This is a genomic window from Nocardia sp. NPDC058519, assembly GCF_042719755.1.
Lineage (GTDB): Bacteria > Actinomycetota > Actinomycetes > Mycobacteriales > Mycobacteriaceae > Nocardia.
On record NZ_JBHXNK010000005.1, the window covers coordinates 225,238 to 280,066 of the forward strand.

General features: G+C 68.4%; 51 protein-coding genes (1 of these 51 cut by a window edge). 24 read left to right on the plus strand and 27 right to left on the minus strand.

The features are described 5' to 3' along the window. Nucleotides 1-297, minus strand: the 5' portion of a protein-coding gene (locus ACFWPK_RS08650) for a LysE family translocator (RefSeq protein WP_378913976.1). 321 nt of this gene lie to the left of the window's left edge; only the first 297 of its 618 coding nucleotides appear in the window; its start codon is at nt 295-297; its stop codon lies beyond the left edge, outside the window. A 132-nt stretch (nt 298-429) separates the two neighbouring features. Here ACFWPK_RS08650 and hrpB point away from each other — a divergent pair, with 132 nt between their 5' ends. Then, the gene (gene hrpB, locus ACFWPK_RS08655) at nt 430-2,988 is read left to right on the plus strand and encodes an ATP-dependent helicase HrpB (RefSeq protein ID WP_378913977.1); all 2,559 of its coding nucleotides are present in this window, start codon (nt 430-432) and stop codon (nt 2,986-2,988) included. A gap of 101 nt (nt 2,989-3,089) precedes the next feature. On the opposite strand, the gene ACFWPK_RS08660 is transcribed toward hrpB, so the two are convergent. From ACFWPK_RS08660 to ACFWPK_RS08670, 3 genes are read right to left on the minus strand one after another with little or no spacing between them, the layout of a single operon-like run. Continuing rightward, nucleotides 3,090-3,620, minus strand: coding sequence for an SAM-dependent methyltransferase (locus ACFWPK_RS08660; protein ID WP_378913978.1), 531 nt, complete (start codon nt 3,618-3,620; stop codon nt 3,090-3,092). Further along, complete coding sequence (locus ACFWPK_RS08665; RefSeq protein ID WP_378913979.1) at nt 3,610-4,206, minus strand: GNAT family N-acetyltransferase; 597 nt, start codon at nt 4,204-4,206, stop codon at nt 3,610-3,612. Before ACFWPK_RS08665 ends, ACFWPK_RS08660 begins: the two co-directional genes overlap by 11 nt. A 42-nt stretch (nt 4,207-4,248) precedes the next feature. Then, entirely contained in the window at nt 4,249-5,085 is an 837-nt protein-coding gene (locus tag ACFWPK_RS08670) for an SMP-30/gluconolactonase/LRE family protein (RefSeq protein ID WP_378913980.1), read from the minus strand. A gap of 118 nt (nt 5,086-5,203) precedes the next feature. Here ACFWPK_RS08670 and sigJ point away from each other — a divergent pair, with 118 nt between their 5' ends. Next, entirely contained in the window at nt 5,204-6,103 is a 900-nt protein-coding gene (sigJ, locus tag ACFWPK_RS08675; RefSeq protein WP_378913981.1) for an RNA polymerase sigma factor SigJ, read from the plus strand. Nucleotides 6,104-6,150: 47 nt separating this feature from the next. Here sigJ and ACFWPK_RS08680 read toward each other — a convergent pair whose 3' ends face one another. Continuing rightward, nucleotides 6,151-6,366, minus strand: a complete 216-nt coding sequence (locus tag ACFWPK_RS08680; protein ID WP_378913982.1) for a hypothetical protein — start codon at nt 6,364-6,366, stop codon at nt 6,151-6,153. 172 nt (nt 6,367-6,538) lie between these two features. On the opposite strand from ACFWPK_RS08680, the gene ACFWPK_RS08685 reads away from it, so the two are divergent. Then, complete coding sequence (locus tag ACFWPK_RS08685; RefSeq protein ID WP_378913983.1) at nt 6,539-7,717, plus strand: pyridoxal phosphate-dependent aminotransferase; 1,179 nt, start codon at nt 6,539-6,541, stop codon at nt 7,715-7,717. A 6-nt stretch (nt 7,718-7,723) separates the two neighbouring features. On the opposite strand, the gene ACFWPK_RS08690 is transcribed toward ACFWPK_RS08685, so the two are convergent. Continuing rightward, nucleotides 7,724-8,320 carry a trimeric intracellular cation channel family protein gene (locus tag ACFWPK_RS08690; protein ID WP_378914055.1) on the minus strand — a complete coding sequence of 199 codons (597 nt, stop codon included), beginning with the start codon at nt 8,318-8,320 and terminating at the stop codon, nt 7,724-7,726. Nucleotides 8,321-8,746: 426 nt separating this feature from the next. Then, nucleotides 8,747-9,391, minus strand: coding sequence for a LysE family translocator (locus ACFWPK_RS08695; RefSeq protein ID WP_378913984.1), 645 nt, complete (start codon nt 9,389-9,391; stop codon nt 8,747-8,749). A gap of 345 nt (nt 9,392-9,736) precedes the next feature. Between ACFWPK_RS08695 and ACFWPK_RS08700 the strand changes: the two genes are divergently transcribed. From ACFWPK_RS08700 to ACFWPK_RS08710, 3 genes are all read left to right on the plus strand, one after another. Further along, on the plus strand, nt 9,737-11,404 hold the full coding sequence (locus ACFWPK_RS08700) for a DNA repair helicase XPB (RefSeq protein WP_378913985.1): 1,668 nt from the start codon (nt 9,737-9,739) through the stop codon (nt 11,402-11,404). Nucleotides 11,405-11,503: 99 nt separating this feature from the next. Beyond that, the gene (locus ACFWPK_RS08705) at nt 11,504-12,169 is read left to right on the plus strand and encodes a DUF3239 domain-containing protein (protein WP_378913986.1); all 666 of its coding nucleotides are present in this window, start codon (nt 11,504-11,506) and stop codon (nt 12,167-12,169) included. Nucleotides 12,170-12,394: 225 nt separating this feature from the next. After that, nucleotides 12,395-13,786 carry a M1 family metallopeptidase gene (locus tag ACFWPK_RS08710; RefSeq protein ID WP_378913987.1) on the plus strand — a complete coding sequence of 464 codons (1,392 nt, stop codon included), beginning with the start codon at nt 12,395-12,397 and terminating at the stop codon, nt 13,784-13,786. Here ACFWPK_RS08710 and ACFWPK_RS08715 read toward each other — a convergent pair. Further along, nucleotides 13,783-14,628 carry a hypothetical protein gene (locus ACFWPK_RS08715; protein WP_378913988.1) on the minus strand — a complete coding sequence of 282 codons (846 nt, stop codon included), beginning with the start codon at nt 14,626-14,628 and terminating at the stop codon, nt 13,783-13,785. The two genes, ACFWPK_RS08710 and ACFWPK_RS08715, sit on opposite strands and share 4 nt — an antisense overlap. A gap of 109 nt (nt 14,629-14,737) precedes the next feature. On the opposite strand from ACFWPK_RS08715, the gene ACFWPK_RS08720 reads away from it, so the two are divergent. Beyond that, nucleotides 14,738-15,241 carry a hypothetical protein gene (locus tag ACFWPK_RS08720; RefSeq protein ID WP_378913989.1) on the plus strand — a complete coding sequence of 168 codons (504 nt, stop codon included), beginning with the start codon at nt 14,738-14,740 and terminating at the stop codon, nt 15,239-15,241. Here the strand turns inward: ACFWPK_RS08720 and ACFWPK_RS08725 are convergent. Further along, nucleotides 15,238-17,529 (minus strand): helicase-associated domain-containing protein, encoded by a 2,292-nt coding sequence (locus tag ACFWPK_RS08725; RefSeq protein ID WP_378913990.1) that lies wholly within the window; start codon nt 17,527-17,529, stop codon nt 15,238-15,240. The genes ACFWPK_RS08720 and ACFWPK_RS08725 overlap by 4 nt on opposite strands. 154 nt (nt 17,530-17,683) lie before the next feature. Here ACFWPK_RS08725 and ACFWPK_RS08730 point away from each other — a divergent pair, with 154 nt between their 5' ends. Further along, nucleotides 17,684-17,875: a hypothetical protein gene (locus ACFWPK_RS08730; RefSeq protein WP_056818634.1), complete on the plus strand. Its 192-nt coding sequence runs from the start codon at nt 17,684-17,686 to the stop codon at nt 17,873-17,875. Nucleotides 17,876-17,941: 66 nt separating this feature from the next. On the opposite strand, the gene ACFWPK_RS08735 is transcribed toward ACFWPK_RS08730, so the two are convergent. Beyond that, nucleotides 17,942-18,550, minus strand: coding sequence for a transglycosylase family protein (locus ACFWPK_RS08735; RefSeq protein ID WP_378913991.1), 609 nt, complete (start codon nt 18,548-18,550; stop codon nt 17,942-17,944). A 373-nt stretch (nt 18,551-18,923) separates the two neighbouring features. Next, nucleotides 18,924-19,160, minus strand: coding sequence for a hypothetical protein (locus ACFWPK_RS08740; protein ID WP_378913992.1), 237 nt, complete (start codon nt 19,158-19,160; stop codon nt 18,924-18,926). A gap of 162 nt (nt 19,161-19,322) precedes the next feature. Between ACFWPK_RS08740 and ACFWPK_RS08745 the strand changes: the two genes are divergently transcribed. Beyond that, nucleotides 19,323-19,748: a cold-shock protein gene (locus ACFWPK_RS08745; RefSeq protein ID WP_378914056.1), complete on the plus strand. Its 426-nt coding sequence runs from the start codon at nt 19,323-19,325 to the stop codon at nt 19,746-19,748. Nucleotides 19,749-19,806: 58 nt separating this feature from the next. On the opposite strand, the gene ACFWPK_RS08750 is transcribed toward ACFWPK_RS08745, so the two are convergent. The 3 genes from ACFWPK_RS08750 to ACFWPK_RS08760 form a co-directional block, all read right to left on the minus strand. Continuing rightward, nucleotides 19,807-20,337 carry a DUF2771 domain-containing protein gene (locus ACFWPK_RS08750; protein ID WP_378913993.1) on the minus strand — a complete coding sequence of 177 codons (531 nt, stop codon included), beginning with the start codon at nt 20,335-20,337 and terminating at the stop codon, nt 19,807-19,809. After that, on the minus strand, nt 20,334-22,181 hold the full coding sequence (locus tag ACFWPK_RS08755; RefSeq protein WP_378913994.1) for an MFS transporter: 1,848 nt from the start codon (nt 22,179-22,181) through the stop codon (nt 20,334-20,336). Before ACFWPK_RS08755 ends, ACFWPK_RS08750 begins: the two co-directional genes overlap by 4 nt. 68 nt (nt 22,182-22,249) lie before the next feature. Then, nucleotides 22,250-23,026, minus strand: coding sequence for a glutaminyl-peptide cyclotransferase (locus ACFWPK_RS08760; protein WP_378913995.1), 777 nt, complete (start codon nt 23,024-23,026; stop codon nt 22,250-22,252). A gap of 17 nt (nt 23,027-23,043) precedes the next feature. On the opposite strand from ACFWPK_RS08760, the gene ACFWPK_RS08765 reads away from it, so the two are divergent. Next, nucleotides 23,044-24,534, plus strand: a complete 1,491-nt coding sequence (locus ACFWPK_RS08765) for a DUF3027 domain-containing protein (RefSeq protein WP_378913996.1) — start codon at nt 23,044-23,046, stop codon at nt 24,532-24,534. After that, nucleotides 24,531-27,620 (plus strand): sacsin N-terminal ATP-binding-like domain-containing protein, encoded by a 3,090-nt coding sequence (locus ACFWPK_RS08770; RefSeq protein WP_378914057.1) that lies wholly within the window; start codon nt 24,531-24,533, stop codon nt 27,618-27,620. The genes ACFWPK_RS08765 and ACFWPK_RS08770 overlap by 4 nt, the downstream gene beginning before the upstream one ends. 22 nt (nt 27,621-27,642) lie before the next feature. On the opposite strand, the gene ACFWPK_RS08775 is transcribed toward ACFWPK_RS08770, so the two are convergent. Next, nucleotides 27,643-28,452, minus strand: a complete 810-nt coding sequence (locus ACFWPK_RS08775) for a TetR/AcrR family transcriptional regulator (protein ID WP_378913997.1) — start codon at nt 28,450-28,452, stop codon at nt 27,643-27,645. Between ACFWPK_RS08775 and ACFWPK_RS08780 the strand changes: the two genes are divergently transcribed. Further along, the gene (locus tag ACFWPK_RS08780) at nt 28,388-30,412 is read left to right on the plus strand and encodes a neutral/alkaline ceramidase (protein WP_378913998.1); all 2,025 of its coding nucleotides are present in this window, start codon (nt 28,388-28,390) and stop codon (nt 30,410-30,412) included. The genes ACFWPK_RS08775 and ACFWPK_RS08780 overlap by 65 nt on opposite strands. Here the strand turns inward: ACFWPK_RS08780 and ACFWPK_RS08785 are convergent. Continuing rightward, on the minus strand, nt 30,409-30,669 hold the full coding sequence (locus ACFWPK_RS08785) for a DUF2530 domain-containing protein (protein ID WP_378913999.1): 261 nt from the start codon (nt 30,667-30,669) through the stop codon (nt 30,409-30,411). The two genes, ACFWPK_RS08780 and ACFWPK_RS08785, sit on opposite strands and share 4 nt — an antisense overlap. Nucleotides 30,670-30,731: 62 nt before the next feature. Between ACFWPK_RS08785 and ACFWPK_RS08790 the strand changes: the two genes are divergently transcribed. After that, complete coding sequence (locus ACFWPK_RS08790; protein WP_378914000.1) at nt 30,732-31,169, plus strand: MarR family winged helix-turn-helix transcriptional regulator; 438 nt, start codon at nt 30,732-30,734, stop codon at nt 31,167-31,169. On the opposite strand, the gene ACFWPK_RS08795 is transcribed toward ACFWPK_RS08790, so the two are convergent. Further along, the gene (locus ACFWPK_RS08795; RefSeq protein ID WP_378914001.1) at nt 31,170-31,571 is read right to left on the minus strand and encodes a YccF domain-containing protein; all 402 of its coding nucleotides are present in this window, start codon (nt 31,569-31,571) and stop codon (nt 31,170-31,172) included. A 25-nt stretch (nt 31,572-31,596) separates the two neighbouring features. Between ACFWPK_RS08795 and ACFWPK_RS08800 the strand changes: the two genes are divergently transcribed. Together ACFWPK_RS08800 and ACFWPK_RS08805 are read left to right on the plus strand one after the other, a co-directional pair. Further along, nucleotides 31,597-32,400, plus strand: a complete 804-nt coding sequence (locus ACFWPK_RS08800; RefSeq protein ID WP_378914002.1) for a TrmH family RNA methyltransferase — start codon at nt 31,597-31,599, stop codon at nt 32,398-32,400. Then, the gene (locus ACFWPK_RS08805) at nt 32,397-32,696 is read left to right on the plus strand and encodes a DUF2537 domain-containing protein (RefSeq protein WP_378914003.1); all 300 of its coding nucleotides are present in this window, start codon (nt 32,397-32,399) and stop codon (nt 32,694-32,696) included. The genes ACFWPK_RS08800 and ACFWPK_RS08805 overlap by 4 nt, the downstream gene beginning before the upstream one ends. A 4-nt stretch (nt 32,697-32,700) precedes the next feature. On the opposite strand, the gene ACFWPK_RS08810 is transcribed toward ACFWPK_RS08805, so the two are convergent. From ACFWPK_RS08810 to ACFWPK_RS08825, 4 genes are all read right to left on the minus strand, one after another. Then, nucleotides 32,701-33,438, minus strand: coding sequence for a DUF6928 family protein (locus tag ACFWPK_RS08810; protein ID WP_378914004.1), 738 nt, complete (start codon nt 33,436-33,438; stop codon nt 32,701-32,703). Nucleotides 33,439-33,875: 437 nt separating this feature from the next. Further along, nucleotides 33,876-34,289: a heme-binding protein gene (locus ACFWPK_RS08815; protein WP_378914005.1), complete on the minus strand. Its 414-nt coding sequence runs from the start codon at nt 34,287-34,289 to the stop codon at nt 33,876-33,878. Next, on the minus strand, nt 34,286-34,846 hold the full coding sequence (locus ACFWPK_RS08820; RefSeq protein WP_378914006.1) for a type 1 glutamine amidotransferase domain-containing protein: 561 nt from the start codon (nt 34,844-34,846) through the stop codon (nt 34,286-34,288). The genes ACFWPK_RS08815 and ACFWPK_RS08820 overlap by 4 nt, the downstream gene beginning before the upstream one ends. A gap of 30 nt (nt 34,847-34,876) precedes the next feature. Next, complete coding sequence (locus ACFWPK_RS08825; RefSeq protein WP_378914007.1) at nt 34,877-36,016, minus strand: glutathione-independent formaldehyde dehydrogenase; 1,140 nt, start codon at nt 36,014-36,016, stop codon at nt 34,877-34,879. 339 nt (nt 36,017-36,355) lie between these two features. Here ACFWPK_RS08825 and ACFWPK_RS08830 point away from each other — a divergent pair, with 339 nt between their 5' ends. The 3 genes from ACFWPK_RS08830 (at nt 36,356) to ACFWPK_RS08840 (ending at nt 38,213) form a co-directional block, all read left to right on the plus strand. Beyond that, a complete protein-coding gene (locus ACFWPK_RS08830; RefSeq protein ID WP_378914008.1) occupies nt 36,356-36,652 on the plus strand; it encodes a putative quinol monooxygenase in 297 nt (98 codons plus the stop codon). Nucleotides 36,653-37,414: 762 nt separating this feature from the next. Next, nucleotides 37,415-37,861 (plus strand): hypothetical protein, encoded by a 447-nt coding sequence (locus ACFWPK_RS08835; RefSeq protein ID WP_378914009.1) that lies wholly within the window; start codon nt 37,415-37,417, stop codon nt 37,859-37,861. Continuing rightward, nucleotides 37,854-38,213, plus strand: a complete 360-nt coding sequence (locus tag ACFWPK_RS08840) for a hypothetical protein (protein WP_378914010.1) — start codon at nt 37,854-37,856, stop codon at nt 38,211-38,213. Before ACFWPK_RS08835 ends, ACFWPK_RS08840 begins: the two co-directional genes overlap by 8 nt. 139 nt (nt 38,214-38,352) lie before the next feature. On the opposite strand, the gene ACFWPK_RS08845 is transcribed toward ACFWPK_RS08840, so the two are convergent. From ACFWPK_RS08845 to ACFWPK_RS08870, 6 genes are all read right to left on the minus strand, one after another. Further along, the gene (locus tag ACFWPK_RS08845; RefSeq protein ID WP_378914011.1) at nt 38,353-39,753 is read right to left on the minus strand and encodes a hypothetical protein; all 1,401 of its coding nucleotides are present in this window, start codon (nt 39,751-39,753) and stop codon (nt 38,353-38,355) included. An 89-nt stretch (nt 39,754-39,842) separates the two neighbouring features. Further along, nucleotides 39,843-40,091, minus strand: coding sequence for a helix-turn-helix transcriptional regulator (locus ACFWPK_RS08850; protein WP_378914012.1), 249 nt, complete (start codon nt 40,089-40,091; stop codon nt 39,843-39,845). 311 nt (nt 40,092-40,402) lie between these two features. Further along, on the minus strand, nt 40,403-43,351 hold the full coding sequence (locus ACFWPK_RS08855) for a PrgI family mobile element protein (RefSeq protein ID WP_378914013.1): 2,949 nt from the start codon (nt 43,349-43,351) through the stop codon (nt 40,403-40,405). Beyond that, complete coding sequence (locus tag ACFWPK_RS08860) at nt 43,348-45,162, minus strand: hypothetical protein (RefSeq protein WP_378914014.1); 1,815 nt, start codon at nt 45,160-45,162, stop codon at nt 43,348-43,350. The genes ACFWPK_RS08855 and ACFWPK_RS08860 overlap by 4 nt, the downstream gene beginning before the upstream one ends. A 2-nt stretch (nt 45,163-45,164) precedes the next feature. Beyond that, nucleotides 45,165-45,572: a pilin gene (locus ACFWPK_RS08865; protein ID WP_378914015.1), complete on the minus strand. Its 408-nt coding sequence runs from the start codon at nt 45,570-45,572 to the stop codon at nt 45,165-45,167. Beyond that, the gene (locus tag ACFWPK_RS08870) at nt 45,569-46,492 is read right to left on the minus strand and encodes a hypothetical protein (RefSeq protein ID WP_378914016.1); all 924 of its coding nucleotides are present in this window, start codon (nt 46,490-46,492) and stop codon (nt 45,569-45,571) included. The genes ACFWPK_RS08865 and ACFWPK_RS08870 overlap by 4 nt, the downstream gene beginning before the upstream one ends. Before the next feature lie 453 nt (nt 46,493-46,945). Here ACFWPK_RS08870 and ACFWPK_RS08875 point away from each other — a divergent pair, with 453 nt between their 5' ends. From ACFWPK_RS08875 to ACFWPK_RS08900, 6 genes are all read left to right on the plus strand, one after another. Beyond that, the gene (locus ACFWPK_RS08875; RefSeq protein WP_378914017.1) at nt 46,946-47,596 is read left to right on the plus strand and encodes a hypothetical protein; all 651 of its coding nucleotides are present in this window, start codon (nt 46,946-46,948) and stop codon (nt 47,594-47,596) included. 61 nt (nt 47,597-47,657) lie between these two features. Beyond that, nucleotides 47,658-48,665, plus strand: a complete 1,008-nt coding sequence (locus tag ACFWPK_RS08880; RefSeq protein WP_378914018.1) for a TRM11 family SAM-dependent methyltransferase — start codon at nt 47,658-47,660, stop codon at nt 48,663-48,665. Next, on the plus strand, nt 48,662-51,202 hold the full coding sequence (locus ACFWPK_RS08885) for a helicase HerA domain-containing protein (protein ID WP_378914019.1): 2,541 nt from the start codon (nt 48,662-48,664) through the stop codon (nt 51,200-51,202). The genes ACFWPK_RS08880 and ACFWPK_RS08885 overlap by 4 nt, the downstream gene beginning before the upstream one ends. Before the next feature lie 39 nt (nt 51,203-51,241). Continuing rightward, the gene (locus tag ACFWPK_RS08890) at nt 51,242-52,264 is read left to right on the plus strand and encodes a replication-relaxation family protein (protein ID WP_378914020.1); all 1,023 of its coding nucleotides are present in this window, start codon (nt 51,242-51,244) and stop codon (nt 52,262-52,264) included. Nucleotides 52,265-52,271: 7 nt separating this feature from the next. After that, on the plus strand, nt 52,272-53,270 hold the full coding sequence (locus ACFWPK_RS08895; protein WP_378914021.1) for an NlpC/P60 family protein: 999 nt from the start codon (nt 52,272-52,274) through the stop codon (nt 53,268-53,270). 26 nt (nt 53,271-53,296) lie between these two features. Beyond that, on the plus strand, nt 53,297-54,727 hold the full coding sequence (locus ACFWPK_RS08900) for a cutinase family protein (protein ID WP_378914022.1): 1,431 nt from the start codon (nt 53,297-53,299) through the stop codon (nt 54,725-54,727). Nucleotides 54,728-54,829: the final 102 nt, after the last annotated feature.

The window sequence follows — 54,829 nt, forward strand, 5'->3', positions numbered from 1 at the left end:
GCCTTCCTCCGGAATCGCGAGTGCGCCCTTGTCCCGCAACGTATTCCACGCCATGTACAGCAGATACGCGACACCGAGATACTTCAATGTCTGAAACGCGACCGCGCTGGTGTTCAACAGTGCGGCCAGCCCCGTGATCGCCGCGATCATGTGCGGAACGATCGCCACCGTGCATCCGAAGGCCGCGATCACACTCGCCTTCACTCCCCGGGAAAGCCCGGCCGCGAGTGTGAAAAGGGCGCCCGTTCCCGGCGTAGCGACAATGACAAGCGTGGTCAACGCGAACTCGATGCTCATCTCCCGCAGCGTAACTGCCGATCGAGCGCCGGGAAATACCTGGCGATGCCGTGGTTGGCCGCCGCGTGGCTGCGATGACGGGTCGTCGGGCGGTTGGCGAGTCGTGCTGGTGGGGCGGCAGACTGGTCGGTGATGAAGCTTCCTGAACTTCCCGATCTTCCGGTGCGGCCGGCGCTGGAGCGGATCGCCACGACACTGGCCGATCGTGGGGTCGCGGTGCTGGTCGCGCCGCCGGGGACCGGGAAGACCACGTTGGTGCCGTTGGCGCTGGCGGCGGGGTCGTCGGGGCGGATCGTGGTGGCTGAGCCTCGGCGGTTGGCGGCGCGGGCGGCGGCCGCGCGGATGGCGGCGTTGCTGGGGGAGCGGGTGGGGGAGACCGTGGGGTATGCGGTGCGTGGGGATCGGAAGGTGGGAGCGCGGACGCGGGTCGAGGTGGTGACCTCGGGGTTGCTGGTGCGGCGGTTGCAGCAGGATCCGGAATTGGGTGGGGTGGGGACGGTGGTGCTCGACGAGTGCCACGAGCGGCATCTGGATGCGGATCTGTTGTTGGCGCTGTTGCTCGACGCGCGGTCGGGGTTGCGGCCTGATCTGCGGGTTCTGGCCACGTCGGCCACGGTGGCCGCTGATCGGCTCGCGGTTCTGCTCGGCGGGGAGGACGGGGAGCCCGCGCCGGTGGTCGAGGTTCGTGGCCGTGCCTATCCCGTGGATATCGGGTACGTGCCGTCGCTGCCGCGTGAGCGCATCGAAGGACAGGTGGCGCGGGCGACGCGTGGTGCGCTGGCCGAAACCGACGGTGACGTACTGGTTTTCCTGCCCGGTGTCGGCGAGATCAACCGAACGGCGGGCCTGCTGCGTGACCTCGACGAGGTCGACGTGGTCCCGCTGCACGGCAGGCTCGCGGGCGCGGCCCAGGACCTCGCGCTCGCGCCCGGAGCGCGACGGCGGGTCGTATTGTCCACTGCGGTAGCCGAATCCAGCCTCACCGTCCCCGGCGTGCGCGCTGTCGTCGACTCGGGTCTTTCCCGGGTCTCCCGTGTCGATCACCGCCGTGGCCTGTCCGGCCTTGCGACAGTGCGTGTTTCGGCCGCCGTCGCCGAACAGCGCGCGGGCCGCGCGGGCCGCGAAGCACCCGGCCACGCCTGGCGCTGCTGGCCCGAATACGAACACCAAACCCTGCCCGCCTACCCCGAACCGGAGATCCGCACCGCCGAACTCACCCGCCTCGCACTGGAATTGGCCTGCTGGGGCACCCCCGACGGAACCGGCCTCGCCTGGTGGGACGCCCCGCCGGAAGGCGGCCTGGCCGCAGCCCGAACCGTCCTGCGCGCCCTGGGCGCCCTCGACGATTCCGATCACATCACGCCCCGGGGCAAAGCCATGGCCGACCTCGGCCTGCACCCCCGACTTGCCCGCGCACTTCTCGACGGCGCCGCACGCGTCGGGGCGAAAGCCGCCGCCGAGATGGTGGTCCTGATGGACGACGACTCGCTCGCCCCCGGCATCGACGCGACAGCGGCTCTGCGCACCCTGCGCTCCGAACGCCCACCTCGCTGGACCCGGGAAGTGCAACGGCTGACGCGCCTCGTCGCGAACACCGACGACCAGCTCGCCCGGTCTGTCGAGGGTGCGCAGGTCGATCCCTCGTCGGGTCGGGGCCATGATCGGCGGGACCGGCCCGGCGCCGGGAACGAGAGTGGTGGCTATGGAGGGGATGTCGCGGCGCTGTTGATCGCGCTGGCGCAGCCGGAGCGGTTGGCTCGGCGGCGGTCGAGTGGGTCGTCCACGTATCTCATGGCGGGCGGCACCGCGGTGACGCTGCCGCCGGGTTCGGGTCTGGCCGCGGCGGAATGGCTTGCGGTGGCGATCGCCGATCGAGATCCCGGACGGGCAGAGGGCCGAATTCGACTGGCGGCCATCGCTGATGAGGAACTCGCTCGGGAGGCAGCACCGGGATTGGTGGTCGTGGCCGATGAGGTGCGGTGGGATGACGGTGATGTCGTAGCTGGGCGGGTGGAACGGCTGGGCGCGATCATCCTGTCGGAGAGGTCGTTACGTCAGCCTGACGAGGCGCTGATGGAACAGGCTGTGCGGCAAGGGCTTCAGGTGGAAGGGCTTGGCCTACTGCGCTGGAGCGATGACGCGCGCAGCCTGCGTCAACGTCTCGACTTTCTGCACCGCACCCTCGGCGATCCATGGCCCGCGGTCGACGATGACGCGCTCCTCGCCGACCTCGACCCCTGGCTCGGCCCCGAACTGTCCACCGCCCGCCGCCGTTCCGACCTCGCCCGCATCGACGCGGGCACCGCGCTACGCCGCCTGCTCCCGTGGCCCACCGCCGCCCGCCTCGACGAACTTGCCCCCGAACGGCTGGAAGTCCCCTCCGGCAGCCGCGTCCGCCTCGACTACTCCGCCGACCAGCCGGTCCTCGCGGTCAAGGTCCAGGAGATCTTCGGCTGGACCGACCCACCCACCCTTGCCGACGGCCGCGCCCCGATCCTGCTCCACCTGCTCTCCCCGGCCCAGCGTCCCGTCGCCGTCACCGCCGACCTGGCCTCCTTCTGGCGCAACGGCTGGCCTCGAGTCCGCGCCGACCTACGCGGCCGCTACCCCAAACACGCCTGGCCCGAAGACCCCACCACGATCCCCGCCCACCGAGGCACCGCCCGCCGAGCCGCCAACCGCCCGAACTGACTGCTCACCACCGTGTTTCGTCTCGGCCACGCGCCGGGGCGCGGCCATCACACAAGCATCGCCCGAGTGGCTTTCCGCGGTGAGCCTGTTGATCTTGATTGTCAGGGCGACGGTGTCGCTCGGGCGGCTAGCAGGGTGTCGGTGGTGACTGTTGTGCAGTCGTAGCCGGCGGTGGTCAGGCGTTCGGTGAGGCGCGTGATGGGTGGGGTGGGGCTGTCGGGGGTGCCGTAGCCGTAGCAGAGCCAGATACGGCCGGTGGGGGCGAGGCATCGGCGCATCGTCGACCAGGCGGCGGTCGCGGGACCGGTCCAGAACAGGTTGACGTTGACCGCGAAGATCAGATCGAATCGTTCGCCTTCGTCGAGCTGGTCCAGTAACCGGTCGGCCCGCACCTTTCCGATTTCGCCTTCGACCAGGCGGACGCGTCCGGCGGCGATCTCGGCGGCGCAGCGGCGTTCGGCCTGCGCGAGCGCGGTTGCCGAGCGGTCGACCCCGACGATTCGTCCGCTGCCGAGCCGGGCCGCGATCCGCGTCAGCGAGGCGCCGGAACCGGGCCCGAGCTCGAGCACGCGCTCGCCCGCCCGCACGCCCATGGTGTCGGCGAACCAGTCGAACCGCGCGTCATCGGCCATCGACGGCGCTGACGCTCGGGTCCCACTCGGGCCACCCCTCGACCGGCTCGACGGGATCGGTGGGCAGGCGCGCCGCGACCCATTCGTCGACCCGTGCCCCACGCTGCACCCCGCCCGATCGGGCCAAACCCTCGTAGTGGAAGCCGTTGCGGCGCACCGCGGCGGCCGAGGCGTTGTTGCCCACGATCGCGCGCCACGTGATCCGCTCCAGCGCGAGACCGTCGGTGGCGAAACCGAAGTCGCAGACCAGGTTTATCGCACGCGACATCAGGCCGCGCCCGCGATGATCGGGAGTGAGCCAGAAGCCGATCTCGCAGGTACCCGGGCCGCGCGTATGCAGGCCGACCATGCCTTCGACCCGACCGTCCTCGGCGGTGCGAATCGCCCAGACCGGCGCGTTGCTCGCCCAGCCGGGTGCCACCACGCGGTCGAGGAATTCCTCGGCGTCGGACCGGTGATACGGGACGGGGATCGTGGTCCAGCGCTGCACATCAGGGTCCTGACAGCACTCGACGATGCGGTCGATATCGGCCCCGGTCGGGCGGGTGAGCCAGACGGTGCCGTCGGTGAGCGTGTGCTCGTACATCCGGCCATCCTGACAGTCGGCGCCGGAATTCTCGCCGGATTTTCACGGCCTGCCCGCACCCGGCGCCGGCGCGGGAAAGGCGACAACCTGTCCCGTCGGTCCGGTCGCTTCGGCGTCGCCCCAGCTCTGTCCGACGACGTACAACCGAGGATCCCCGTCTCGGCTGAGCGTGCACGAGAACGCGCCACGATCGAGCCGGACCCGCGCCGACACGTCGCCGCCCTCCTTGACCCGGACACAATGCTGGTTACCCACGTCCGCGTACCAGAGCTCACCCTCGGCATCGAGGCAGATCCCGTCGGGGTGATCGCCCGGAGTCGCCGCCCACACGCGGCGATCACTCAGCCCACCGTCGGCCGCGATGGTGTAGGCGGTGAGCTGATCGGCGTACGACTCGGCCACGATCAGCGTCGTACCGTCGGGAGTGATCGCCATGCCGTTCGGAAACGCGAGTCCGTCGGCGACCTGCCGCACCTCACCGGTGGGGCTTATGCGGGCGATGAGGCCGGGGACGAACTCCCCGCCGGGAAAGTCGAAGCCGATGTTGTTGACGTAGGCGTTGCCGGTCTCGTCGATGACGATGTCGTTCCACGGCTTGTCCGATACGGGCGAGAGGTCGGCGTAGGCCACGAGCGACCCGTCGGGGTCGCGCCGAAGCAGACGCCTGGCGGCGGAGTCGACGATCACCAATCGCCCATCCGGGAGAAAGTCGATGCACATCGGAAACGACGGAATCCGGGCGACGACCTCGGGGAGGTGATCCTCGTCCAGGACGATCACCTGGTTCGCGCCCCAATCCGAGAACCACAGCCGACCGTCGTGCCAGCGCGGTGACTCGCCGAACACGATTCCTTCCAGCACGATCTCGGGTGTACTCACAGTGCGCCGTCCTTGTAGTTGGCAGTAGTAGTAATACAGACGAGATGGCGTGTGGAGAATCACCGGTCGGCGACCCGTGGGACGGAGCGCGGTGGGGTACTCCGTAGGATCTGACTCGATGGTTTCCCCGTTTCTCGCCGACCTGTTCGAATCGCATCGGACGCACTTGCTTTCGGTCGCCTACCGGCTCACCGGAAGTGTCGGCGACGCCGAGGACGCGGTGCAGGAGAGCTGGCTGCGGATGGCGGGGGTGCACCAGTCCGAGATCGACGATCTGCGCGCCTGGCTGACGACGGTGGTCAGCCGAATCTGCCTCGACCACTTGCGAAGTGCCGCCGTTCGCCGCGAAACCTATGTGGGGCAATGGCTCCCGGAGCCGATCGTCTCGGCGGCGGCGTCCTCGCGCACACCGGATCCGCTGGACGTGGTGGTGCGCGATCAGGACAGCCGAATGGCGGCGATGGTGGTGCTCGACGCGTTGACGCCGCAGCAGCGAGTCGCGCTGGTGCTGCACGAGGGACTCGGCGTGCCGTTCGACGAGATCGCCGAGATCCTCGGTGTTTCCGCCGATGCGGCAAGGCAATCGGCGGTGCGAGCGCGCCGGGCGGTGGCACGGGCACCGGCGCCGGTCGCCGACGATGTGCATGATCGAGCGGTGCAACGGTTCCTGGCCGCGCTGGCCACCGGCGATGTCGCCGCGGTAGCCGCGACCCTGCATCCGGACGCGACCTTCACCGCCGATGCGGGTGGGACCACCAAGACGGCGCTGAATATTGTTGCCGGGCAAGAGAAAATCGCCCGTCTGGCGCTCGGCCTCTGGCGCAAGCATCAGGAAGAACCCGGTCTGGAATTGAGCGCCGCCACGGTGAACGGCAAATCGGGCCTGGTTTTCACCGACCCGAACTCACCGTTCGGACGCCCGGTACGTGTGCTCGGTTTCGCAGTTCACGACGGAAAAATCTGGGCCGCATACGATTTCGCCAACGTAGTGAAACTGTCCGGCGCCCGCCCCCGCTGAACCCCGCAACACAGTAGAGCTTGCGGGGGTCAGCGGCACCTGGGTGTTTACGGGTAGGTGGAGCCCCAGTTGTGATCGCCGGTCGACGATCCGAGGTTGTGGTTGCCGGTCGAGGAACCCATGTTGTTGTCCGGGGTGGCCGAACCGGTGAACATGTCGACGATCTGGCCGCCGAACAATTGTTCGCGGATGAACCGCAGGGCCGAACCGGCTACCTCCGACGCAGCCGGTTGCAGGATGAAGTCGAGCAGAGGTGAGGCCATGTGAGCCCCTTTCGATATCCACCACGCTGTGGTGTGTGAGGTAGAACACGGCGAGGCTAGCTGAGGTTGGGGAACCGCACAATAGCGCAGGTCAAACAGGGAAAACGTTTGTGAAACATGCGTGTTCGCTATCGTTCGGCAACGTCGGTGATCAGTGGGATACGCTGCGGAGATGCCGCCTGTGCCGCCCACCGTCGCCCGCCTGCGCCCCTTCGGATCGACGATCTTCGCCGAAATGACCGAGCTGGCCGTCCGCCACGACGCGGTGAATCTGGGCCAGGGCTTCCCCGATACCGACGGACCCGCGAGCATGCTCGAGGTCGCGCGCGCGGCCATCGCCCACGGGCTCAATCAGTACCCGCCGGGCCGCGGGATGCCCGCACTGCGCCAGGCGATCGCCGACGACCGAGCCCGCCGCTACGGCACCGCCTACGACCCCGCCGCCGAAGTTCTGGTGACCGTCGGCGCCACCGAGGCGATCAGCGCCACCGTGCTCGGCCTGGTGGAGCCGGACCAGGAGGTGGTGCTGATCGAGCCGTATTACGACTCCTACGCCGCCGCGATCGCCCTCGCCGGCGCACGGCGCCGGACGGCCCGCCTGGTGCCCGACGGCGACCGATTCGTGCTCGACCTGGACAGTCTGCGGGCCGCGATCACCCCGAAAACCCGCATGCTGATGATCAATTCGCCGCACAATCCCACCGGCGCCGTGCTCGACCGCGCCGACCTCACCGCGATCGCCGAACTGGCCGTCGAACACGATCTGCTGGTGCTGACCGACGAGGTGTACGAGCACCTCGTCTACGACGGCACCGAGCACATCAGCATCTGCACGCTGCCCGGGATGCGCGAGCGCACCATCGTGGTGTCCAGTGCGGCAAAGACTTTCAATGTCACCGGCTGGAAGATCGGTTGGGCCTGTGCGCCCGCGCCACTACTCGACGGTGTACTCGCGGCCAAACAGTTCCTCACCTTTGTCGGTGGTGGGCCGTTCCAGCCCGCCGTCGCGCATGCGATCAACGAGGAATCGGCCTGGGTGCACGCTCAGCGTGACGGGCTGGCAGACAAGCGAACGCGGCTCTCGCAGGCGTTGCGCGACACCGGTTTCACGGTCTCGGCCAGCGACGGCGGCTACTTCGTCTGCGCCGATATCCGGCCGCTCGGCGCCGAGGACGGACTGGCGTTCTGCCGTGAACTCCCCGCGCGACTCGGCGTCGCCGCCGTGCCGGTGAGCGTGTTCGCCGATCACCCCGATGACTGGAAACACCTGGTGCGCTTCACCTTCAGCAAGCGCGACGAGACAATAGACGAAGGAATCCGCCGACTCCGAACCGGCATCGCCGTGCGCTGACGCGAGTCAGTCACGCGCGTGGCGGGCCAGCGGTGCGTGCCACTGGTAGTGGCGGGCCAGCAGGCGGAAACCCACCGCCCCCGCCGCGGCGAGCAGCCCGGTCCACGCTTCGTACACGTCGAAGTGCAGCAGCGCGGCGGTGGCGGCCGCCCCGAACAGCGCGGGGATCGCGTAGAGATCCTGATCGGGACGCAGCACGCTCGGCACCTCGCCACTGAGCACATCGCGGAGCACGCCGCCGCCGATCGCGGTCGTCATGCCGAGCAGGGCGGCGGTGGGTGCGCCGAGTCCCGCCGAGTCGGCGATCACCGTGCCGGTGACGCAGAACAGCCCGAGCCCGATCGCATCCGCGACTTCGAGCGGGCCCTTGGTGAGGCGCGGCGACGGTGCGATGAAGTACAGGATCAGCGCGGTCACCATCGACGCGGACAGGTAGGTCAGATCCGTGAACGCGGCCGGGGGAGTCCGCCCGATCAGCAGGTCACGCACGATTCCGCCACCGAGCGCGGTCGCGCACGCCAGCACCACCATCCCGAACAGATCGAGCCGCTTACGCACCGCGACCAGCGCCCCTGACGCCGCGAACGAGATCACCCCCATCATCTCGCCCCCCCGATGCACCGCCGTGACCGCCGAATCGAGCTCCGTCACCGAAGGCCCCGCCGCCAACGTCGCTACCAGCACCCCTACGCTCACGGCACGCTCCTTCCACCTCAGCTGTCCGGAGCAGCGTGACACGTGGGGTGTCGGGAGCGGTAAGGACACATGGACACATCGCGTAATACCGGGCCAGGGCGGCGTACCTTGCTGTGTTTATTGGAGCGCTGACGCGCTCGAGTCGGGGCCCTTCGGGCCCCCGATCTTCCCTCCCTCCGGGTACTCCTTCGTCGCACCCTCCACTCAGTCCAGATCGGGGCGGGCCCCTCCGGGTAGAGACACATCAGGACTACCCGGCCCAGGCTGTGTACGCAGTTGGCGACACATCAAGGCGTCGGAGTCGGGTGGGTGGTGGTGCCTGGCGGCAAGCTTTCAGGCGGGGGTGGGGCGGGCCTTGTCGGTGGCGAGGAGGACGGCGATGGTGCCGAGGGCGGTGCCCATGAGGTAGCGCTGGGTGCGCAGCCACAGGGGGCGGGCGGCGAGGAAGGTGGCCAGGCCGGCGGCGCCGAGGACGATCATGGCGTTGACCGTGAGGGCGACCGTGATCTGGATGGCTCCCAGCGACAGGCTCTGCAACCAGAGGGCGCCGCGTTCGGGGTCGACGAACTGCGGGATCAGCGCCATGTACATGATCGCGATCTTCGGATTGAGCAGGTTGGTGGCCAATCCCATCGTGAACAGTCGCCGCGGGCGGTCGTGCGGCAGGTCGGCGGGCGCGAACACCGAGACCCCACCCGGCCGGATCGCCTGCCAGGCCAGCCACAGCAGATACACCGCCCCTGCCAGCTTCACCGCCATATACAGCCCGGGAACAACAGCGAACACCGCCGTGATCCCCGCCGCGGCCGCCACCAGGTAGACCCCGAACCCCGCCGCGACCCCCGTGAGCGAGATCATCCCCGCCCGACGCCCCTGCGCGACGGTGCGCGAGACCAGATACATCATGTTCGGACCCGGTGTCAGCACCATGCCGAGCGCCGCCGCCGTAACCCCGAGAACCGCCGTTGTCTGAAGCATGCACTGAGTTTGCGCCGGTCAGGAAGGCATTGTCGCGGTCCAGTCAGCACCTGCTGGACCGACCGACCATCGCTGTCCTTGTTTGTCCGCCCAGGTCATGTCGGTCCTGGTCCGTACAATCGACAAAAGCCACGTTTCCTCACCCGGGATCCGGGGTTCCCTCACGAGTGAAACGCCGCACCCGACGAGCCCACCTACGGACTCCCAACTCGCCCACCACGTTTTCGGCCGCCCCGGATCCGAGGGGCGAGACGTAACGGCGAAGCCGGAGTATCGCCCCTCGGATCCGGGGTTACGAGGCCGAAAACCCGCGGCGCCAGCCGCCGATAAGCACAGGAGCAACGTGTGACAGACGGTCCGCTGATCGTGCAGAGCGACAAGACCCTGCTGCTCGAGGTCGACCACGAGCTGGCAGGCAACGCGCGGCAGGCCATTGCCCCGTTCGCGGAGCTGGAACGTGCGCCCGAGCATGTGCACACCTACCGGATCACGCCGCTGGCGCTCTGGAATGCCCGCGCGGCGGGCCACGACGCCGAGCAGGTTGTCGACGCGCTGGTGAACTTCTCGCGGTATGCCGTGCCGCAGCCGCTGCTCGTCGACATCGTCGACACCATGGGCCGCTACGGCCGGTTGCAGCTGGTCAAGCATCCCGCGCACGGGCTGTGCCTGGTCAGCCTGGATCGGGCGGTGCTCGCGGAAGTGTTGCGGCACAAGAAGATCGCGCCGATGCTCGGCGCCCGCATCGATGACGACACCGTGATCGTGCACCCGTCCGAGCGCGGCCACATCAAGCAGATGCTGTTGAAGATCGGCTGGCCCGCCGAGGACCTGGCCGGATATGTCGACGGCGAGGCGCACGACATCGGCCTCGATTACACCGAGGGCAAGTGGCACCTGCGCGACTACCAGGAGATGGCCGCCGACTCCTTCTGGGCGGGCGGTTCCGGGGTGGTCGTGCTGCCGTGTGGCGCGGGTAAGACGATGGTCGGCGCGGCCGCGATGGCCAAGGCGAAGGCCACCACCTTGATCCTGGTCACCAATACCGTGGCGGGCAGGCAGTGGCGGCGCGAGCTGCTGGCGCGCACCACGCTCACCGAGGAGGAGATCGGCGAGTACTCCGGCGAGCGCAAGGAGATCCGCCCGGTCACCATCGCCACCTACCAGGTCATCACGCGCAAATCGAAGGGCGAGTACAAGCACCTCGAGCTGTTCGACAGCCGCGACTGGGGCCTGGTGATCTACGACGAGGTGCACCTGCTGCCCGCGCCGGTCTTCCGGATGACCGCCGACCTCCAGTCGCGCCGCAGGCTCGGCCTCACTGCCACGCTGGTGCGTGAGGACGGCCGCGAGGGTGACGTGTTCTCGCTGATCGGCCCGAAGCGCTACGACGCCCCGTGGAAGGACATCGAGGCGCAGGGCTGGATCGCGCCGGCCGACTGCATCGAGGTGCGGGTAACGCTCACCGACGCCGAGCGCATGGCCTACGCCACCGCCGAGCCGGAGGAGCGCTACAAGCTGTGTTCCACCGCGCGCACCAAGATCCCGGTCGTGGAGTCCATCCTGGCCCGCCACCAGGGCGCACCCACCCTGGTGATCGGCGCCTACCTGGATCAGCTCGACGAGCTGGGCGTAGACCTGAACGCCCCGGTCATCACCGGCGCCACCAAGAACAGGGAGCGCGAGGCGCTGTTCGACGCCTTCCGCTCCGGCGAGATCCCGGTGCTGGTGGTGAGCAAGGTCGCCAACTTCTCCATCGATCTACCGGAAGCGTCGGTGGCGGTGCAGGTTTCGGGCACCTTCGGTTCCCGCCAGGAAGAGGCCCAGCGCCTCGGTCGGCTGCTGCGGCCGAAACAGGATGGGGGGCAGGCGCATTTCTATTCGGTGGTCGCGCGCGACACCCTCGACGCCGAATACGCCGCCCACCGGCAGCGCTTCCTCGCCGAGCAGGGCTACGCCTACCGCATCGTCGACGCCGACGACCTGCTCGGTCCGCCCATCGGGGACGGCGTGTAGCACTGTTCGCCAGGTCAAAGGGGGGTAGCGTGCGAAGTGCGAACCCCTCGGCAGATAAGCGGAGGCAATTCCTCCGCAACTTGTGCTAGGAAGGAAGGCGTGCGCCGCTTCGAATTCGTGGTCGACCGTGAACACGCTCATGCGGTGAACGAGACGTTCACCGGGTTGCGTAGGTTGCGCCTGGTAGCCCTGCTGGTCGCCGGTCTCGCCGTCGCGGCCACGGTGGCGCTGGTGTGGAGTGGGCAGGCGTGGGGGTTTCTGCTCGCGGTGGTGTGCGTGCTCATCGCGGGCATCGCGCTGTGGGTGGCGTTGTGGACGCCGCACCGCTCCAGTATCGAAAAGCTCTACCACGACGGTGTTCTCGTACCCGCCGTCGTCAGCGACGCCGAGCCGGGCGGCATCGTGCTGCTCGCTCTGGTCGACATCGCCGAACCCGCCGCGCCGGAGCGCAGCTGGGCGCTGATCACCCGCAAGGTGCGCGCCTTGCCCGGACACGCACCGCAGCCGGGTGAGCGGGTACCCGCCATCGCGGTGCGCACCGATCGTGCCCCTCGCCAGGTCGGCGAACGCTGGCAGCTGGTCACCGCCATGCCGATCGCCTGGGGCACGCGCGACGACGCGGTGATCGAGCGGGCCTGCCAGGCCATCAACGAGGTCGAATGGCGGCTGCTCGCGCAGAACCTGGCGCTGGCCGCGCGGGTGAAACGGACGGCGACCAAACGCCTGCTGCTCGACCCACAGCAGCTGCCCTCCGACCTGGGCTAGGCGTAACCTCCGCCTTCGCTCCGGCCGTGCGCGGCTGATGAACGCTGCCGCGTCGGCGCCCAATAGGCGTAACCTCCGCCTTCGCTCCGGCCGTGTGCGGCTGATGAACGCTGCCGCGTCGGCGCCCATTGGGCGTACCCCGGCCTGGGCTTATTAGGGTCCCTGGCGTGCGCCTGCGACGATGGTCGGGTCCGTGCGATCCGGTCGGCGAAAGGTGTCCTCGACATGCGATGGTCGTCCGGGTTGTGCGTGGTGTTCGCGCTGGTGGCGCTGGGAATTCGTCCGGTAGCGGCGGATCCGTCGTTGATCGGGGCGCCTGGGCTGGGTGATCCGTACTATCCGCTCGACGGGAACGGTGGCTACGACGTCACCCACTACGACGTATCGATCGACTACGAACCCGGCGATCACTACCTGCGCGGCACCGCCCGCATCGATGGTCGCGTGACCCAGCCGCTGGCGCAGTTCAACCTCGACTACAGCGGGCCCGAGGTGCTGATGGTGACGGTGAACGGGCAGCCCGCGGGGTTCGCCCATGACGGCGCGCACGAACTGGTGGTTACGCCACTGCTGCCCCTGCCGCCCGGACTGCCGATGCGGATCATCGTCGACTACGCGGGCGGGGCCGTCGATACCGAGGGCGAAGGCTGGACCTACGCGCCCAGCGGTGGCGCGTTCGCCATCGGCGAGCCGCACAGCGCGAGCACCTGGTACCCGCTCAACGACACCCCGCTGGACAAGGCGACCTTCACGCTGCACGCCACGGTGCCCGCCGAGTGGGAAGTCATGTCGACCGGTGATCGCACCGAGCACGTGGTGCGCGACGGCCGGCTGTTCACCACATGGGAGACGCGACAGCCCACGATCGGCTACCTGACCACGGTCGCGGTGGACCATTTCACCTTCCTCGAACAGCGGCGGGCGAACGGGACCGCGGTACTGAGCGCGTTCGCACCGGAATCGGAGGGAAATCGCGAAGACGAGCAGCGGCTGCCCGAGATCCTCGACTTCCTCGAAAACCTGTACGGCCCTTACCCGTTCGACGTGGCCGGTGGCATCTACGTGGATACGGAGCTGCCGTTCTCGCTGGAGACCCAGACCCGGCCGACGTACGCGCCGTGGACCGATCTGAACACCGTGGTGCACGAGCTGGCCCATCAATGGTGGGGCGACACCATGTCGGTGCGGCAGTGGTCCGACATCTGCCTCAACGAATGTTTCGCCAGCTACACCGCCGACTATCTGTGGCCCGAGCGCATCGACCATGCCGATGTGGACACCGAGTATCGCGACACGATCGCGAAATACCTCGACGAGCCCAAGTTCTGGAAGATCGCGCTGGCCGCTCCCGGCGTCGGCGACGAGTTCACCTCCGTCTACTACCGCGGCCCACTGTTCCTGCATGCCTTGCGCAAACTGATCGGTGAGGATGTGTTCTTCACGGCGATCAGGGATTTCGTGAACGCACATCGCGACGGCCATGCCTCGATGCCGGAGTTCCGGGCGTTCCTGCAGAGCCGGACCTCGATGCCGCTGGGCGAGTTCCTGGCCGAATGGCTCGATGGCACAAGGCCGCCGCGTGACGCGTTCCTCTATCCGGGCACGCTGGGTTCCTAGTCCTCGCGCAGACGTGCGCGGGCTCGCTCGACCCAGCGCTGCATCCGGTCGAATTGACCACGCGCGGCAGTGAATTCACCACGTGCCCGATGTTCGGCGGTGTGGGCGAAGTGGCGTTGCTGTTCAGCGTGTTCGAGCTCTTCGCGTAGCTCGGCGATCCGGGTCTCGATCGCGTTGAGGTCGGATTTCGCCTGTGCGGCAGCGGCCTCGGCCTCATCGCGATCGGCGCGGGCGGCCGCCAGACCGGATTCGGCATCGTCGAGTTCTTTCTCGGCCTCGGCTCGGCGCGCGGCTTCGGTGTCTTTCGGGGCGGGTTTGCTCGTGCGCTTCTTCGGCGTGGCCTTTCCGCCGGTGATCGCGACCAGACCGGCCGGGCCGAAGCCGTCGTAGGTGACGGTGGTCGGCAGGACACCGGCACGGACCAAGTCCGCGACCTCAGGGTCGGCCAGCGCGGCAGTGAGGGTTTGGCCGACCTCGCGCAGCACCTGCTCGGTCGCCGGACGGTCGTGTTCGGCGACCAGCTCGGCGGCTCGCTTGGTCATCGCGTTCACGACCTGCTGACGCTGGGTGCCGAGGGCACGCAACTTGTCGCCGGAGAGCTGCCGTTGAGCCGACCGGAGCGCATCGCCGAGATCGAGAAGCGCGGCGATCTCCTGCGGCGCGTGGCGGGCCAGCAGATTGACCGTCCAGGCGGCGACCGTGGGTTTGCGCAGTGCGGTGATGGCCTTGGCCAGGTCGCGGTCACCGTCGGCGCGGGCCTGGGCGGCGCGCTCGGCGCGGGTCGACACGAAGTCGCCGGGGTCGAGGGTGTACAGCTCGCCTGCGACGTCGTCGAGGGTCATCTTGTGATGGTAGACAGGTTGCGCGACGGGGGAGCGCGGGCGCGGGGCACTTGGGTATCGTCACCGGCGGTTGTGTTCGCCCTGAACCATTCGGTGAGTGAGGTTTTCAGTGATTTTCCCAGAGAAGCGACTGTTGGCGCGGATCGTGCTCGGACCGGTGGCCGCGATGGCACTGGTCGGTGCGGTGGTTTCGTGCTCGTCCGATGATTCGTCGTCGGCCGGTGCTGTCGCGGTGGGTTCGTGCGTGGAGGTCAGTGACAACGCCGCCGATGCGATGAAGGCGACGGTGGGTGACTGCTCGTCGGCGAAGTCCAACTACCGGATCGTGAAGCTCGGCGCCACGGACTGCACCGCGGGCAACGCCGCCTTCAACGGCACGGTCGGGGACGCGAAGAACACCCTGTGCCTGGCGCCCAACTTCGCCGAGGGCAGCTGTTACGCGGACGCGGGGACGCGGCCCGCCGAGTCGGTCGCCTGCACCGCGCCGGAGGCGTCGTTCAAGGTGGTCAAGCGGATCGACGGGCAGACCGATGAGCTGCTGTGCGGGGCGGACGCCACGCAGTTCCGGACGGTTGCCGAGCCGAAGACGACCTTCTGCATGGCCAAGCCCTAATCGAGCAGGGCCACCGACGCGATTCGGTGGAGCGTGAAGTGGCGGGTGGCACCGCTGACCGGGTCCACCGCGTCGAGTTGGCCGTTGCCCACCCGGAGCGGCTCGACTACCCGTTGGGTCGCCACGCCCTGGGCGTCGACGTAGCCGATGTTCACCGGGCGGCCTACTCGCGCGGCCAGCTGGAGTAGTGCGAGGGTGGCCGCCGTGCCCGTGCGGGTGCCGTCGGTGCGGACCGAGCGGCCGGTGCGAGCGCCCGCGGCGCGTTCGCCCGCGCGGAGTTCGGTGACCAGCTGGGAGAGCTGGTCGTCGTTCGGCGGGGTCGGCCGGTAGGGCCTGCGCGCCAGCGGGCGGACCGAAATCCGCGCGCCGCGGGGGCGCAGGTCGACGATGGCGCCGCCGGAATCCTCGCCGGCGGGGGCGAAGCCCGCTTTGCGGAGCTGGTCGAGCATCTCGGTCAGCGGGGCCAGCGCTATCGCTACGGTGGGGGCGATAGCGCGCAGGGCCAGGGTTTCGGCTACGGGGGCGGCGAGGACCTGGGCCAGCAGGGCGGGGTCGTCGCTGCGGAGGAAGGACTGGGCCATGCCGACCCGGAGCTGGCCGTGGCGGCGGGCCACGTCGTCGATGAGGTAGGTCAGCGACTGCGGCACGGGGGTGCGCGAGTGGGTGGCGAACAGGGCGTGGAGTTCGGCGGCGGTGAGTCCGGCGTCCAGGGCGCGCCGGACCGTGGCGTCGCTGACCCGGTACACCGTCGCGGCGCCCGCTGATTCGACGTTGGCGACCAGGGCGATCTTGCCGCGCAGTTCCGGGACGAGCGGGCCGGGCGCGATCACGGTCAGGTCGGCCTGGACCAGGACGTGGTCGACCGGTTTCGGCAGTGCCGCGGCCATTTCCGATTCGGCGTCGGCGACGGAACCGTGCAGCAGGGCCCTGGCGGCGGAGTCGAGGGCACCGCGCCCGAGCAGGCCGACGATCGCTGCTTCGGCGAGGGTCGCGGTAACGGCTTCGAGGCGGAAGTGCCTGCGACGACGTGGCATTCGCCAAGCCAGCAGCTTGCCGATGTCGGCGGGAGTCACGGCGGTGCCGGTCGGATACTCGGCGAGCAGGCCGAGGATCGCCGCGCGGTCGCGCACCGCGTGCGGGACACGCAGCTCCGCCGACAGGGCCGCGATCGGCTTGTCGGCGGCGTCGCGCATGCCGATCATCCACGGCATCCGATCCAGCTCCAGCCACGCTTGCGCCAGCGTCACCCAGCGGGTGGCGGGCGGGGCGTCGAGCCAGGAATCCGCGGCGGGCGTCGGCGCCCAGAAGTCGTCGGTGGCGTCGAGGTCGGGTGTCGGCTCGGGCAGCCCCTTCTCGACGAGCTTCGCGGCGGCCAGCAATTCGAGCAGCAGGCCGGTGCGCTGTTCGTCGATGCCGGTCTGTTTGGCCAGTCTGCGCGCTTCGCGCACGCCGAGTCCGCCTGCGCGCAGGGCAGGGGCGGGCAGCGTGCCGAGTGCGTCGATCAGGTCGCCCGCATCGCGCAGCAGCTCGCCCACTTCGCCCGCACCGACGGCGTTCACCTCGGTGGCGGCGTTCTTGACGAGTGCGGGTTTGGGCGGGGCGAGCGCGTGCGGGTCGGTGACGGGTTCGCCGCGCAGGATCTGGCCGACGGTGACGGGCAACTCCACGGTCTCGTCGTCGATCCAGTGCAGCAGCCGGGCGGCGAGCAGGCGCGGCACCGGACGAGCGGGGTCGGTGCCGGGCGCGGCATCCCTGGTGCGACCGCGCGGGCCGGTGGTCGCGAGTTTGTCCAGCAGCGCGCGGTCGGGTGGACTCGCCGTGGCCAGCGCCGCGATGACCTCGGGCTCGGTGAGGGCGTCGGGCAGCGCTGTCGTCGCGCCGAGCGGCCAGGGGAGGGCTTCGGCGGCGCTGGGTGTCAGGTCGAGGTCGTCGCCGACCTGCCAGACGACTGCGCGATCGAGCAGACGGGTCAGCGCGGCGGTGAACGCGGTCTTGGTGACGCGATCCTTGAGCTGCGCGTGCAGGGTGGTGCGGGTCAGCCGCGTGAGTTCGGCGCCGATCGTGCGGGCGTCCTCATTGGCCGTGAGCGCCTCGATGATCGCGAACTCGAGCGTGTCGAGGTCGTCGGCGGCCCGCAACACCGACGCGCGCTGCTGAGCGCGCACCGCGAGCACCGACATCGACGCGGGCAGCGGCACCGCCAGGTCCGGCCGCAACTGCAGCAATTTCACCAGCTGGGCATCGGTGCGCGCACCGAGCCAATCGGCGAGAGAGTCTGTCGCGATCACCGATCGAGCCTACAGTTCTCGGCCGCCTTGATCTGGACTGAGCGGAGGGTGCGACGAAGGAGTGCCCGGAGGGAGGGAAGATCGAGGCCTCGGGGCCGAGAACTGCGGCGCCAGCCGCTGATGGGCACTGTGTTGCGTATGCCAGAATGAGCCGGTGGTGAACAAATCGAAGAAACCCTACGTCGACAACGGCTGGCCCGAGGTGGCCGACGGCGAGCACGCCGTGACCGAACTGTCGTCGACCCGTGCCGGTAATCTCTCGCCTTTCGGTGAGGACACCGAGTTTCCCGTCCCGGCCGCGACGCTGCCGTACGTGCACCCTCAGACCACCATCAACCGGGTGTAATTCGGACGAGAAAAACATAGAGCCCGCATCCTCGAGGATGCGGGCTCTTGTTGTGTCTACCGGCGATCAGGAGGGCAGCAGACCCTTGTTCGCCTGGAAGAAGTCGATCACGGCCGGGTCCAGCTGGGAACCCTTGGCGGAGTTGACGAAGTCGAGAGCCTGCTGCGGCACGGCGATGCCCTGCTGCTGCACGACGGTGAGGGCGCGGTCGACGGCCGAGAACACTTCCTGGCTCGGATCCTGCACCTGCGGCACAGTGACCTGCGGAGCCCAGCTCGGCGCCGAGGGAGCGACACGCTCGGACGGTCCGCTGCTCAGGCCGAGCTGCGAGGAGCAGGAAGGCCAAGCGCCCCAACCCTGGGAAGCGAGAACCTTTTCGGCCACCACGATCTGCTGTTCGCGGGTGGCGTTGTTGGCGGAGGCGGCGTACTCCCCACCACCGTGCGCGTTCCAGGTGGAGGGCGAGAACTGCAGCCCACCCTGGTAACCGTTGCCGGTGTTGATGCCCCAGTTGCCGCCGGCTTCACACTGTGCGAGGCGATCCCAGTCGGAGTCAGGGGCCGCGCTGGCGTTTCCGGCGAGGGCTGCGGCTGCGGTGCCGAAGATCGCGCCGGTGACGGCGACCTTGGCAGCAGTGCGCCCGGTGGAAGTCGGCTTGCGGTGGCGTCCACTCATATCGGGTTTCTTCCTCTCGTTCGCACCTGCATGTGGCCCGGACTGAGAGGTCTCCCGGTCCGCCCTCATCCCTTTTTTCCAATCGGGGTCCGGTACCCGCGGGATGAGGTTCGATGCGGCGGGCCGGTGGTTCCGGGGGTTACCCCGGCTGAGAGAAACGGTACGACGGTCAGCGGCGAATGTCACTATTTGGTAACCGGCGGGTCCCGGTGGGTCTCGGGGTCATCTCAGGGTGATCCCCGATGTGTCCGCGCAGGTAGTCGCGGTGCCGAATGTGCGCGACAGCTGTGCGCTCACTTCGTGACCGCGCCGTTATGTGACGAAGGTCACATGTTTAGCTGGAAGGCATGTGGCGGGGTAATCGTCTGACGCATCAGCGTGCGCGTCGGCCCGACCACAGCGCGAAAATCAGCGCGAGCAGGAAGCCTGCGGGTGCCAGCATCGCCAGGCCGTACAGCCACAACCCCGGATCGCTGTCGGACACGATCGGCGTCACGAAGATCGCGATCACCGCGAGAATTCCGATCCCGAACAGGACAAGGGCCGCGTGCAGCAGGCGATCGCCGGAGCGTCGCGGACCGGGCGAAGCCGGATCTGGTGAATTCGTCACCGGTGAACCGTAAAACTGATGTGCTCGCGTTATAGCCACCGGGGTAGACTCGCACCACATCGCGTCCCGCCTTGTTGGGGGGCGCGTTCTTTTCGCGACAAGCAAAATTGTGTAACCCGGGCCACAAGGGTTCGGGTGCCGAATGATGAACGGGTGAGCGCAGTGCCGACCGGCCGGGTGAAGTGGTACGACGTCGAGAAGGGCTTCGGCTTCCTGTCTCAAGACGAGGGCGAGGACGTCTATGTGCGCTCGTCCGCGCTGCCCGAGGGCGTCGAGGGCCTCAAGCCCGGACAGCGTGTCGAATTCGGCATGGCCGCCGGTCGCCGTGGCCCGCAGGCGCTCAGCGTGACGGTGCTGGAGGCGCCGCCGACCGTCGTGCGCGATCGCGACCGTGGGCACACGCCCGCGCGCAAGGACGCCGGGCCGCGCAAGTCGCCCGATGAACTGCACGGCCTGGTCGAGGACATGATCACGCTGCTCGAGAGCACTGTGCAGCCGGATCTGCGGCGCGGAAAGTACCCGGACCGCAAGATGTCCCAGCGTATTTCCGAGGTTGTGCGGGCCGTGGCTCGCGAACTCGATCACTGAGTTTCGACAAGACCGGCCCCGAACGAATTCGTTCGGGGCCGGTTTTCGTTTTCACGCCTCAGGACTCGCGAGGCGCCGGCTCCGGGGTGACGATCGACCACGCGGCATGCGGGACATAGGTTTCGCGGCCGGTGGCGATATCGCGGGCCAGGATCGGCAGCTGTACCTCGATGCCGATCAGGCGCAGGTCGGGTTCGGGCTGCGACTCGATGGTGAGGGCCCTGGCGCGCTCGGGGTAATCGGCGAAGCTGAGGACCCGGTCCAGCTGTTCGCCGCTGGGGCGCTGGTAGATCAGCTGGATGAGCCAGGGTGATTCGGAGACCGCGTCGGGCAGCGAGAGCTGCACCGGTGCACCGGCGGGGACCTCCAGCGGCGCGGTCTCGCCGTACCGGCATTCCTCCATCCGCACCGTGCAGTACATGAACGGGTCGACGGTGATCGTCGTGCCGTTCGCGTACGCGGTGAGCTGCGGGTTGTGCGCGGGCGCCTTCGATACCGCCACCCCCACCCACACCGCGGTCACCGCGACGACAGCGAACAGTCCGGCCGCGACCAGCGCGACGATCGTTCGAGCGTTGAGCTTGCTCACCAGGTGGGGTCTCCTGTCCCTCTTGGATGGGTGCTTGGCACTTCCTGCTCGACGTGCTGGGGGCGATTGCCGCCCAGACCCGGCAGCAGCGAGTGCCCGGTGTAGCTGACGAAAGTCTGCAACAGTCCGGCCAGCAGGATCACGCTGATCAACGCGAAACCCTTCCAGTACTCCGTCGGCATCAGCACGCCGGCCGCCCCGCCGATGACCCAGCTCAGTTGCAGCACGGTCTCCGAGCGGCCGAAGCCGGACGCGATCGACTCAGGGGGCAGGTCGTCCTGGATGGCGGCGTCGAGGGATACCTTCGCGAGCGCGCTGGCCGCCGAGGCCACCAGCGCGGCCACCGCCGCGCCGAACAGGTTTCCGGTGAACGCCGCGAACAGCGCGACCACCGCGCACGCGCCCGTGCAGCCGAGGACCACCGGCGACGGCCTGCCCAGTTGCAGTCGGGCGCCGGTCGCGTTGCCGCCGAAGTTGCCGATGCCCGCCGCCGCGCCGACCAGACCGAGCATCGCGGCCTGTTCGGTGGGACTGCCGCCCGAACCCTTGGCGACGAAGGCGATGTAGAAGGTGAGGAAGCCGGTGAGCACGCGAATCGAACTGTTGCCCCACAGACCGGTGACCACGGCGCGGCCGAGTGGCTGACGCCGTTTCCGCGGCGGCACCGAGGATTCCTGGCCGCGTTCGATGACTTCGGTATGGGCGTCGGGGCCGTGGTAGGTCAGCGTCGCGGGGACCTCGCCCTCGGTGACCTCGACCCAGCGCGGGATGCGCAAGCTGAGATACGCGCCCGCGATGGCGATGCCGATGGCGAAGATCAACGCGCCGGTGGAACCGGCGATCAGGGCTGCGAGTGCGGCCAGCGCGCCCGCGCCGATGGTGCCGCCGACCAGCCCGAAGACGGTCAGCCGGGAATTGGTGCGCACCAGGTCGATATCCGGTGGCAGCACGCGCGGAGTCACCGCGCTCTTGAGGACCGCGAAGGATTTCGAGCCGACCATCATGCACAGGGCAAGGGGATACAGGCCCCAGGTGTCGATATTGAAGATCAGCAGGAGCGCGAAACCCACACGCAGGGCGAAGGTCGTCGCCAGCGCCAGCCTGCGACCGCGTTGCAGGCGGTCGAGCAGCGGGCCGATCAGGGGCGCGATCAGCGCGAACGGGGCGATGGTGATCAGCAGGTACAGGGCCACCTTGGTCTTGGATTCGGCGGTGGCGCTGGCGAAGAACAGGGTGTTGGCCAGGGCGACGGCGATCGCGGCGTCGAGCGCGAAGTTCGCCATGGTGGCGTAGGTGAGCGCGGTCAGGCCGGACTGATCGGCGCCGTCGGCCTTGGCGGCGCGCTGGAAGGTGGCGATGCCGCGTTCGGTGAGTTCGCGGCTGCGCATGGCGGCGACCCGGGTGACGGTGAGTTTGCGGGGGACGCGCTGGTTGACCGGGTCGTCGGCGCCCTCGTCGCGAGGGAAGGGGCGGGTGCCTTCGGGGCCGAGGTCGTCGCGGCCTGGCGCCGGATACTCGTCGCGAGGTGGGACCGGCCGTGCGTGCTCGTCGCGCGGCGGGATCGGCCTGCGTTTCGGATGCTCGTCGCGAGGGTCCGGTGGGCGCCTGGCCTGCCCCGCGTTCGGCACCGGGGTGGTCGGCGCGGCGGGATCGACGGGGCGGTTGCGGTGGAACAGGCTTTTCGATCGGACTGTCGGCGGCTCGGCGGGCAGCGGCCGTTCGGGCCGGGGGAAGACCTTGCGCGGTGCGCGCGGCGGGTACTGGCCGTAGCCGGGGTGCGGATCGGCGGCGGTACCGTCCCGGCGACCACGGTCGGGACCGGATGGATCGCGGGGCGTCGTCACAAGTCCAATTCTGTCGCACTCGGGCTGTGCGTGTTCACTCGCGCCGCGGCAATGTCGGCCACACCCTGTTATTTCCCGAGGAACCGCACTTCGAAAATGCGCGGCCAGTACTTTCCGGTCAGCAGGAACCGATCGGTGCCGGGCAGGTGAGCGATGCCGTTGAGCACATCGGCGCCCGCTCGTTCGGCGGGCGTGAGCAGCCCGCCCGCCTCGATGACGGCGAGAACCCGGCCGCTCTGGGGATCGATGTGCAGTATTTCGTCCGTCGGGTAGTTGTTCGCGTAGACCGTGCCGTCTTCGGCGCAGTCGAGCTCGTTCGGCTTCGGATCGCCGTAGCCGGACAGGGTCACCGAACCGGTCTGCGCGAAGGTCACCGGGTCGCGGAAGGTGAGCGTGCCGGTGCCGTCGCTCATCACCAGCCGGTGTGGCTGCGCGCACAAACCCCAGCCCTCACCCGCGTAGTCGGCGCGACCGGTTTCGGCGAGGGTCACCGGGTCGCGGGCGATGGCGAAGCCGTCCTTCCAGGTCAGCTGCCAGACGATCGCGCCCGCCCTGGTCATGCCCTCGCCGAACACCCGGCCGGGCAGGTCGACACGAGCGGTTTCGGTGCCCGTGCGCTGGTCGGCGGCCCGCGCGGTCGACACGCCCCACATGCCGGTGCTCTCGTAGCGGACGCCGTCGACCACTTCCAGGCCCTGGGTGAAGGCCTTCGGATCATGCGGTGACGAGCCGATCACCTCGACTCGCAAGCGGGGCGGTCCGGGCTCGCCGGGTCCGCCACAAGCCCCCGCGCCGAGCACACTGACCAGCGCTGCGACGGCCAACGAACTGCGATTGCACTTCATACGGCAAAATGTATGCCGTGAGCGCAGTATCTGTTTCGGAGTCCGGCGTGCGTCCCGTTCTGGCCGACGCGGCCGAGGTCGCACGTCGTGCGCTCGTCGCGTTGGAACCCGACGGGGTAGGAGTCCATCTGGGGGTGAGCGCCGAGGACGACACCGCGGCCACCCACCGGTTCGAGGCGACCCTGCCCGGCTACCGCGGCTGGCAGTGGGCCGTCGTCGTCGCCGCGCCCCCCGGCGCCGACCACGCGACGGTCAGCGAGTCGGCGTTGCTGCCTGCCCTCGACGCCCTGATCGCCCCCGATTTCATCCCGTGGGACCAGCGGGTCCGCCCCGGCGACCTCGGCCCCGGCGACCTGCTCGCCGCGCCCACCGACGACCCCCGCCTCGTCCCCGGCTACGTGGCCACGGGCGATCCGGTGATCGACGAGGTGGCCCGCGAGGTCGGCCTCGGCCGCGTGCAGGTGCTCAGCGTCGAAGGCCGCGCCGATGCCGCCGAGCGCTGGTTCACCGAGTTCGGTCCCGACACCGAAATGGCCAAGGCCGCTCCGTCGACCTGCGGCTTGTGCGGCTTCTACCTGCCGTTGGCCGGCGCCCTGCGCGAGTCCTTCGGCGTCTGCGGCAATGCGATGGGCGCCGACGGGCACGTTGTCCACGTCGCCTACGGCTGCGGCGCGCACTCCGACGTGGTCGCCCCCAGCGGCAACGGTTCGCCCCTGTACGAGGCCTTCGACGACCACGCGGTGGATTTCGTCGAGATCGTCCGGCCCGCGGTCGAGGATGCGATCGACAAGGCCGCGCCCGCCGACGACCAGGCACCGGTGGTCGACGATGCCGCGGCTGAACACGCCGACCCCGCCACGGTGGTCGTGGAGGTCGTCGCCGAGACGACCACCGACCCGGCGATCGAGGTCGTCGAGGTTACAGCTGAAACGATCGCCGACCCGGCCACCTCGGCCTCCGAGTCCGCGACCGAGCAGAGTCCTGCTGACACGTTGACCGAGGTCGGCGTGGCCGCGGCAGAGCAGGCGGGCGATCAGCAGGAGACCGCTGAGGCGGAAGCAGTCGCCGCGGTGGCGGCCGAGCGTTCGGCGCTCGCCGAGGGTGCGCTGCCGGAGTCGGCCGAAGAGGTCGTCACGGCCGAGATCGCCCCGATTGCCGAGGTTGCCGCTGAGACTGTCGCGACCGACCTCGCCATCGATGCCGCGACCGACGCCGACGTCGAGCCGACTGCTGAGGTCGAGCCGACTGCAGAGGCCGAGCCGACCGCTGAGGCCGAGCCGACTGCAGAAGTCGAGCCGACTGCAGAAGTCGAGCCGACCGCCGACAACGAGCCGACCGCCGACAACGAGCCGACCGCTGAGGTCGTGGCGGACGCCGACACTGCTTCGGGCATGGCGGAGACCGCCACGGTCAGCGAGCAGGCGGACGTGAGTGCCGATGCGCCCACGGAAGGCGATGCCGCGGAGTCCGCTGGTGTCAGTGAGCACGGATCGTCGGTGTCGCGCTGAACGGAGCGGGGGACCCGTTCGGTACCGCGCAGCTGCGGGCCGGAGTACTCGCGGCGTGGCGGGATTCGCCGACGCGGTTGCGGGAGGACAGTGCCAGTGAGGCGGATCTGGTGGCCGCGGGCTACCGGGATCGGTTGCTCACCGAGCTCGCGCAGAACGCGGCCGACGCCGCGGCGAAGGCAGGTGTCGAGGGTGCGCTGATCGTGCGGGTGCTCGACGGGCGCTTGCATGTCGCGAATACCGGTGCGCCACTGAGTGTTTCCGGTGTGCACGCGTTGACGGCACTGCGTGCCTCCGGAAAGGCCGACACCACGCAGGTCGGCCGCTTCGGTGTCGGCTTCACCGCGGTGCGCGCCGTCGGCGACGAGATCGAGATCCGCTCCACGACCGGATCCATCCGCTTCTCCCGCATGGCGACGCTGAACGCCTTGCACGACACCGGCATCGGCGTCCCCGAAGACCTGGCCGCGATCGCACCCCCGGTCCTGCGACTGGCCTGGCCGGTGCCGACCACCCCGCTCGCGGGCACCGACACCGAGATCGTCGTCCACCTCCGCGACGACATCGACCCCGAAGCCCTGCTCGACGCCATGCGCGCCGAGGCTCCCGACCTCCTGATGGAACTGCCTGCCCTACAGCGCATCCGAATCGAAAACGACGAATTCACCAGCGCGATAACCATCCTCGCCACCAACCCGCAATCCGCTGAAGCCGCGGCCGGTGAGACCGGCACCCTGTCCCAGCTGGCAATCACCCTCCCGTCCGGTGCCCGCCGAACGTGGTGGCAGTACCGCACGCCCAGGGCCCGCTGGCTACTCCCACTTCGAGACGGCCGCCCCACCGCCACCGCCCCGGACATCCTGCGCGCCCCCACCCGCTCCGACGAGGAACTCTCCCTCCCCGCGATCCTGGTCGCCGACATCCCCATGCAACCCGATCGCCGCCGCCTCCTCCCCGGCGCCCGCCTCACCGAATTGGCAACGGGTTACGCGGATTTCGCCCGTGCGCTCCCGCCCCGAGACCGCCTCGTCCTGGTCCCCACCCCCGGCTTCGCCCGCAGCGAGGCCGACGCGATCCTCCGCGAAGCCCTGATCACCGAGCTTCGCACCAACCCCTGGCTCCCTGTCTGTGCCACTCGCAACACCGAACCAGCAGACCCGTTCGACCCCATGGAACCCACACCGGGCGATGGACCCGGCGCGACTGACGAATCGGCAGTGCCCGGCGGCGACACACACGGCCTCGCCGCCCCCGTCGGTCCCGGTGAATCCGCGCCGGTCGCAGACCTCATGGATCTCCTCGCAGCCGACGAATCCGAATCGGCCGGTAGCGACACCCACACCACAACATTCGGGCTGGGTGAATCCGCGCCGTACGGCGACCCTTTCGCGTCGGCGGAGTCGGCCACGTACGGGCAGGCCGGAGCGGACTTGCCATGTAGCACGCCGACCAGGGCGAGCGTATTCCCCGATCTCACACCGGAATTGGCGGCGATTCTGGCCGAGATCACCGGGCCACTGGTGATTCCGGAGCTGTCCGGCCGCGCCGGTCAGGACAAGCTGGCGGTCCTCGATGTCCATCGGCTCGGGCCCGCTGCCCTGGCCGACCTGTCGAGCGGACTGGAACGTGAACCACGGTGGTGGCGGCGGTTCTACGCCACCCTTGAACCGTTCGTCGTCGACACCAGGACCGCCGAGGAGTTCGGCGCGCTGGCCGTGCCGCTGACCGACGGGCGGTTGGTCACCGGGCCGCGGACCGTGGTGCTCGATGATCAGCTCACCGTGGCGGTACCGGTGCACTGGGCTCGCCTGGTCCACCCGGACGCCACCCACCCGCTCCTCGGTCGGCTGGGGGCCCGCAGCGCGAGTTCGGACGACCTGCTCACCGATCCAGCCCTGCGCGACCTGCTCGAGCACGATCCGGCCGACCCGGACACCGTCGCCGCCGTCCTCCAGCTGGCACCTTTCGCCTCCGCCGATTCGCTACCGGACTGGCTCGGCCTCCTCGAACTGCCCGACGACACCGGCGAACTCCGCCCGGCCGACGAGCTCCTGCTCCCCGGAGCCCCGCTGGCCGACATCCTGGCCGCGGACTCACCCTTCGGCACCATCGCCGACACCGCGGTCGCCGAATACGGCGAGCAAGCCTTGCGCGCGATCGGTGTCGGGTGGGGTTTCGCGATTCTCACCGATCCGGAGCCGATCGGGCCCGACCACGACCTCGACGACGAACAGTCCTGGTGGAACAGCCTTTCCGACGATCCGCGCGAGCTCACAGCGGTCCGCGATCTGGACCTGGTCGACGAAGACCGCTGGCCGCAAGCCTTGCGCCACTTGCTGTCCGAGCCGCGCACCCGCGCGCTGCTCGCCGATCGCGACGGCTACACCACCTGGTGGCTGCACCGCCACGCCCACATCGACGGCATTCCGCTGGGCAGGCTCCACCATCCCGACGACAACGAATTCGCCGGGCTCCTACCGGTTTTCGCGGCGATCGGCATCGAGGGCACCGACCTCGACACCTTGCGTCCCGTTCTCGTGCGCCCCGACGTCATGTCCGCCGCGCTGGCCGAGGAACTCCTCGACGCACTGGCCGATCCATCGAAAACCCCTGCCCCCGAGATGATCGCCCGAACCAATGCCCGCCTGGCCGCCGCGGTCGCGGCAGGCGTCCTCGACCCGCGCGAACTCGATCTCCCCGAGCAGGTCCGCGCCTTGTCCGGCGATGTCGTCGACGTGAGCACCGTCATGGTCCTCGACCAGCCCTGTTTCGGTCTGGTCGTCCCCCCGGCGCGCCTCGTCGTCGGCGACACGGCACACGCCGAGGCACTGGCCACCCTGCTGGACCTACCGCTGGTCTCGGAGGAGATCAGCGCCGAGGTGCTCGGCACCGGCCGCCGAAGCACCTGGGCCGCCGAACCGCTGGGCGTGGTGCTTCGCCAGCTGTGGTCCCCGCAGGACGTCACCGGCGAACTGGTCGTGCACGAGACCCTCGAAGTGCATCTGCGCGGCGCGATCTCGGGCACCGTCCACGTCCCGTGGTGGTGCGAAGGCGACGTCGTCCACGTGCAGGTGCCGCGAGGCTAGTCCGTATGCGCGCCGTGCGGACCTATGCCGCGTGGGCGGTGATCATCTCGGCGAGCAGGTCGAGCTGAGCCTGCACGGACTCACTGTCGTCATCGACCAGCCACCGCAGCACAATCCCGTCGATCACATTGAGCACGAACCGGCTCAGCGTCGTCACCGGCGTGTTCCACTGCGTTTCGGTCACCTCGCGGCAATGATCGATCACATCGGCGATGGTGCTGTCGTTGAACCCGTACTGCTCGCGCGCGATCGCCAGCTTGGCCGGCGTCGACTCACCCTCGCGCAATGCGTAGGTGGTGGTCTCGTAGGTCAGCAACTGTCGTTCGGGAGTGGCTTCGATGTTGCGCCACATCAGTTCCAAACCGCGCCGCACCAATTTCTGAAGTGCTTCTTTTCCTGTTCCGGCGTCTTCCCATACCGATTCATCGGCATCCACGGAATCGCGCAATTCCATGGACAGCGCTTTGACCAGCTCGGTCATCAGCGCGTCCTTGTTTTCGAAACAGTAATGCACCACACCTAGCGAGACGCCCGCCGCTTGGGCGACATCGCGCGTGGTCACGCCCGCCACGCCCTTTTTCTCGGCGAGACCGATCGCTGCCTCGATCAGGTGGGCTCGTCGTTCTTCGACGCTCAATCGGGAGGACACTGTGCGAGTTAAGCGCTCACGCAACGAACAGTCAATTCGCCGGTCCGCCAGAAAATCCTGGACATTTGACCAGTTGATGTGGTTGTCTCCGACATGGAAGTCGCGAAGGAGTCGCCCGATGTCCCTGTCCCGCCGCACGATGCTCGCTGCCTCGGCACTGAGTGCCACAGCGCTGCCCGTCATCTCGAGTATGGGAATGCCAGTGGCGCATGCGAATCCGGATGGATTCGAATTCGGGCTCGGTATCGCCGACCTCACGGGCCCGGCCGCGGAATGCGGGATGATGGGCTACTCCCAACTCGAACAGACCACAGCGGGAATTCATCTGCGCCCGCGGGCTCGTGCGTTCGTGATCGGTGCGCGCGGAAATCGGATCGCGTTCGTCGCGGTGGAGAATGGCGCGGTGTTCGGCTCGGTACACGGCGCGGTGCTGCTCGCACTCGCACGCCGTTTCGGTGATCGGTATTCCGAACGAAATGTCGTACTCACCTCCACGCACACCCACGCGAGTTGTGGTGGTTCCGCGCACGACTACGCCTACACGCTGGCGACGCTGGGATTTCAGCAACAGGTCTTCGACGCCGAGGTCGACGGGATCGTGGAGGCGATCGTCGCGGCCGACGCGGACTTCGCGCCGGGTGCCATCTCCCTCGGCCGCGCCCAGCTGCACGACGCCAGCGTGAACCGCTCGCGCGTGGCCTTCGACCGCAATCCGGCCGCCGATCGCACGGTCTTCCCCGACGCGATCGACCCCGCGGTCACCACGCTGGTGTTCGCCAGGAAAGGCCGTCAGGTCGGTGCGCTCACCTGGTTCGCCACCCACAACACCTCGATGACCAACGCGAACCGCCTGATCAGCTCCGACAACAAGGGCTACGCCAGCTACGCCGCCGAACACCTCGAACACGGGGTCCGCCACCTCGACGGTGCCGGCTTCATCGCCGCCTTCGCGCAGACCAACGCCGGTGACATGTCCCCCAATCTCGCCCTCACCCCTGGCAACGGACCGACCACCGACGAGTTCGCCAACACCAGGATCCTCGGCGAACGCCAGCACCACGCGGCGAAAGAGGCCGCGGCGCAGGGCACCGCGCAGCAGGCCGAGGTCGCCTCGATGCTGTGCTACATCGACCTCGCCGCGCTCACGATCGACGGCCGCTTCACCCCCGACGGCGCCCCGCGCCGCACCTCCCCGGCCGCGGCCGGGGTCTCCCTGGCGGCGGGCAGCGTCGAGGACGGCCCCGGCCTGCCCGGCGGCCCGATCCCCGAAGGCGTGCGCAACCCGATGGTCGACTTCCTCGGCGGCATCGACCAACCGCACCCCGCGTGGCTCGCCGACGCCCAGGCCCCCAAAGCGATCTTCGCCCCGCTCGGGCTGATGCCGCCGGTGCCGTGGGTGCCGAATGTGGTGCCGATCCAGCTGATTCGCATCGGCGACCTGTATCTGGCCGCCGCGGGCGCGGAATTCACGATCGTGGCCGGGCTGCGCGTGCGGCGCGCGGTGGCGGCGGTGCTCGGCGTCGAGCTGGAACAGGTGCTGCTACAGGGCTATTCGAACAGCTACCACGAATACGTCACCACCCCTGAGGAATACGACGCGCAGCAGTACGAGGGCGCCTCGACCTTGTTCGGCCGCTACACGCTGTGTGGGTATGTGCAGGAATTCACAAGGCTGGCGGAGGCATTCGCCTCAGGGCATACGGTCGGGCGCGGCCCGGCACCGCGCGATGTCTCGGCGCTACAGCCGAACTTCGCCGCCGCGCCAGGGCCTGACGCGACCCCGCAGGGCCGTGGCTTCGGCGATGTCCTGATCCAGCCGTCGTCGTGTGGACGCGGCGAACAGGCGGCCGTCGAATTCGTCTCGGCCCACCCGAAACACAATCCGCGCCGCGGCGACACCTTCCTGCACGTGCAGCGAAAGACCGCGGCGGGCTGGGCGAGGGTAGCCAACGAAGGCGAATGGGACGTCCGCTTCCACTGGCGCAAAGAGGGCGCCGCGGTCTCGATCGCCCGCTTCACCTGGGACATCCCCGCGACGGCCGAACCCGGCGCGCACCGATTCGTGCACTACGCCGACGCCTTGGGCGCTGACGGCACGCTGCGCCCCATCACCGGGACCAGCGACGAATTCGAGGTGACCTAGTCGGTATCGAGCCCTACCTGAGCACCCTTGTCCCCACGCCGCGCGGAACGCCGCTGCAAGAGGAAGATCGACGAACCCAGCACGCCGACAACGAGCCCCATCAGGCACACCAGGCGGGCATCGGCCCAGCTATCGTTCATCCACACGACCACGGTCGCGATAGCCCACAGGGCGAAGCCGCCCAGCACAACGGGGCGCGGGTCGACCAGGATTCGGGGCAGTTGAGGTATCTCGGGACTGACAGGTCCGGCATCCATACCCAAACAGTAGCCGTGTGAAACCCGTCAGCACAGCCGGATTTACCGTAGAGTTCTGCACTGTGACAACGCCATCGGACGTCCGTGCCCTGGCCGGTGACCTTTCACTGGCCGTAGTGCGGCTCACGAGACACCTGCGCGGGCGCCGTACCGACGCGCAGATCTCGCTTACTCAGCTGTCGGCTCTGGCGACGCTGGCTCGTGATGGCGCGATGACGCCCGGCGCGCTGGCGGGCAAAGAACGCGTGCAACCACCGTCGATGACCCGCGTCATCGCCTCGCTTTCCGACCTGGACCTGGTCCAACGCCGCCCGCACCCGACCGATGGCAGACAGATCATCGTTTCGCTCTCGTCCGCCGGTCGCGCGCTGATCGCCGACGAGACCAATGCCCGCGAGGTATGGATGACCGGTCAGCTCGCCGGCCTGCGCCCCGAGCAGATCGCGGTGCTCGGGGAAGCCGTCGGCATCATGAACCAGATCGTCGCCGAATCGGAGTGATCAGCCCGGTTGCCGCACCGCATCGGCCGACACCACGTCATGGCCGAGCGGGAACAGCGACAGTGGCACCAGCTTGAGATTCGCCCAGGCGAACGGCAGGCCGATGATCGTCACCGCGAGCGCGATGCTGGTGAACACATGGCCGAGCGCCAGCCACCAACCCGCGAACACGAACCAGATCACATTGCCGATCAACGAGCCCGCGCCCGCGCTCGGTTTGTCGACCACCGTGCGGCCGAACGGCCAGAGCACGTACCCGGCCAGCCGTAGTGAGGCGATCCCGAACGGGATGGTGACGATCAGGATGAAACAGATCAGTGCCGCGAGTAGGTACCCCAGCGCCATCCAGAACCCGCACAGCACCACCCAGAGCACGTTCAAGATCAACTGGACAATCTTCATGCTTCCAGCATGCCAGGATTAGCCGGTGGCCGAAGTGATCGATATCGACGACCCCACCGACCCGCGCGTCGACGACTTCCGTGACCTGTCCAATGCCGACCGCAGGCCGGACCTGCCGGGCCGAAAAGGCCTGGTCATCGCCGAGGGTGTGGTGGTCGTGCAGCGGATGCTCGACTCCCGTTTCGCGCCGAGCGCCCTGCTCGGCGTCGGGAAACGCTTCGAGACACTCGCCGGCGATCTCGCCGATCGGGACCTGCCGTACTACCGCGCGAGCGCGGAGGTGATGGCGGAGGTAGTCGGCTTTCATCTCAACCGCGGGGTACTCGCCGTCGCGCCGCGTCCGGCCGAGCTCACTGTCGAGGAGGTGCTCGACGGCGCGCGCACGGTGGCGGTTCTGGAAGGCGTCAACGATCACGAGAACCTCGGTTCGATGTTCCGCAACGCCGCGGGGCTCGGTGCCGACGCGGTGCTGTTCGGCGATCGGTGCGCCGATCCGCTCTATCGGCGGGCAGTGCGGGTATCGATGGGGCATGTGCTCCGGGTGCCGTTCGCGCAATTGCCGCAGTGGCCGGAGAGCCTGGACCTCTTGCGGAACAAAGGTTTCCAGGTCATCGCGCTGACGCCGAATCCCGAAGCGATGAATCTGGCGACGGCGATGACGGGGGAGCGGGTGGCGCTGCTGCTCGGCGCCGAAGGGCCCGGCTTGACCGAGGAAGCCATGCGCGCCACCGATGTTCGCGCCCGCATCCCGATGTCGCCCGGTACCGATTCGCTCAATGTCGCGACTGCCGCGGCGATGGCGTTCTACGAACGTGTGCGCACCTCATGAGCCAGGAATGTGAGGGACCGTATCGGGCGCAAGCGGATTCGGTGCCGTGGGCGGCGGGCGGCACCGTTGTGGTGCTGGTCGCGCTGCTCGGCGGGGTCGCGGTGTATGCCTTCGGATGCGCGCTGGCCGCGGTCAATCCGCTGCTGGCGATCGCGGTGAACGTGGTGGCCGCGGTGGGGGTGGCGCCGACGGCCTGGCGGTGGCGGTTCACGCCGGTGGTGCGGTGGGTGCTGGCCGGTGCGGCCGCGGCGGTGGTACTCGGCTGGATCGCCGTGATCATCGACGAGATCAGCTGAGGGCTCACACCACCCGATCGACACCGCGCAGCCACCCGAGTAGCCCGCGCTTGCGCCGCGTCGCCGCACCGGGGCGACCCACCAGCACTTGCTTCTGTTCGGGCGCCTGGCCTTTCGGGTACAGCGTGAAACCGCAGACCGCGAGGTCGCCGGGCGCGAGCCGGCCGGGAGCTGCCTGGGTCAGGTAGCGAAAGCCGAGCCATTCGGCATTGGCGGCGTCGGCGAAATCCGGCGGATCGAACGGCAGCGATTGCGGTTCGGGATGATCCTCACCCCGCCACGGCACCGGATGCTCACCCGCCCAGAACGTCCGCTCCCACACCATCGGCAGACCCTCGTTCTCGAGAATGTCCACCCTGGTGGAACTGAACGACCGCCGGAACTCGCCACGCTCCCAATGCGCGAACGCGCCCCAGTGCAGTTTCGAGTCATAGGACACCAGATAGGTGTGCTCGGAAGCGAGTGGCCGCACCAGCAGATCCGGCAGTTTCGTCGGCCGGACCAGCGCCGCCTCGGCCGTACACACCACGGTCAATCCGGGATAGCACCCGATGTAGACCTCGTCCCGATCCGGCGCGGCACAACCACTCAGCGTCCCGACCATGTGCGGGCGAACATCATGGTCCGGATACAGCTGCCCGGCCAGTGCCGCCGCCGCAACAGGATCGGACTCGACGCTTGCGGTCAGCACCGCAACAGGATCAGGAGTATCGACGTACCAGATCGAAGAAGCCGCCGACATCAGCCACCTCCCATCTGGTCCGCTACTCCGCGTATCAAGCCAGACCCAGTCGGGAGTTCCGTCACATCGGCGGCCGACTGTCTGGTCGGTGATATGTCAGCTCGTGCCCGGTGAGTTACCAATGTACTCACCAGAACCGTCGCTACTGGTCACCGTGCCGATACTACTTCGTGCACGGTGGCCATTTGCCATCTAATTGTCATAAATTCGCCCGACGTGCATCCATGGTGCCCAATGGGTGGTATCGCGCCTGGGCCCCGCTCCGGTGAGCAGCGGGTGTCCCAGCGTCGTCGGAGGTCAGTGATATCTGCTGGTTCCGTCCCGTGGATGGTTGTGCCAGTGAAATGTACTTACATCCGAACGGGCATCGACCTGATAGCGAAGTGGCCGTTCGCTGGTCCTGGCCGCGGCGGCGCCCGGTCGACGTTGTTCACTGCTCACATCGCCGCTGCGGCTGCCTCGGCGACGTTCTTGTCTTGCTCCCCGGTGCCGCCGCTGACGCCGACCGCACCGACGACCTGGCCGTTGTGCCGCAGCGGCACACCACCGGCGAAGATCATGATGCGCCCGCCGTTGGAGGCGTGTATCCCGTAGAATTGCTCGCCCGGACCCGCGTTGGCCGCGAGGTCCTCGGTCGAGATGTCCAGCGCCCGCGCAGTGAACGCCTTGTTGATCGAGATGTCGATGCTGCCGATCCAGGCGCCGTCCATCCGCACGTGGGCCACGAGGTTACCGCCGGCATCGACCACCGCAATGTTCGACGGCGACTCGATCTCGGCGGCTTTGGCTTGTCCGGCGGCGATGACCCGCTGCGCATCGTCGAGGGACACCGAGGTCTGGTTCACTGTCATGACGCACCTGCCCCGAGCTTCGCGAACTGCTCGACGATGGCCTGACAGAACGCGGGCAGGTCGTCGGGCGAGCGGCTCGAGATCAGATTCCCGTCGATCGCGACGTCTTCGTCTACGACGTCGACCCCGGCGTTGCGCAGGTCGGTCCGCAGACTCGGGTACGAGGTGAGCGTTCTACCTTTGGCCACACCGGCCTCGACCAGGGTCCAGGGACCGTGGCAGATTACCCCGACCGGCTTTCCCGAGCCGACGAAATCGCGCACGAACGACACCGCCGCCTCCTCGATTCGCAGCTTGTCCGGGTTCACCGTGCCGCCCGGCAGCAGCAAGGCATCGTAGTCGTCGACCGCCGCATCGGACACGGCCCGGTCTACGGTGAACGTCCCGGCCGCGTCGAGGTCGTTGTTGCGTGCCTGGATTTCGCCGGTCTTCGGCGACAGCAGCTCCGTGTGCCCACCGGCTTGTTGCACCGCGTCGCGGGGTCGCTCGAGTTCGACTCTTTCGACCCCGTCGGCAGCCAGTATCGCGATCCGCTTGCCCTGCAGTGACGTTGCCATCGTTTGCCGCTCCTCTCGGTCCTGGCCGCCTCACGGATGCATTACTACTTTGGTCCACCCGTCGTCGCGGGCATCGAAATGCTGGTAGCCGGATTCGGCCTCGGCCAGCGGGAGCTCGTGAGAGACGATCCAGGACGGCTTGGCCCGGCCCTGGTGGATGAGGTCGCGCAGCTGCCGGTTGTAGTGCTTGACGTTGGCCTGTCCGGTACCGACCTTCTGCCCCTTGAACCAAAATTTCCCCATGTCGAAGGCGATCTTGCCGTTGCGTTCGAGTTCGTCGGGGCCGTTTTTGTCCTCGGGCAGGAAGATGCCGACCACACCGATGTGGCCGGTGAACCGCACCGAGTCGACGAGCCGGTTCATGGTCATCGCCGCATCCTCGTTTCCCTGCGGGTCGTGGGCCTGATAGCCGACGCACTCACAACCCTTGTCGGCGCCTTTCCCATTGGTCTGCTCCAGCACCTGCTCGACCGGGTCGCCCGTTGAGTCGTCGATCGGTATGACGCCGATCTGCTCGGCGAGCCTCAGCCGGTCGGGGTGACGGTCGACGATCATCACCTTGCTGGCGCCCTGGATCATCGCCGAATACGCCGCCATCAAGCCCACCGGGCCAGCCCCGTAGACCACCATCGAATCGCCGGGCTGCATGTCGGCCAGGCGGGTGCAGTGCCAACCGGTCGGGAAGATGTCCGACAGCATCACGTAGTCGTTTTCTTTGTCCTGGGCGTCCTCAGGCAGCCGCAGGCAGTTGAAGTCGCCGAACGGCACCCGCAGATACTCGGCCTGTCCGCCCCAGAACGGCCCCATCCCGGCGAAACCATACGCGGCGCCCGCCATCTTCGGATCCGGGTGCACCGTCAGGCAGTATGCGGTCAACCCTTCCTCGCAGTTGCGGCAGAAACCGCAACCAATGTTGAACGGCAGACACACCCGGTCCCCGGTCGAGACCTTGACCACCGCATTGCCCACCTCGGCGACGATCCCCAGGTTCTCGTGACCGAGGACCATCCCTGGCTGCAGATCGGTGCGGCCCTCATACATGTGTAGATCCGACCCGCAAATGTTGCTGCTGGTGATTTTTACCAGTACATCGGTCGGCTGCTCAATCCTCGCATCGGGCACATCCTTCACATGAACCTCACGTGGCCCGTCGTACACAAGCGCTTTCATCTCGACACCTCCTGACATGCGGCGTTTCCGGTTGATGCCCGGCGGCCTCAGGCGGTTACATGTGAGCGACCGACCGAACGAATAGTTCTGCTAAGGGCAGGCGACCCGACAGCGCGCGCAACTGCAGAACTTAGGCACACCGCCAGTTTCGCGTCACGGCCAACCAACCAGCGGGTGCATTCCAGGCGTCGCATTCCCTCCTTGAAGTCTCCTCTTTCGGTTCCACGATGGCTAGGGGTTGAGATTGGTTCATTCATTTTGTGGGCTGCTCCTTCCCTCCACCGGTCGATGGTGTGATGCTGGACCCTGTCCACTACCACCTCGAACAGGAGACTCGACATGGCTACCAAGGCGCTGCTGGTCCGACTCGAAGCCAAGCCCGGCAAGGAAAACGCGGTCGAGGAATTCCTCCGATCGGCGCTGCCACTCGTCGAGCAGGAGCCCGGCACGGAGCCCTGGTTCGCGGTACGGTTCGGACCCTCGACGTTCGGCATCATCGACGCATTCCCAGACCAGGCCGCCCGCGAAACACACCTCAATGGGCCGGTCGGCAAGGCCCTCAGCGAACGCGCCGACGAACTCTTCGCTGCGCCGCCCGACATCAGCAACCTCGACGTACTCGCCAACAAGCTCTGAACCACCGACTGGAAACAGCCCGCCCGCAGCTCGACAACTCACGTCGCCCACGCGACCCCGAGTTCTGACACGCGAGTCCGCCGAACCTGTCGGATCCTTGGTGCACAACGACGAGGTGAGCGCAGCCTGATGGTCACCGGGCCGCCACCAGAGTTCCGCGGAACTCGGGACATCCTCCGCGACCGCCATGCTCACCTGGCCAAAGCAACTCAAATCGGCGAGGACACCGTGCGCCAACCCACCCCGTACTTGGCCTGTAATGCCCTGCCAGCCATCCCAGCTCGGGCGTCACGCCGGATTGCGGCATACAGCTCGACCTTCGTCTGACGGGGCAATGGCGACCTTCTTCCGTGCAAGGTTCGGAATGAAGCACACGCATCCTTACACCGCAACCAAGATCACGACGTCAAAATTCGCCGATACGAACATCTCCCGATTCGGACCGACGCTGACATCCACTGATCGGTGACGTCACAGATTACCGAGAGAACCACGTGGACCGACGACGACGGCGGATGACACCCTGACGAGCTGCTCCCCAAGAGTTGGACTGAGAAATCAGTTCCAATCTTTGGGGTGGAGTCCTACTGTGTCTTCCATCACGCGACGGAACGGTTCGGGGTGGTGCCGCGTCCAACCCGTATGTACCGCCGAGTGATGTTGACGCACAGCCGGTATCCGGCACGGCGTAGGGCCAGCCGCGAAATGTGCACTGTTCGGCTCCGATCGAGAATGGGGGACGGTTAGATGTTTCGTACTTTGATGGTTGCGGTCGCAGCGGGAGTGATCGCGACGGCGGGCACTTTGGCCGGGGCTGGGTCAGCGAACGCCAGCCAGGTGTGGGCGGCCTGCGGGATGTCGTCATCGGAAACCAAGGTGGTCGCGACCTATCCACAAGCGCGCCTGCAGTGCGGAACCGCGAACTGGGGGTTCTTCCACATCAAGGCCCGCCACCTCGATGAATGGCAGAACCTGGCCAACATCGAGGGCAAGAACTGGCGTGACATCGCGGATATGGCGATCGAGAAGTCGTTGACCGCCCCGGACAAGAGTGGCCCGGCCGGTGGCAACAAGTACTGCTATTCCGGGCAGATCTACCTGGTCAACCATGTCAACGGGCGGATCGAGAAGACCGTTCAACCCACCGTTATCGTGGGCGGGGACGGAACGATCATCACAGCGTATCCAGGAGGCGGATGCCGTGGCTGACCCCACCATCGAACAGCTGTCCGAGTCGGTCACCATTGCTGGCGCGGACTGGGGAGCGGAGATAGGCAGAGGCCCTCACGGGCGCTTGCAGATCATCCGCCGCCACGGCGAACTCCTCTATACACCCGTGGAATTCGCTGTCACCGACGCTGAGTTGCGGGCCTACTATCGCCGCATCGCCGAGGAAGCCGAGCGGGGTGCGGCACCGGAACCGGCGTGGGAGTGGTGGATGACGCTGATGTCGACTCACCTCGCTGAGGCACTCCACGACCTGGACCGTGAGAAGCGGGCCTGCGTCGTCATCGTCGGTGACACCGGATTCACCGCCACCCCAGTCGATTCCGATGATTGAGTGGGCCGTTCCCCACACCGTTTGAACTCTGTTGCACCGCACGAATGACCTAGCGGTCGATCGGCCTACAGCAGTGGAAGGGGTGGCACCGCGTTCATTTCGCGGGCCACCCCTTCGACGTGTCTCGGCACGGTCAGCGCTAGCCGGAGCGGCGGCGTGCGACCTCATCGAGCGCGGGTCCGAGTTTGCCGCTGATCATGGCGGTCACGTCGGCGTGTGGCTGGTGGCGTCGCACATACGATTTCCGAAGCACCCGGGAGGTGTTGCCGAGCTGATCGGCGACCTTGGTCACGTCGAGCCCGGCCGAGATGCCCTCGGTACCGAGATGTTTGCGCAAGCTATGGGGTGAGACCCCAGCGGGCAGTCCGAGCGCGGCGGCTAGCCGTCGCCATCGTGCGCCCATGCTCTTGAGGTTGCGCGGCCCGCCGTCGTCGAGGTCGAAGAACAACAAGTCCTGCGGCCAGTTCGCGTCGTCGGGGCGTGGCGGCAACGCCAACCGAACCTTCTTCAACCGGCTTATCCGGGCAGCCAACACATCCAGCACCAACTGCGGCAGCTGGACGGACTTGCTGATGAACTTGTCCTGGTTCAGGTCTTCGGCGTCGTGAGCGGTGTAGTCGGTCCACACCTGCGCCGAACCGTCGCGGGTGCGGACCGCGCCACGCGGGGTCAGGATGCCGGTATCGAAATCGATGTCGGATTCACACACACCCAAGGTCTGACCGAGACGCCACCCGGTCGCCGCGACGAACAGCACCCAGTCCGCGACATCGTAGGTATCGCAGAACTGCGCAACGGTGGGCACCTGATAGTTCCGTGCCGGTTTGACCGCGCGGGCATCGAGGGTGGGGCACGGTGCGGTCGAGGTGTACACGCCGATCAGGAGCCGTTCCACGGTCGCGGAATCCATGAACGCGGCACCGCCACGGCGGCGGGAGAAGTTGGACGGTTTCGGCAACAACGCCTCCCGGACAGGGTTGCCCGGTGGCAGTGCCCCGACACGGATGCCGAACCGGAACATCCCCGACAAGATGTTCTCTTTCAGAATGCGTGGCCCGCTGCCGCCGCGTTCGCGGCCGACGTGGTCGAGCATGTCTTCGATGACGGCGGTGTTGATCAGGCCGATCTCGCGGTGGCCGTACTTGGGGATCACGGTGTCTCGCATCATCGGCTCGTAGTTTTTGATCGTCTCCTCGAGCCGTCCGCGTTTGCGGAGATCGCCTTTGTAGGCAGCCCATAGCTGGGACAGGGTGGAGCGCTTGTTCAGCGCGCCCGCCAAGGTGACCGAGGAGTCGATCCATTCCTGGGCGGCGTCGAGGAACGCGCGGCGGGCGCGTTCGCCGGTGCGGTCGGGTTTGGCACGGCCCCGGGTGTCGGTTTCTGGTGGTGATGAGCGGGTGATGCGGCGGTAGTTGCCGTTCCAATCGCGGGGCCGCCCCGATGCCGTCCACACGCCCGGCTGGCCCGGGTGCGGTTTCAGGTTCGGTTCGGGGACGCTGCCCGGGTCCAGTCCCGGGCGGCCTCGTTTATTCTGTTCCATGCCTCTATTCCTCTGATGGGTTGTGGGGTGCTGGCCTCCGCCGCCCGATGCTGCTAACAACGGGACAAACCGGCGGAGGCCGAGCTTGATCAGGCGGCGGTCGTGCCCCCGCGCTGGGTGTTTTGCTCCTGGTCGGCGATCCAGGCTTCGACGGCGGTGCGTCGGTAGACGACTTTGCGGCCGAGGGAGAAGCAGGCGGGCCCGTATCCCCGGTGTCGCCAGTAGCGCAGGGTCCCGACCGAAAATCCGTACTGCAGTGACAGTTCAGCGGTCGTGAGCCAGTCGTGTCGCCGGGTGTTGTCATGTGAGCTGGCATCGAGGGGTTCGTTGTCAGTCATTCGGAGTCCTTCCTGGGAGAATTGGTGAGCGGGGTTGTTGTGGGCCGGTCGACACGGGTGGGGTCCGGGTCTATCAACGCTCCGTAGCGGCCGAGACGTCAACTACCTTCTCGCGCACCGTTTCTGCCGTTGCCTGCGTCGATATCGGTGTCGGCGGGGCCGATCGGCCGCTAGCGCGGCCAGCGGCCGATTCAGGGCCGGATGCGGTTCCAACGGTGCGGGCGGACCCGCGCGTGCCGGGTGGTTGGGTCGCCCGCACCGTGACGGGGCGGGTTGGTGTTCGATCGCGACGGGACACGTCGAACCCGGTTTCAGGCGGCGCGGTTGTCGGGCATCACCTCTTCCTGCCCGGCGACGTCGATGTCGTCCTCGCCGCGGCGGCCTCGAGCGGTCGTATGCTGGTTGGGTTCGGTGAGCGGTGACAGCGGTGGCGCGGCATCGATGTCGATGTCGGTGTCGAGTTCGGCGCTGCTGGAGGCGATTTCACCGGGATCGGTCGTGATGATCGCGTTCTCCGTGGCGGACGCCAGAGATCCGAACACCGCCCGATCACCGCCGACCGCGAGGAGACCGCTTCCCCTCGCTGCCGAGACCAGGAACTGCTGTTCCCCTTCGGAAAGGTGGAACGCGGTAGCGACCTCGTCGATAGCTTGAGGGGCCTGGCGCAACAGGATCTGGGTCGCGGCGTTGGACACGATCGCACGACCCAGCTCGGTCGAGCACACATCGGCGCAATCCTGGGTAGCCACGGTCAGCCCGGCCCAGTGCTTGCGGAAACTCTTGGCCGCCTTGAACAGAAACCGAGCCCCGGCGGGTTGGCTCAGCAGCAGCCACCCTTCGTCCACGGTGATCATCCGGGGCCGCCGCAAACCCGGGTGCGACACCCTCCGCCACGTCAGGTCCAGCACGAGCAGGGTGCCGATCGTTTTCAGCTCCTCGGGAAGTTCCCGTAGCGAGAACACGATCAGCCCACCGTCAGGATCGGTGGTGGTCGGCCCGTCCAGCAGGGCTCCGTAGGCTCCGCCGTCGACGAACGGATGCAGCCCGGCGGCCAGCTCGGCGGCGGGCGCGCCCATCCGGCTTAGTTGCTCGCGCAGTCCGCTCAAGGTGGGGGCGGGACGGGTCCAGGTAGCCGGGTCTTCGAAGATCCCCGCAGCGGCGTAGGTCGCCGTCAGCGCGGAGTCCAATGCTGTTCTCTGCGCGGCGTTCTGCTCACCGAGCAGAACCTGGATCAGCGTATGCAGGAACAACTTGCGGCGAGTGAGCGCATCGGGCGGAGCGCTGCGGCGTCCGTCGTCTCGGGTGTGGATTTCCAGGTCGAACGGGTTGAGTCGAACGCCGGGAGCGCCGAGGCGGATGTTGGTGCCGCCGACAGATTCGGCGAGGCGGCGGTATTCGTCTTCGGGATCGATCACGATCTGTTCGATCCCCCGATAGAGCGAGCGCAGGATCTCGGTTTTGACCAAATAGGACTTACCCGCACCGGACCGGCCGAGGATCACCAGGTTGTGGTTGTGAGCTTCGGGGGCGAAGCGGTCCACGAACAGCAACCCTGCGGCGGCGTCGCGGCCGTAGAGCACCCCGTGCGGGCGCGCGGCCTGCGCGGGATCGGCGGCGGGTAGCTGTGGGGAGTCGAACGGGAACGCTGCGGCGAGGGCGGTGGTGTCGAAGGTGCGCTGGACTCCGATCAAGTCTTGGCCCAGCGGCAGGGTGGTGGCCCAGGCTTGAGCGGCTCGGTAGGACAGGGTGCAGGTGTCCACGAGCAGGCTGGCCGCCAAGGCCCGCACGGCGGCGACCTCGTCGGCCAGTTCGGCCTCGGATTCGGCGTGCACGCTCAGATACACCCCGACGCGGAACAACCTGGCCTCGGCACGCGCGACCCGGGCGGACAGGTCGGCGGCGTCCTCCACCGCGACATCGACCTGCGGGTCGGTCAGACGGCCTCGGCTCGTGTCGTGCATCCGGGAGGACTCGAGGCGTGCTTGCTGGCGGCGCAACCGGGTGGCGGCGGTGACCGGGTCGACGGGGTCGATGTGGATAGCGACCTCGACCCTCCCAGGATGGGAAAGCAGCGGTGCGAGCCAGCCCGCCGTCACTTCCCTCGGATATCCGGTGACTGCGAGAGTCTGGGTCCAGTCGGAGCCGATTTCCAGATGCCGGGTGCCGATCGTCAGCGATTCCGGCGCGAACCCGGCCTCGCCGGTGAATGGGTCGATGTCTGTGGAGTCGGGGTGGGTGGTGATGATCGCCGAGGGCACGGCGATGTCGGCGGCTGCCGAGACGAGACCCTCGGGATTGGTGCAACTGGTCAGCACGGCCGTGGCTTGCGTGTCGTCGAGCGCTGTGACCGAGATACCCAGTGGGGCCAGGACATCGGCGGCCTCGTTCATGCGGCGCTGTAGCCGTGACTCGGCACCTCGGCGCGCGGCGGCCGAGGGCGCGCGCCGTGCCCGGCCACGTCCGGGCAGCCTGGCCCGGGACCGGGTGGTGGCAAGGCCCTCGGCTGGTTCTCGCCAGATCAGCAGCACCTGGCGGTGGGTCGGGTTCTCCGCTGCGGCCAGCGCGGTGAGGTGGTCGGCGTGGTCGAGAGCGGCAGCGGCCAGATCCGGTGACATCTGCGCTGCGGCGGTGTGCAGGCCGGTGATGTGTTCGGTCAGGTCCAGCCGCGCCGAGCGGACGAGGATCTGGACGGGTTGGCGCAGGGTGTGTAGCCATCCGGCGAGTTGCCCGACGAGGCTGTCCTGTTCGGTCGGGGTGCGTAGGGACAGGTTGAGGGTGCCCGCGACCGCGACGACCGCGAGCCCGTCGGTGCCGAGGTCGATCACCCCGACACCGCCGCTGCCGCTGCCTGTGACCGACTCCGGCAACCGTGCCGCCTGCGCGGTCAACGCCGCCGGAGCGGGCGGCCGGGGCCGGGATCGGGTGGCGCGGTCGGTGATCCACCTCGGCGCCTGGGCCCTGGCGTTGTCGCGCGATGCCACGAGGTGGCGTGGGCGGAGACGGTGACGGATCGCGGCCATAAGCAGCAGGTCGGCCGAGAGGCCGTCGCGGCGGGTCAGAATCGCGACGGTGACGACAACCGCGATCGGAGTGGCGACGACCAGGAAGATCGGGGGCGAGATCACCGCTCTGGTCGCGAGCCATGCCGAGTACAGCAGTAGTCCGGTGGTGGCGAGGACCGCGACCTGGCGGATGGTGAACGGTCCCAGGATCCGGTCGCTGCGCTCGACATCGGCGGGAATGCGCACGATTGTGCTCATCGCAGTGTTCCTCCTCGGGGTGCGCGCGGCGCGCGGCGGCGCACGGGCAGGTCGGGCATCGGCAGGTGTAGTTGCCGCCCGGCCGCGCGCACCGGCGCGGGCGTGGGTGGTGGGGGTGAGATGGTGGGCGGCGGTGCGGGTTTGACCCGGGTCACTGGGAATGGCAGCGGGTACTGGCCGCTGCGTGTGGGCCGGATGCGGGCATAGGGATCGTCCGGTGGAGGTTCCTGGAAATCGAAGGTGAGCTGTTGTGGCAGACGCCGAGGAGCCGCTGGCTCGGGTGCTCGTGCCGGTTGCGGTGGTGGCGAGGGCCTTACCCGGCGCACCGGGATCGGCAGCGGGTACTGACCACCGGCCCCGGGGCGGATACCCCGATAGGGGTCCGGCGGGGTGAAGTCGAACGCGAGTTGGCGTCCACGCGGTGTCCGCGCCGCGCGGGCCGGGGCCGCACTGGTCGAGGCGGCCGGGGCCGGGCCCGGTCGCCGCCGGACTCGGCGCACCCCTTCCAGGGGAAGCATCAGTTGCCCGTCACGAGTGGCGCGCACCCGCGCGTACGGGTCCGGGGGCCCGGATGGGGTAGCGGACCGCTCACGCGGCGCGGCGGCACGCCTGCTCCCAGATGAGGTGCCTTTGAGTAGCCCGAGGGTCTTGTAGGCGAGGTAGCCGCGTGCGATCGACCCGGCGAAGCTGCGGCCCTGGCCGATCTTCATGACCGACAGCAGCCAGAACGGGGTCTTGATCAACACCCCCATCAGCGCCAGCGCCACGATCAGGTTCACGATCCCGTTGGCGTTGGGGCCGAAGATCTCCCATCCGCCCGGGGTGAGGAACACCCGCAACGCCGTCACCAAGGTCAGCGATTGGACGACTTGGATGGCCAGGCACGCGGCGAACGAGCGCCACCACCACCGCGCCACCGCCTCTAAACCGGGCAGGCCGTGGCACATCAACGCCAACGGTGCCGCCACGATCAGCAAGATCGTGATCGCGACCCGCACCACATAGGCGATGACCAACACGACCAGCATCACCACCAGCGCGAGCATCAGCACCAGCCCGAAGCTCTGACTCTGGGCACCGGTCGTGGCCAGCTCGGTCAACCCCGCCGCCGCCGAGTCGGAGTCGAGTCCGTCACCGGCCACAGCGGCGGCGAGGGCGTTGGCGAAGCCGATCGCGGTTGTGGCGATCACCATGCTCATCGCCCCAGCGATGAACCCGACCACCAGCCGAGGTGCGAGTTCGCGCATCGACCACTGTGTTTGCAGGGTCTCGCGCAGCATCAGCAGCACCCCGGCCGCCATCACCAGCAACACATACAGGGCGGTCATGAGTTCCCATGACTGGTTCCACAGCACCCCGATCTGAGGAATCTGCCCGGGTTCCGGTGTGGTGAGCAGGGTCTCGGAGAGCAGCCCGAGCAGCGGGTCGAGCGCGGAATCAACGATCCGCTGGAAGAACCCGTCGATCGCCTTCTCCACGCACCCGGAGATGTTGGAGACCCCGCACTCGGCCGCGCTCGGCCCCGACCGCGGCGAGCCGGTATCACCAGGGGTGGGCGAGGCCGGGGTCGTCGGGACGGCGGTCGTGGTCGAAGGTGGGGTCACCCACCTCGACGGCGGGGTGGTGGTCGGTGCCGGTGTGCTCGGTGTCGGAGTCACCGGGACGGTCGGGGTCGTGGGTTGTGCGGCGGCACCGACCGTGCCGGTGAGCGTGATCAGTAACGCGACGAGCACCGACGCTGCGATACCCGCAGCCTTGCGCAGCGCTCGCGATGTCCTCGGCGCGGAGCGGGTCTGGAGCGGAGCGCGCATTGTCAGGCCCCGACAATAGATTTGAGGACGGCGACGACCACCGGTGCGAGCATCGCCAGCGCGTAGCCCAGGCACGCGGCGCGGAAGGCGGTCTTGGCCTTCTCCGTCTCGGCGGGATCGCCCGCACCGATCAGGTACCGGGCACCGGCCACGGTCAGGCACACCGTCGCCAGCCCGGCGAGGATGCCGATCAGCCAATTGTGGATGTTGTCGAGCACCTGATCCAGCGACGACGCAAGCGCCAATACCGACGGCTCCGGCGGTGCGGCCGAGGCCGATCCGGCTACCAGTGCGAGCAGCGCCGCTGTCACACCGAGCACGAGCAGGATCTTCGACCACCGCCGCCGGAGTACACGACGGGTGGCGTGCGCCGGTGCTGTCTGGGCGGGGTGGAATCGGTTCGCGTTCATGCCGCCACCTGCCCGTGCTCGGTGCTCGACGGTGCCGGTGCCGACGAGGGCTGATTCGGCCGGCGACCTCGCCGCGGCAAACTCCTCGCACCAGCGGGTGCGAGTGCGAGCACTGCGTGGGCTTCGACCGGGCTCGTGGGGCCCGGGTTGTGCCGGGCGCGTTCGGTCAACCAGGCCGACAGTGCGCGCTCGGCGCGGCGGCGTCGTTTGCGTAGCGCCCACACCGACTGCTCGCGTTCGGTGGCGAGTGAGGTCAGCGAGCGGCGTTGCCATCGCGAGACCGCGATCAACTCCGCCGCTGTCTCGGTGATCACCCCAGCCGCGATGGCCGCAGCGAGCACGGTCTCGGGGTGGCCGGGCGGGGACACCATCACCCACGCCTGCTCCCCGATCGGGCCGAGATCACGACCGATGTCAGCGACCGATACCACGCCCGACTCCTGCCGGTGTGCCGTCGCGGCGGCGCGGTAGACCGCCCACCGCAACCGAAGCAACACCCACGGCCGTTCCAGATCAACCCGTGGCAGATGGGCGAAGAACCCCGTCAGAACCTCGGACTCGATGTCCTCGCGACGGGTGCTGTACGAGGTCGCGAACGTGCTCGCCGTCTTGGCCAGCATCGGCTCTGCCAAGCAGGCGCACACCAGCGTCGCGTCCTGGCCGTATGCGCGGGAGCGCTCGATCAGCCACACCCAGATCGCGTCGACCTCGTCGAACGGTACCGCCGGATCGCGCAGCCGATCACGCAACTCGTTCCACGACTGCACCGGGTTTCCGGTAGCGCCCGTTGTTGGTGCGGGTCGCGGATCGGTGGGCAACGGCTGTGCGGTGATCCGGTCGAAACTCGACCGCACCACCGCCAACGGCGAGGTCGAAGGCCCGCTCGATTCCGGGTATTCGACCAATTCTGAATTCGTCACGATGACTCCTGCTCGGTGAAATGAATTCCGACCTCACAAGGACACCGAAGACCCACACCCAAATCGCACCCAAACCACACCCGAACAACCCCCAAACCACACCCGAAACACACCCAAAACATATCCGGCACGATTCAGCGAATTTCGGGCACACGCCTGGACCTGCTGACCTGCACGAGCCACCGGTGTATCTACCAGCGAAGGTGTACCGGCGGGTGTGGTTTGGGTGTGATTCGGGTGTGGTTTGGGTGCGTTTTGGATGCCTTCCGCAACCATTCCGTCACGCGGTCAAAAATTCTTTTGAAAAGTTTCTTTCGACGTCTGGGCGATTGCGATCCGGGCGCTGATCGCGCACGCAGGGAATTCTTCGAAATTGGTGGAGGTGTGTCCCGAAATCGGATTTCTGACGGCAGTAGATAAGTACACAGTTCTCTCTCACCGTCAGGAGACGCGATGTCCGCGAATTCCCCTCAGCGCCGCCCCCGCTCAGCTACCTCGCCCACCGGAGTGCCGATCCCCTCGACCCTGTGGGCCCTCGGTGCCGATCGGCTCGACCCCGAGGGCCGCTGGCCCGCAGCGATCGTTGCCCGCACCGTCGGTGAGTTCTCCGCTCCCGGTTCGCGAGTGTTGTTGATCGACTGGCCCGCCCCGACCGCCCGAGGCAATCTGCGGGTGCCCGCGCCGGACACGGCAGCGGCAGTCGCGGCGATCCGAGACCTCGACCGCGACAGCAGCGACGCGCCCGACAGCGGTGAATCAGTCGATCTCGTTATCGCGAGTCTGCTGGGCGACCCTCTCGATCCGGTGCGGGCTGCCGAGTACATCACCGCGCTCGCGACCGAGGCGATGGCGATGGGCGCGCTGCTGGTCGTGCTCAGCCGCTGCCGCCACAGCGAGCACGGGGTTCTGCTCGACCCGGCCAGTTCGGTCATCCTCGCCGCCCAGTCCGCCGATCTGCTCTACCTCCAGCACATCATCGCCGCACCGGTCACCGGCGACACCGTCACCGCCGCCCCGCCCGCCGACCCGACCGCGCCGGGCCTGGCGCGCCACGTCGTCGCCCACACCGACGTCTGTGTGTTTCTGCTGCCCGAACACGGCTGACCCCGCGCCCCGTCTCGCCGACCTCGCTGCCCGATCAATCGATCCCGTGAAGGACAACTCGATGTCTCTGCACCCCGCCACCACACCCGCCGACTCCGCTACCGCCGCACAGCCCACCGCCGCCGACGTCGCCGTGTCGGTGTGGGCAACCGCCCAGCACGCCCCTGCCGCGCAACGACGGGGCCGCTATCACCCCGACAGCACCGCGCACCCGGCCAAGATGTTCCCCGCGATCGTGCAACACGCGGTCGAGACCTACACCCGGCCCGGGGACCTCGTTCTCGACCCTATGTGCGGGATCGGCACCACCCTCGTCGAATCGCTACATCTCGGCCGCCGCGCGGTCGGCGTCGAATACGAAACCCGCTGGGCCGAACTGGCCCGCACCAACATCGGGCTCGCCCGCGAGACGGGCATCGATCTCGACGGAGCCGTCTACACCGGCGATGCCCGCAAACTGCGCGACCTGATCCCGGCGGAGTTGCGTGGGCAGGTGGATCTGGTGATCACCTCCCCGCCCTACGGCGACTCCCTGCACGGCCACGTCCGAGCCAACGGCAAGCAACCAATACGCAAGGTGAACCACCGCTACGGCGCGGTCCTCGACCGAGGAAACCTCGCCAACGTCGGCCTCGGTCGCCTGCTCTCGGGGTTCACCAAGATCCTCGCCGGTGCCGCCGAATACCTCGCCCCGGGCGGGCATGTCGTGATCACCGCCCGACCCTGGCGTCAGCACGCCGAGTTGGTGAACCTACCCACGCATTTGTTCACCTGCGCCGAGCTGGCCGGGCTGGTCCCGGTCGAACGATGCGTCGCGCTGCTGGGCCGCCTGACCGAGGGTGAGCTCGTCGCGCGTTCGAGCTTCTTCCAGCGCGACTTCGTCGTCAAACAACGCGCTGCCGGGCTGCCGATGCACCTGATCGCGCACGAGGACGTAGTTGTGGTCCGCAAGCCGGATGCGGCGGCTGCCTCGATCGATCGCCGTGGTGCTCGCGGGCGCTTGCCGTACGGTACCGGCTCGTTCTGGGGTAGCAGCGATGCGGCCGGGCCCGGGTCGGTGGCGGCGTGAGCATCGCCCTCACCAACCCCGAGCAGGGGTGGTTGGGGCGGGCGCTGCTCGCCCCAGCCGCGACCCTGCGCGACCTGACCGCAGGGATCGAGGCCAGCTTCTCGTCCTTCACCGCTGTCGCGGTGCTGTTCGCGGCGAGCGCTGTGCTCGCCGCGGTGCAGGGCCTCCAGTGGCTACGTCGGCGCCGGCTGAGTGCGTGTGCTCGCCAGATCACCGTGCTCACCCCGCCCGAGGTCGACGCCAAAGGCGCGCTCGCGTTCTGGGCGCACCTGATCGGGCAGCTGCGCCCGGCTTGGGCGCGGGTGCTGTGGGGGCAGCCGCATCTGGGGTTCGAGTACACCGTCACCCCGGAGGAGGGTGCCGCGATCCGGCTCTGGGTACCCGGCGCGATCCCACCCGGGTTGATCGAACGCGCGATCGCCTCGGCCTGGCCCGGCGCGCACACCGACACCCTCACCCCCGCCCGGCCGCCGCTACCGGCCCCGGCCGAAGGCGTCCGGCGGATCGTGGCCGGAGGCGAGCTACGGCTCGGGCGGCGCGAGGGTTTGCCGTTGAGTACCGATCACTCCGGTGATCTCGTGCGCGACCTGATCACCGCCGCCGACGAGCTCGCTCCCGGCCAAGCGGCGTGCGTGCAGATCCTCGCCCGGCCGGTCACCGGCCGCCGCGTCTCCCGAGCCACCCGTGCCGCGGCGAGCACCGGTATCTCGGCAGGGATCCTGATGGGGCTGCTGCGCGAGGCGCTGAACCTGCTCACCCCCGGCACCATCACCGCAAGACCAACCCGGACTGGGGGTGTCAGCGACGGCCGAGGCAGCGACCGCCAGGCCGTGATGGAGTACAGCGCCGCCGCCCGCGCGGCGGCAGCTAAAGCGCGTGGCGCGCACTGGGAAACCGTGGTGCGGTATGCCGCCTCGATCCCGGTCTCCGACGATCCCGACGACGCCAACCCGGCAGCGCAGGCGCGAGCGGTGGCACGCGGGCGGGCCGACGCTCTGGCCACGGTGTTCGGGGCCTGTACCGATCACAACTTCTACCGGCGACGTCGCCGCCTGCGCTTGGCGGCGCTGATCCGGCAGCGGCGTCTCGGGCGCGGGGACGTGCTGTCGGTACCGGAGTTGGCGACGATCGCGCACCTGCCCACCGACACCGGGCTGCCCGGCCTGCAACGGGCCGGAGCCCGCGCGCTGTCTCCTGCCCCGGAGATCCCCGTCGGCGGCGAGTTCACGAAACCGCTGGGGATGGCCGACACCGGAACTCGCCGCCCGGTCGCGGTCAAGATCTCCGACGCCCGCCATCACCTGCACATCCTCGGCCCGACCGGTGTCGGCAAGTCCACCCTGCTCGCCCGCACGATCCTCGACGACGCCGACGCCGGGCGCGGGGTGATCGTCATCGACCCCAAAGGTGACCTCGTCACCGACGTCCTATCGCGATTGCCCTCCCGCATGGCCGATCGAGTGGTGCTCTTCGATGCCGACTCCTCCGCCCCGCCACCGTGCGTGAATCCCCTCGACATCGACCGGATCGGGCGCGCGGGAATGGATCTCGCCGTCGACAACCTCGTCACGGTCTTCCACCGGATCTTCCACCAGTGGTGGGGGCCACGCACCGACGACATCATGCGCGCCAGCCTTTTGACTCTGTGCGCCCAGCCCGGCACCGCCACCCTGGCCGACCTCCCCCGGCTTCTGACCGAGCCCGCGTTCCGCGCTCGGGTCACCCGCACCACCAAAGACCCCGTCCTGCGCGGGTTCTGGGACAGCTACGAAACCCTCTCCGACACCGGCCGCGCGCAGCTCACCGGACCGTTGTTGAACAAGCTCCGGGCGTTCCTGTTGCGCCCGTTCGTGCGCGCCGCGATCGCGGGCGGACCTTCGACGGTCGAGTTCGCCGACATCCTCGACAACGGCGGCATCTGCCTCGCGCGATTGCCGAAAGGTTCCCTCGGAGAAGAAACCTCGCGCCTGGTCGGGTCGCTGTTGGTGGCGCGCACCTGGCAGGCGGTGACCGCGCGGGCCCGGGTTCCCGCCGCCGACCGGCCCGACGCGGCGCTGGTGCTCGATGAGGCCCAGAACTTCCTCAACCTGTCGACTCCGATCGAGGACATGCTCGCCGAAGCCCGAGGTCTGCGCCTGTCGCTGCTGCTGGCGCATCAGAATCTCGGCCAGCTCTCGCGCGAACTGCGCGACGGGATCTCGGCCAATGCCCGCAACAAGATCGTGTTCGCGGTGTCTCCCGATGATGCCCGGGATCTGGCCCGTCACACCGATCCGTGGTTGTCCGAGCACGACCTGTCCCACCTGGACGCCTTCCACGCCGCCGCGCGGCTGCTGGTCGACGGACGCAACGCGCGCCCGTTCACTCTCGCCACCCGGCCCCTGGACCCGCCGATCCCGGGCCGCGCCCGTGAGATCGCCGCCGCTGCCCGCGCACGCCTCACCACACCGGCACGCACACCCGAACCCAGCGCCGGGCCGGTCCCCGACCCGGGCGAGCGGCCAGATCCCGCACGGCCAGACCCTCGCCAGCCCTAGGAACGCCACCCGCCCTGTCCGAGAAAGGTTGCCGCACTGATGATCTCCCCAGCCGACCGGCAAGCAGACCGACGAGCACCCCGCCCCGAGCCCCGCACCACGCGACCCCGCCCGGTCGAGACCACCGCGCTCGTGGCGCGGCTGACCGAGCGTGACCGCTGGATCCTGCGGATGCTGCACGAGCACCGCGTCCTGACCACCAACCAACTCGCCACCCTCGCCTTCCCCACCCCGGCTCTCGCGTTGCGTCGCCTGAGCCTGCTGTACCGCTACGGCGTCCTGGAACGGTTCCGGCCCTTACGAACCCGGGGCAGCGCACCGGTGCATTGGGTGCTGGCCCCGGCCGGAGCGACCGTGCTCGCCGCGGAGGCCGGGATCAGCGTGCGTGAGCTCGGCTACAACCATCAGCGGACCCTCGCCGTCGCTCACAGCCTGCATCTGACCCACACCCTCGGCGTGTCCGACTGGTTCGCCACCCTCACCGCCCACCCACCCCGCGACGAACACGGCGAACAAGCCCAAGTGCAGGCGTGGTGGTCACAGACCCGCTGCCAACGCCTGTGGGGCGACCTCGCACGACCGGACGCGTTCGGCCGCTACACCCACGCCGAGACCACCCTCGATTTCTTCCTCGAATACGACCTCGCCTCCACCACGTTGAGCCGGGTCGCGGCCAAGCTCCACGGCTACAGCGAACTGGCCCGCACCACCGGCGTCATCACCCCGGTCCTGCTGTGGGCTCCGACCATGCTGCGCGAAGCCAACGCCCGCGATGCCCTGCGCCACACCTGGCAACGCCTACCCGACCCCCATGCGGTGCCCATCGCCACCGCCGCCACCGAACTCCTGCGCCCGAGTCCCGAGGCCAGCCCCGCCGATCAGGTGTGGCTACCGCTGGACACCGACACCGACCGCAAGCGCCTGCACGAACTCACCACCGTCTGGCCCCAACGAACCCCACCAGCCACCAGCGTCGACACCGAGCAAACCTCGACACCGCTGAACGGGCTCATCATCCTCGCCCCACCACCACCGCGCCCCCCGGCCTCCGAATTCTGGTGAGACAGCAATGCTGGTCAAAACACTCGGGGCAGGCTACGCGGCGTTCGTGTTCTTCGTCGTCGTGATCGCCTCCGTGGTCACGACGGTCGTCGTGTTCGACCAATCGCTGACCGCGCCCGCCCCGGGGACGGCGAGCGGCGGGTCGGCTCCGAGTACCGAAGCCCAACAAGACATCCCGGCCGAGATGCTGGTGCTGTATCAGGCTGCCGCCGGTGATTGTCCTGGGCTGGACTGGTCGGTGCTCGCCGCGATCGGCAAGATCGAGACCGACCACGGCCGCTCGCACCTTCCCGGAGTGTCGTCGGGGGAGAACAGCTCGGGAGCCGGTGGGCCGATGCAGTTCCTGGCCCCGACCTTCGACTCGGTCACCGCCCGCCATCCTCTTCCTGCTGGTGGTGCGAGCCCGCCCTCGCGCTACAACCCCTCCGACGCAATCCACGCCGCCTCGTTCTACCTCTGCGACTCCGGCGCACCCGAGGACATGTACGCGGCGATCTTCGCCTACAACCACGCCGACTGGTACGTCAACCAAGTCCTCGCCCAAGCCGCCCGCTACCGAGCCACCAACACCTCCGGCGGCGACTGCGCGACCGCCTCACCACCGAACCCGACTGCCGCGCAGGTGATCTCCTTCGCCTGTGCCCAACTGGGCCTGCCGTATGTGTGGGGCGGCAACGGGCCCGACGTCAACGGCGGCTGGGACTGCTCCGGACTCACCCAAGCCGCCTACCGCGCCGCCGGAATCTCCATCCCGCGCACCACCTACGACCAGGTCCACACCGGCACAACGGTTTCCGAGAACCAGCTCGCCCCCGGGGACCTCGTGTTCTACGGCACCGCCGCCGACGTTCACCACGTCGGGATCTACCTCGGCGGCGGCCAGATGGTGCACGCCCCCACCTTCAACGAGCCCGTCCAGGTCTCGGCCTACCGCTGGGGAGGTGACGACTACTACTCCGCGATGCGCCCCTCGCCCGCCCAGGACGGCTCCCGCGCCACCCCCTGACCACCCTGCACGAACGGAGAAAGCCCATGCACCACAACCACACTCGAACCGCCCGCCGCGCCGCAAACATGGCACTGTGCGCTGCCGTGGCCGCGACCACCGTGACGGCCGGTGTCGCCGCCGCAGAACCGACACCCGACCGCACCGGGGCACAGTGCCCGCGCTGGACCGCACTGCTGGTACCGGGCAGCTACGAGACAACCCTCACCACCAGCGGGCAGACCACACCCGGGATCCTCGCCCAACTCGGGCAATCGCTGACCACTCGCTACGGCAGCGATATCGAGGTCCGCACGCTCGCCACGACGACGAGCGGTGCAGGTTCGGTGAGCGGAGCAGAACTCACCGCGGCCGTCTCGGGGCTGTGCTCGGACACGCGAGTCGCTTTGGCCGGCTACGGCCAAGGCGCCGAGGTCACCGGCGACCTCGCCACCAGCATCGGCAACAGTAAGGGCCCGATCCCGGCCTCACGAGTCGTGGCCGTCGCGCTCGTCTCCGACCCACGCCGCGACCCGACCACCACCCAGCTCGGCACCCCGGTCACTGGGCAAGGCGTCAGCGGCTCGCGTTCGCAGAGCTTCGGCGAGTTGACCGAGCGGGTTCGCACGCTCTGCCTCGAGGGCGATAGCTACTGCTCGACCACGGCCGAGTCCTCGCCGGTCCTCGCCGCGGTGAGCCGTGCACTCGCCACCGCAACCTCGACCACCTCCACCTCTGCCCCGACCGCCACCGTCTCGCCCACGACCACAGCGAAGGTCCCCACCACCACGACGAGTGCGCCGACCACGACCACCTCGACCGGGCAGCTCAGCGCGTCACAGGTTCTCGCCCAGGTGGTCACCGTTCTCAATGGGCTCGCGAGCTTCACCGCGAACGTGCCCGCCATCATCAACGACCTCGCCCAACTGCCCGGCCTGATCGCCAGCAGCGACGTGCCCGGCCTGCACCGAGTCTCCGGCGACCTCAACAATCAGTTCAACCCCCTGGTCGCGTTGGCCGATGGGCTCGATCTGCGCCTCGTAGCCCTCGCACTGAAGCTGGCCGCACCCTTGGACACCACCGGGGTCGCCATGATCGCCGCCGAGATCGTCGGTGTCCTCGCAGGTCTCGATATCTCCCGTATCGCCACCGACATCGGCCAAGCCCAAGAGATCGCCTGGACCGCCGCCGAAACCCTCGCCAAGGGCGACCCCGTCGCCGCGTTCCTGGCGCTGACCGGGCTGGCACCGATCGCCGCCGACCTGCTCTCGGCCACCGCCAGCGCGTTCACCGGGACCGGATTCCCTACGCTCACCCAGACCTACAACACCGCCACCACCGCCGGGGCGGGCACCACCGGCACAGGCGTTCCGGCCCCCCAGAACAGCGACACGGCCGTGTTCGACGCCACCGGCTACGAAATCGCCGCCACAGCGTTGACCGACTGGATCGTCGGGGCTATCGACCGCAGGAAGTAGGCCCGCACCGACCCCCGCAGCGCACAGCAAATGGCCGGTGGTGGCGCGCGAAAACCACGGGCCCCCCCCCCCCATACATAGGTAGGCCGGGGGGGGGGGGAA

Excerpts from the sequence above, each read along its gene's own strand:
- hrpB (WP_378913977.1), top strand. The coding sequence starts at position 430 with ATGAAGCTTCCTGAACTTCCCGATCTTCCGGTGCGGCCGGCGCTGGAG.
- ACFWPK_RS08695 (WP_378913984.1), bottom strand. The coding sequence starts at position 9,391 with ATGCTTCAGACAACGGCGGTTCTCGGGGTTACGGCGGCGGCGCTCGGC.
- sigJ (WP_378913981.1), top strand. The coding sequence starts at position 5,204 with ATGGTTTCCCCGTTTCTCGCCGACCTGTTCGAATCGCATCGGACGCAC.
- ACFWPK_RS08875 (WP_378914017.1), top strand. The coding sequence starts at position 46,946 with ATGTCCGCGAATTCCCCTCAGCGCCGCCCCCGCTCAGCTACCTCGCCC.
- ACFWPK_RS08860 (WP_378914014.1), bottom strand. The coding sequence starts at position 45,162 with ATGCGCGCTCCGCTCCAGACCCGCTCCGCGCCGAGGACATCGCGAGCG.
- ACFWPK_RS08845 (WP_378914011.1), bottom strand. The coding sequence starts at position 39,753 with ATGGAACAGAATAAACGAGGCCGCCCGGGACTGGACCCGGGCAGCGTC.
- ACFWPK_RS08830 (WP_378914008.1), top strand. The coding sequence starts at position 36,356 with ATGGCTACCAAGGCGCTGCTGGTCCGACTCGAAGCCAAGCCCGGCAAG.
- ACFWPK_RS08735 (WP_378913991.1), bottom strand. The coding sequence starts at position 18,550 with ATGAGTGGACGCCACCGCAAGCCGACTTCCACCGGGCGCACTGCTGCC.
- ACFWPK_RS08660 (WP_378913978.1), bottom strand. The coding sequence starts at position 3,620 with ATGGCCGATGACGCGCGGTTCGACTGGTTCGCCGACACCATGGGCGTG.
- ACFWPK_RS08835 (WP_378914009.1), top strand. The coding sequence starts at position 37,415 with ATGGTTGCGGTCGCAGCGGGAGTGATCGCGACGGCGGGCACTTTGGCC.
- ACFWPK_RS08785 (WP_378913999.1), bottom strand. The coding sequence starts at position 30,669 with ATGGATGCCGGACCTGTCAGTCCCGAGATACCTCAACTGCCCCGAATC.
- ACFWPK_RS08805 (WP_378914003.1), top strand. The coding sequence starts at position 32,397 with ATGAGCCAGGAATGTGAGGGACCGTATCGGGCGCAAGCGGATTCGGTG.
- ACFWPK_RS08665 (WP_378913979.1), bottom strand. The coding sequence starts at position 4,206 with ATGTACGAGCACACGCTCACCGACGGCACCGTCTGGCTCACCCGCCCG.
- ACFWPK_RS08680 (WP_378913982.1), bottom strand. The coding sequence starts at position 6,366 with ATGGCCTCACCTCTGCTCGACTTCATCCTGCAACCGGCTGCGTCGGAG.
- ACFWPK_RS08890 (WP_378914020.1), top strand. The coding sequence starts at position 51,242 with ATGATCTCCCCAGCCGACCGGCAAGCAGACCGACGAGCACCCCGCCCC.
- ACFWPK_RS08685 (WP_378913983.1), top strand. The coding sequence starts at position 6,539 with ATGCCGCCTGTGCCGCCCACCGTCGCCCGCCTGCGCCCCTTCGGATCG.
- ACFWPK_RS08795 (WP_378914001.1), bottom strand. The coding sequence starts at position 31,571 with ATGAAGATTGTCCAGTTGATCTTGAACGTGCTCTGGGTGGTGCTGTGC.
- ACFWPK_RS08900 (WP_378914022.1), top strand. The coding sequence starts at position 53,297 with ATGCACCACAACCACACTCGAACCGCCCGCCGCGCCGCAAACATGGCA.
- ACFWPK_RS08780 (WP_378913998.1), top strand. The coding sequence starts at position 28,388 with ATGTCCCTGTCCCGCCGCACGATGCTCGCTGCCTCGGCACTGAGTGCC.
- ACFWPK_RS08690 (WP_378914055.1), bottom strand. The coding sequence starts at position 8,320 with ATGATGGGGGTGATCTCGTTCGCGGCGTCAGGGGCGCTGGTCGCGGTG.
- ACFWPK_RS08715 (WP_378913988.1), bottom strand. The coding sequence starts at position 14,628 with ATGACCCTCGACGACGTCGCAGGCGAGCTGTACACCCTCGACCCCGGC.
- ACFWPK_RS08855 (WP_378914013.1), bottom strand. The coding sequence starts at position 43,351 with ATGAGCACAATCGTGCGCATTCCCGCCGATGTCGAGCGCAGCGACCGG.
- ACFWPK_RS08710 (WP_378913987.1), top strand. The coding sequence starts at position 12,395 with ATGCGATGGTCGTCCGGGTTGTGCGTGGTGTTCGCGCTGGTGGCGCTG.
- ACFWPK_RS08850 (WP_378914012.1), bottom strand. The coding sequence starts at position 40,091 with ATGACTGACAACGAACCCCTCGATGCCAGCTCACATGACAACACCCGG.
- ACFWPK_RS08865 (WP_378914015.1), bottom strand. The coding sequence starts at position 45,572 with ATGAACGCGAACCGATTCCACCCCGCCCAGACAGCACCGGCGCACGCC.
- ACFWPK_RS08760 (WP_378913995.1), bottom strand. The coding sequence starts at position 23,026 with ATGAAGTGCAATCGCAGTTCGTTGGCCGTCGCAGCGCTGGTCAGTGTG.
- ACFWPK_RS08880 (WP_378914018.1), top strand. The coding sequence starts at position 47,658 with ATGTCTCTGCACCCCGCCACCACACCCGCCGACTCCGCTACCGCCGCA.
- ACFWPK_RS08775 (WP_378913997.1), bottom strand. The coding sequence starts at position 28,452 with ATGACGGGCAGCGCTGTGGCACTCAGTGCCGAGGCAGCGAGCATCGTG.
- ACFWPK_RS08825 (WP_378914007.1), bottom strand. The coding sequence starts at position 36,016 with ATGAAAGCGCTTGTGTACGACGGGCCACGTGAGGTTCATGTGAAGGAT.
- ACFWPK_RS08895 (WP_378914021.1), top strand. The coding sequence starts at position 52,272 with ATGCTGGTCAAAACACTCGGGGCAGGCTACGCGGCGTTCGTGTTCTTC.
- ACFWPK_RS08810 (WP_378914004.1), bottom strand. The coding sequence starts at position 33,438 with ATGTCGGCGGCTTCTTCGATCTGGTACGTCGATACTCCTGATCCTGTT.
- ACFWPK_RS08815 (WP_378914005.1), bottom strand. The coding sequence starts at position 34,289 with ATGACAGTGAACCAGACCTCGGTGTCCCTCGACGATGCGCAGCGGGTC.
- ACFWPK_RS08820 (WP_378914006.1), bottom strand. The coding sequence starts at position 34,846 with ATGGCAACGTCACTGCAGGGCAAGCGGATCGCGATACTGGCTGCCGAC.